Source organism: Halomicrococcus pelagicus, assembly GCF_051917725.1.
Classification (GTDB): domain Archaea; phylum Halobacteriota; class Halobacteria; order Halobacteriales; family Haladaptataceae; genus Halomicrococcus.
Map to the genome: position 1 here is coordinate 230,687 of NZ_JBQBLX010000006.1, position 55,615 is coordinate 286,301.

The following is a 55,615-nucleotide window of genomic DNA, read 5'->3' on the forward strand; positions in this document are numbered from 1 at the left end:
GATGCGAAACACATCGGTGTCTGGATATGCATCGATGCAGATCGTTACATCTTGTCCCGCCATTTCAGACACTATCTGATATCACGCAACGACATATAAATAAGCAGCGGAGATACACCGACTACCCCATGGAGGCGATTCAATCGATGCTATCTTATCCAAGTAACAGGCGCTAAAACCTCGTCCTTTAGCGCGGGGAGGATGTCACGCGGCAGAGAGGATGGCGTGTGATACGTGGATGCCGCCGCCGGACTGCCCAGCATCGATTCGTCCACTCCAACCGGACGGCCGCCCTGCTACCCTTCTCGCCCCTCGACGTTGCCGAGGCCGGGAATGGCAACCCGCTGCTCGACGACCGACATCAGCTTCGACGCCGAGAGGACGAGACCGAGATAGAGCAGCGCGGCCAAGGCGTACATCGTCGTGAATTCGAACGTCTCGGAGGCGATGGCGTCGGCGCGCTCGAACAGTTCGGGAACGGTGATGAACGCCGCTAGCGACGAGTACTTGATGAGGTAGACGAGTTCGTTCGACCAGCCGGGTATCGCGTAGCGGAGCCCTTGGGGCAGGACGACGTACCGGATTCCGGTGAGTTTCGACATCCCGACGGCGCGGGCGGCAGTCAGCTGTCCGGAGTCGACGCTCTCGATGGCTGCCCGTATGTACTCGGACTGGTAGGCAGAGCCGTTGATGGTGAAGCCAATGATAGCGATCCAGACGGCCTGGCCCGGGACGAAGCCGACACCCACGAGCGGTAGTTCGCGTATCCACGACGACAGCCCCATGCCGTAGTAGAGCACGAACAGTTGGGCGAGCAGCGGCGTCCCGCGGATGAGTTCGGTGTAGCCGAGCGAGAGCCAGGCGGTTCGGTCGCCGTACACGCGCATGACTGCGAGAGGGACTGCGAGGACGAACCCAAATACGATGCTGGTGACCGTTAGCAGGACGGTCAGCCACGCGCCCTGCGCTAGCGCGGGCAGCGCCGACGCGCCGGTCGCGAGGAACGAGAACAACCCCCCGAGTTGCGCGAGTGGCCAGCCGAGGACGCCGAGGGCGTCGGCAGTTGCCGCCATCGATTCGGCGACGCTGGCGAACGTCGACGCCGGGATTAGCGGTTGGCCGGACGAAATGACGGCCCCGTCCAGCAGCCAGTCGTTGGCCCACCGGAAGAGAAGCCAGCCCCAGAACAGCGCGGCCGCCGCAACGCCGAGCCACTGGCGGAGTTCGTTCGGGCGCCAGTACGCGCGAGCTCTCGCGCGCCGAGTCGCGTCACTCATGGTCGCCGTGGGCAACGCTGAGCCGACCGAGGAATTCCTCGGTCCGGGACTGCTCGGGGTGTTCGAACAACTGTTCGGGCGGCCCGCGTTCGACGATAGCGCCATCTTCGAGGAAGGTGACGGTGCTGGCGGCCGACCTCGCGAACCCCATCTCGTGGGTGACTACTAGCATCGTCATGCCGCGCTCGACCAGTTTACGCATCACGCCGACCACTTCGCCGATGAGTTCAGGGTCAAGCGCGCTCGTCGGCTCGTCGAACAGCATCAGCTTCGGCTCCATCGCCAGCGCCCGGGCGATGCCGACCCGCTGTTGCTGACCGCCAGACAGCTCCGCCGGATAGGAGTCGACCTGGGCTGCGAGGCCGACCATCTCCAAGTGCTCGTCGGCTCTCTCCCGGGCCTCCCCCTTCGAGAGTCCCTTGACTCGGCGGAGCCCGAGCGTGATGTTTTCGCGGGCGGTCAGGTGCTCGAAGAGGTTGAAGTCTTGGAACACCATCCCGACGTTCCGCCGGAGTTCGTTCACGTCGACGTCGGGTCCCGTAATGAGTTCGCCGTCGAGGTAAATGTCTCCCGCGTCGACCTCCGTGAGGCGGTTGACGCACCGCAACAGGGTCGACTTCCCGCTCCCGCTCGGGCCGACGACGACCTCGACGTCGCCCTGTCCCATTTCGAAACTCACGTCCCGGAGGACGCGCTCGTCACCGTAGCTCTTCGAGAGGTTCTCGACGCGTAGTAAACTCATGTGGAATCACCAGTTGGAATCGCAAAGATGCGGCCGACGTAGTCCAGCGTCCGGTTCGTGGCGAACGTCAGCACAAAGTACACCGCGCTGGCGAACAGGATGACCTCCAGCACGGCGTTGGTGTTCTGGACGAACAAATCATTGCTCCGTGTCAGCAGCTCCGAGAGGCCGATAGCGAACGCAACGCTTGTGTCCTTGAGGACGATGGTGAACTCGTTCTGGAAGCCCGGAATCGACCGGCGAAGCGCCTGCGGAACGACGACGTGGCGAATCGCCCGCAGCCGTGACATCCCGACGGCGCGGGCGGCCTCCATCTGGCCCTCGTCGACGCTCTGTATCGCACCCCGGAAAATCTGCGACTGGTAGGCCGCACTCCGGAGCCCGAGCCCCAGGACGGCAGCGAGGAACGCGCTCTCGATCGGCGTCCCGAAGTAGGCGAACAACAGGATGACGACGATAGGCGTTCCTCGAAGGACGACACCCGCGGTCTCGACTGCACCACTGGCGTACCGGCCTCCGTACACCTCGACGGTCCCCGCAGGGAACCCTACGAGCAAACCGAGCAAGATGCTGGCGGCAGTCAGCGCGACGGTCAGCACCGTCCCGCCCAGCAGGTACGGGACGTTGTCGAATACGAACGCCAAGTCGCTCGACAGCAGTGGAGTCAACACGGCTCTACGAGTCGCTAAACCATTTGTTGCGGATCTCTGTGTACTTGCCGCTGTCGCGCACCGCCTTCAGGCCGCTGTTGAGTGCCTTCTGGACGTCGCTGGCACCATCGCGCACGCCGAAGCCGTACTGCTCGCCGGTCTTGTGCGTGAACGCGATGGAGACGTCTCGCTTGCTCCGGAACGTCTGGGCAACCGGCTTGTCGACGACGATGGCGTCGATGTTGCCGTTGACGAGGTCTTCGACCGCCAGCACGTAACTTCCGTAGGAGTTGTAATTCGACTGCTTGAGCTTCCCCGGCGAAAGGAGCTCGTCCTTGATGATGCCCTCGCCAGTCGTCCCTTTCTGGGCGCCAATGGGGTGGCCCGAGAGGTCGCCGAGTTTCGACGGCGAGAAGTTCCCGCCCTTACGCACGAGAATGGTCTGGTCGGCGGTATAGTAGGGGTTCGAGAAGTCGATCTTCTTGTCGCGCTTATCGTTGATCGTCATCGCGGCCGCAACAACGTCGATTTTATCGCTTCCGAGCGCGGGCATGAGCCCCTTGAACTCGAACTCCTCCCAGCCCGAGAGCGTGTACTCGCTCTCCGAGACGACCGCTTCCAGCAGGTCGATGTCGAACCCGACGAGTTCGCCGCCTTGCTTCATCTCGAACGGAGGGAATCCGGGCGCGGTCCCGGCGGTCAACTTCTTGCTTCTGCCGCCGGAACCAGTGATACTGCCCAGACAGCCAGCGGTTCCAGTCAAGCCAGCAACGCCGCTCGCCCCAACGACCTTCACGTAGGCACGACGGTCCATATCGACAGACGTTCTGCGTTTCATACCGCCAAAGGAGGAATAGGATGCTTTTGAACCTTTCTCACTCACGTTCCCGTTCAAAACTGAAATAGATGGTGAGATTCAAGATTATTTGCAAGAGCACTTCGGAACAAAGCGAACCGGCGTCAGCAGGAAATCGACGGGTATTGGACTCTCTCGGAATATTTGATCTCGTTTTTACTTGCTTGGATAGCCGGCGGCCGCGTCGGCCCTACTGGGCCCGTCCGCGGTCTCGGCCTCGTAGGACCCCAGCGTCGTCGCCACAAGTGTTCGACGTCCTTTTGCCTCTCTCCTGTCATGCTATTTCACTCTCGATCCATCATCGCAAGCGGCATCTGTTAGTGTATTCTACTAACCCGGGCCAAAAGTACTCTCTGGACGTTTAACTTCTCAGCGACAGCTCCCCGGTTTCAGTGATATCACATCCCCGGGTGTTCTCGTCGTCCCAGAGACGCCAACAACCCCCCGGGACGGGGATGTATTGCACCGCTGCCCACGGTCGGTTGCAGGAATACCAGTCGAAATCCCGTGCTAATTCCCGTGTATAGAAATTTAATACAATCGTCTATACGAGCAACCTTTGTACTGCTCGTGACTCTAGACGTCCGTACGACAGCCATTGGAGTGACGGACGACCACAGGGAGTCCGGAACGGCACTCGCTGTCCGCTCTGCGTGCGGTTTCTCGTTCTGCGTGCAAGCGATGGCTAGCTGGCGTGAGCGTCCCGTGTTGTTTCCACCGGCCCCATGGATGGTCGCAGAGTGTGGACGAGAACAATAGCGCTGATTGTGATATCACTCACGACCGGGGGTGTCTCGGGGTGGTGAGCGTCAATTTCAGTCGACACGTGGTGTCCCGGCGACTGCTGCCACCCGTCGAGTGATATCACTCGCGTCGGCCGACCACCACGTCCGATGCAGCACCGAGCGTTCCACCGTGTCGTGTGTCACGGTGGACGGCGGCCGGCACCAACATGCCGAGGCCCAGTCGCCGCGGTAAGATCGTTGTTCACGCTCGTGAATCGGTCGTCAGCTTTGTCTCGTTCGACACTGGCACCGAACGCGTCAGTCCGGTGACTCGGTAGACCTCAACCGTGACGCGACGAAAACCAGTCTCACGATTCGGCGATCAAACAGAAGTTCGGTGCATTCGTACGGTCACGTCTTTGGGCCCTGTTAAACCCGAGACATCCCGCGATCGCGTGATCGACGTAACCTCACTGGCTGGTCCTCTTTACAGTCTCAACAACTGAGGTTCACAACCGAAGCAGAGTTACCTACCGTTGATCCCGACCGGGCTCTCACCCATGTTTTTCTCACACGCTGTCGTAGCTATCTCATGCCGACTAGAGACACGGATACCGAGTCTGCTGGACAGGGCGATCAGCGACTAGGCGACTTAGAAGCAGGTCTGTTTTCAGTCGAGGGGAACCCACTGGTGCGTTGGATACTAATCAACGGAAATCGGTGGGTCGTCTCCGCGGTTGCCGTGATACTCACCGGTATTGGACTCGTCGGAATTGGTGTGGCCTGGACGGACGAACTCGCAAACCTATTTACGGAGGGGCAGGTGATTCAGACAATTATTATCGCGCTTTTTAGTGGAATTATTCTGCTCGTATCCATCGCTGTCTCGGTGAATTCGATCGTTCTTTCACAGGAAATTACTTCACTCGGTGATCAAGAAGAGGAGATCGATGAAACATTCTCCTTTCGTGACTCGGTCAAAGAACAAACCGATGCAGATGTCAGTCCCGCTCGCCCGGCAGCGTTCCTTCAGGTGATTTTCGACGCGATCCAAACCGACGTACAAGAACTTTACAGTAGCATCTCAAACGATAACTCAGCACTTTATAATCAAATCAGGGAAGTGAGATACGACATCGAGAAACAGGTTAAAAATGCTGAAGGCCGCTTGGAGAAGGGGGAATTTGGGACGGCAGAGGTGCTGTTCGTTGGAATTCAGTATGATTACTCACGACAAGTCTATAGCATCCGTCAACTTCAGGTTGAACACAAAGAGACGCTTACGGATAGCCAGCAGGAGAAGATTGACGAGCTTATTACAACGCTCAAATATTTCACGATCGGTCGGGAGTATTTCAAGACACTCTACTTCAAGCGAGAGCTGGCAAACCTCTCTCGCGGATTGCTTATCATCTCCTTTCCTACCCTTGTATTCATCACATATGCGATGCTTGCACTCAGTGCAGGACTAATACCAGAGTTCTCTCTCTTCGGCACCCCATCGATCATCTGGTTTGTCGGATTCTCCTACATCGTGGGGTTGGCCCCGTACGCATTGTTTTCAGCATACATACTCCGAACATCCACAATAGCTATCAAGACGCTTGCGGCTGGTCCATTCATTCTAAACGGTGGTGACTCATATTGACAAATTAATCACAATAAATCGCGGTAACTAATCAGAGTTTAATTCGATCAAGTGAAGTCGTAGTAAGGCTTGGCCGGATTAAAATAACTGGCCGAATACATTTCGAGTTTCTGGTGGTTCCGTTGGGATGTCGAGGTCATACGGGTCGTCCCTCACTCCGCTCGCAGCCACTGATCAGTTGGCGATAATCCGGGCGATCCAGACGATCGGGATCACCGGGATGGCCAATCCAGTAATCAGAAGCACGATAGCGATCACTACCTTCTCGCCGCGACTCGATTCATGCCATATCGACTGCCGCAGATCATCGACCGCCTGTGCCGTTCGTTGAATCAGTCCAGCCACACATGGTGCTGCAGGTATAGAGACGGAAAACCTCACGGGCTGCAATGGCTGGTCAACCTCATTTCCCACACTCGTTAGTACATTCTACTAATCGAGATCAAACTGAGATACACTCCGGGCGGTTCATTGCTCGGCGATAGTCCTCTCGATGCCAGTGATATCACAACCCCGGGTGTTCTCGTCGTCCCAGAGACGCCACCTACACCCCCGTGGCAGGGGTATAATTTCCCGTAGATCACGGTCGTTTGCAGTACTATCGGTGGTAATCACGTGCTGATTCCCTTGTAGATAAATTTAATACAATTGTCTATATGAGGAATCTTTATACGGCTTGTGACGTTAGATGTCCGTACGACAGCCGTTGGAGTGACGGACGACTAAGGGGAGTCCGGAACGGCACGACACTGCCGCTCTACGTGTGGTTTCTTAGTCTGCGTGCAATCGACGATTTGTTGGGGTGAGCGTCTCCTATTGCTTCTATCGGTCCTATGGGTCAGTGGCGGAGCGTGGACGAGAACAATAGCGCTGATTGTGATATCACTCGTTATCGGGGGTGTCTCGGGGAGGTGAGCGTGGATTTCATTCGACAGCTGGTGTCCCGGTTGCTGCAGACACCCGGCGAGTGATATCACTCCCGTTCTTCTCTGGATACTTTTCTTCAGACTCGTCAAGGAAATCACCACCAGCGGTTATCAGTAATCGCGTATCGCTTGTCTTGGCGGTAAAATACGGACATATAGACATCAACAAATAGTCTGTTTGGAATATAGTGAAGAGGGGACAACACTCTTATAGGCGTCAGGGACCAATGGAGTATACGTAATGGACGCTACAACCGCCAAGAAGCCGGCTGACTGTTCATATGGTTCTTGTGCGAGCGTAGCCGTGATTGAAGCGCTCGAACAATACAGTGGCATCGATCCGCACGACAGCGAGTTCAGGCTCTACGATGTGATCGCCCCTGACGCACTCGATACGCTCTTCAGCTGCCAGCAAACCACCGGTCTCTCTATCGAGTTCGACATCGACGATGTCACTGTCTCCATTTCGCAGGCCAACGACGACATTCAGGTCCGAGTCATCGACCCTCTCAAATAGACGTCGTCACCTGCCGTTCATACCAACGAATCCAGTCGAATTCTTACGTTGTGACTCTGTCCAGCGAAACGTCTATTTAGACGTCGCTCATCGATGCCCGTTCGATGCGCTCTGAGTACTCATTGATGAGACTGCGTTCTATTGACGAACGCTGACGCTACGGGCACTCGGGCGAACGCTGCTGTCGTCGTTCCTCGGTTAGTCGCCAGCGATGGCGGTGACAACGGCGTCGTCGAGCCGATCGATGAGATCGGTCTTCACATCCGCCGGCAAGTCGTCGACTGCCTCGAGCGCGTCGTGCAGGCGAGCGTGCACTGCGTCGAACGCGGTCATACTCTCGTCGGCGTGGTCGATTTCGTAGTCGCCACGACGGAGTTCCGTGGCGTACGTACGGCCAGTCTGTTTTGCGCGAGCGATGTCTTTGAGCCAGCGGGCGAGATCACGCTCCCACTTATCGCGCAACTCGTTGGTTTCATCGTCGTCGTCGGCGTCGTCAGTCAATTTCCAGGCGTCGAAGTCAGTGATGATGTCGGCACGCTCGGCGACAGACTGCGCCATGTCTAGCTCCGTCTGCAGCCTCATCTGGAGGGCGTCCTTGCTGCAGTAGTACGAATCGGCGGTCGGACTCGGATTCTCGTAGAGCTGGTCGGTGACGAGGTTCGTGTACGTCTCGCGAATGTGCTCCTCGCCACGTTCCTGCTCGGCGTCTGCGACACGGTTGGTGAGGTGGAGACAGTAGGTGTCGACGAGGTCGTCAATCGTCTCCCGGGGAACGACGCCGTTCTCGTAGGCACGTGAGCGCGCTAGACCAGTGAGAATCCTGGCGGCGGGCCGATGACTGGCCTTCAGTGTGTCCTCGCCGACGCGGCTCTCGTGGATTTCGAGGTCGTCGTTCCAGTAGCCGCCGTCCTCGGGATTTTTGACTGCATCCCGGAGCGTTTCCCAATCAAGTTCTGGGCCAGGCTCGGCGAGGTCGTCGGGCGTGACCGTGAGATAGTACGAGTCGGGCTCGTACTCCGCTATCGATGTGTCGGGGTCGGACTCTACATCGAGTTCTTCGATCGTCGTCTCGCCGTTCGCGAGCGCCTGGAGGTCCTCGACAGAAACACGGCCGTGCTCGATGTGTGCTGGGTCGAGGTCGTCGAACGCTTCGGTGAACGCCTCATCGACAAGGTTGCGAACGAGCGCGCCCTGCGAGCAGTCGTTGAGCGCGGCGAGCGCGGCGAGCTTGGTGTCGCCGTTGCTGTCGGTCCAGAACGTCTTCTGGACGTCTTTCCGACGGGGTTCTGTCTGGGACTGTTGTGTCGTTTGAGTGGTTGCGGGCATCTATCGTTCCCCCAGTGGTGGGAGGCCGACATCGTCGGGCTCGAGCGCTTGCAGCCGTCTGTACGGTGCGGGGATGCCGTCGCTGTCGGGGTCGAAGAGGTCGTGGCGGATCAGCCACGTCCGCGCGGTCCTATCGGAGACGTCGAAATGGGTGGCCGTCGCGGCAATCGTCTCCTCCTGCTCGTAGACTGCTCGGAGGCGGTCAGGGTCGCGATACGGCGGCTGGTCGTGGTCGTCGCTAGTCGCCGTGGCGTCGGGCTCGGACTTGTCAGGGTCGCTCTGCTGGGGGTCTTCTCCGGAAGTGGTGGGGTTGTTACTCATTGGCGGACATCTCCGATGCTGTTGGTGTCGGGGCGTCATCGGTTGGCGGCGTGGAGAGCCGGGGGAGGCGGGCGATGGTGGTGAGCATGCCGATACACTTCGAGGGCGCGTCGCTACTCGAGTACTCGGTGACGGTCATCGTCGACGACTCCGAATCGGCGGGCGTGCAGTGGTAGTGTGCGTGCTGGGCCTGCTGGTGAGCGGTCGTCGAATCAGGTCGTCAAGAACATCCGGGAGAAACAGGACCGCAACAATCCGTACAACAAACAAACTCAGCCGAAACTCTACAACAAGTTCAAAGAGAACTGGTACATCGGCTACGGGTCGTACTACGTGTTGTCGATGGTTACTGGCCAGCAGGCGACGAAGGCGGCCAAGAACTCTAAGACACTCTCGAAGATCGTCGATAAGTTGGATAGAAATGGGAAGCTGACGAAAGTAAGCCGCTATCTTGATGCAGCGGAGAGCCGGACGACCGGTGCGGCAAAGAAGTACATCCGCGTCGCCAGATGAGCCAGTGACGGTCAATATCGACGATTCGATTCAAACTGCGTTGGAGATTATGCTGGAAAATGATTTTGATCAGCTCCCGGTGGAGAGCGAGTACGGAATTGAGGGCGTTGTTACGTACAAGTCGATTGCGAGGTACGTGAAATCGATGGAGGATGTGAGTGTCGAGGAGACATCGGTGAAGATTGCGTTGAATACGTCGCCGAAGTTTGTCGATCCTGATCACGATATTTTCGAGCTGTTCCATATGCATCTCGGATACCTCACTGCGCCGCCGCTCTGGTCAGTGTTCGCTTGATCCTGCTCAGAGCGCCGGCACCCATCACCGGCGCAGAAACGCACCTGTCTCAAAGAGTAGAGTGGTCCGGATCGGTAGTAGCATCAACAGCGATCGTCAGGTCGCTCGACTCGTCGATAGCTTCGAAAAGACCGCGGGTGCCTTGTTTCAACTCTCTTTGATTGAATCAGTTGGTAAGTAGATGGATTCTACCGCAGATCTGGTTCCACCGCTGGAATTCAGGATGCCTCAATTGTTGATTCGATTGATGAACGACTACCAATCAGACCGGTAGAGAACGAACAACACTAGATAACGGCGAGAAGCCGAACAGACCAAACGATCAAGTCCATCCTCCCACTCAGTCCACCGCTGGGTCATCGAGATCTTTTTCATGGACCCATACCGTCGAAATTCGGGTCCCCTCAACGCTCGTTACCTCAACGACGTGACCGTCGACCTCGACGCGGTCGCCAGGTTCTGGCGCGCGGTTGAGTTGCCCGAGCACCAGTCCACCGATCGTTTCGACCTCCTCGCTTTCGAAGTCCCCAGCCAGAGCATCGTTAACGTTCGACAATTGGACTCCTCCGTCAATGTCGTACCCTTCATCGTCACGCTGGCGTATCGAGGGTTCGCGCTCATCGAGGTCAAACCCGTCTCGAAGGTCTCCGACGAGGGCCTCCACGATGTCTTCAACCGTTGCAATCCCCTCGAACGCTCCCCACTCGTCGATGACTGCGGCCATCTGCTGGCGATCCTCCCTGAACTGTATCAGGAGATCGCTAATTGCCATCGTCTCCGGGACGATGAGAATCTCACGGGCGATGTCACCGACCATCTCGGCATCCCCATTGTCCACCTCTACTCGCAGCACGTCCTTGACATCGACGAATCCGACCACTTGGTCACCGTCGTTGGCATCCAGAACCGGATAGCGCGTGTGTCCGGCCTCTAAGACGATCGAATGAAGTTCAGATAGTGTGGCATCCGCCGGAACGCTCACCACGTCCGGTCGTGGGACCATGACCTCCCGTACCACGGTATCGTCAAGATCGAAGACGCGCTCGATCATCGTCACTTCTGCCACGTCAATGTCCCCGCCCTCGCCGGATCGTGTTAGTACCCGAAGGAGTTCCCGCTCACCGAGTGTCTCATCCGTTTCGGAAGCGGGTGGCACACCGAGCGACTTCGTGAACGCGTTGGCCGCCCCGTTGAAGACGACAATTCCCGGATAGAGTATGAAATAAAAGGCCTTCATGGGCGGGGCGAGGAATAGCGAGAGTCGCTCGGTCTTGGCAATTGCGATCGTCTTCGGCGCGAGTTCACCGAAGACGACGTGGAGAAACGTGATGATACTAAAGCCGATTGCGAACGCGACGAGATGGATGAGATCCGCCGGGAGAACCGATTCCAGTACGGGTTCGATGAGCGCCGCCACTGCGGGTTCGCCGACCCATCCCAACCCGAGAGATGCGATGGTGATTCCGAGTTGCGTCGTAGCGAGGTAGTTGTCGAGATTCGTCATCACTTCTTGGAGCGTTCCCGAGCCGGGCCGCCCCTCCTCGACGAGCTGGTCAACCGATGTCCCCCGAATCCGAACGAAGGCGAACTCTGCAGCGACAAAAAAGCCGTTAAGAACCACGAGAAATAGCGCTAAGACGATTTGTGCCGCCGAGAGCGCGACGTTTACCATCGGTGCTCCCGGAAAGTACTGCCGTTCGATTGGAGTGTGTTCATATCTATGCATCCCGCCCCATTCACTAAAATCCTATTTATAAATGATTCGCGGGTAACCGACTGCTGTCAGTACTGAACTGGTCCCGTGGATCTAGAGGCCATATACAGTCCCCCTCGTTCCGCCGACTGCCTGCGAACATGGGGCCTCGACATTCAGTAGGCAAATCAGCATCGGGTCCTGCTGAAGAGAAACTCTCTATCTCGCACTTGTGGCGCGTCATTCCCATCGCCGACGATATTCGAGGCGTGCTTCGTGCGTTCGAACTCCAGGGAAAGCTCCTTCGCGGACTACGTGGGCGACCAGCGTGACCCGTATTTGAATCTGGTAGGAGGTTAGCTGAGCATTAGCGGTCCCATCGAGAGCGTCTGTTTGGCGAGCGTCGCGAGCCGCAGGATGTAGGATGTGAACAGGAGAAATGGCAGCGCTGAGATGGCAAATGCGGCGCTAACAACCCAGAGAACGCTCTCGATGCCGAGGAACGTGCCAGAGAACGTCGTCGCATCGACGAAGACGACCATCCCCCCAGCGACGGTGAGTGCAATCACTGCGGCGTACAGGATGGCTCGTGAGAGTTTCACCAGCGCCCACTGGATGTAGAGGTCCTTGATGTACTCGCGGACTGGCCCGTACATTGTGAGCGCCTCCAAGAGGTCTCTGAACGCGCCTCGTTGCTCGTTCGTGAGGTCGTCCTCGTTCTCCATCCCGAGTCGGCGGACATCGTACATCTTCTGATCGTAGTTGTAGTCAAGGGCGGGCGATAAGACGTCAAAGGTGCCGAAATCGCTGTCTTCGAGGTGATCGCGAGCGTGGTTGGCGTTTTCCAGGAGATCATCGACGTATGTGTCCACCTTCTCGTGGAGGTCTTCGTCCTCGGTTTCGGAGAGTGTTTCCCGGAGAGCCGTCGCTCGCTGTTCGCTTGTCTCAATGAGTTCGCTGAGGTACGCCGCGGGATTGGCAGGCGTGATCATTCCGAGGAGGCTGTCGGTGTTCTGGCGGAAATCCATCGTCATGTCCATCCGACTGCGCTGGCTCCCGAGCGAGCCGATTTCCTGGGAGAGGACGAGCTGATTGATCGTGACGACGAGCGTCGTTCCGGTGATGATCGCGCCGACGAGACCGGCGAATACTGTCTCGATCATGTCGCTCGACTGCATGGTTGAGTGCAACGACACCGGCTTCATCACGCCCCAGATCATGAACACGAAGAAGATCAGGAAAGCGAGCGCGCCGGCGACGACCCACCGGTTGGCCCCGAGCAGCAACCAGAACCAGTACTTGTTGACGTCCGTCCGCTCACGTAGCGTGTTGTCCGTCGAGAGGTCACTCATAAGATACTGGGCGTTTGAACAGCAGTAGTTTCGTGCCGCCACCGTCGTAGCTGATCGTCTCCGCGAGTTCCCAGCCCTCTGCACCGAGGCGGTTGAGTTCGTCTGTTGGATCGACCGTCTCTCGCTTGGTCAATCCCTTTGGCGGTTCGAGTGTCTTGTATTCCCATTGCTGGTGCATTTCGGTACCCATGAGTTGATATCAGCTCCCACGGTGATGACTCTGCTGACTGGCTGTTTCCCCGTCGTACAATGGCTGAGAACGGAGCGGCGTGCTCGTGCATCGTCGTCTATCACAATCATGAGTCTCAGGTAGCTCCGAGTATGAATCTCGCTGATCCGGAAATCCACTTTTAGTACCTCATGAAGCGTCCACATCCAACCGTGTCTGAGGCTTGAGTTCTGCGTCGGATCGGCTGCACCATCACAGTTGACAGGGTTACCACAAGGAGATCGATGGAGCCTCATCGCTGTCGACGGCGGTCAGCCGCCGACGCGACAGCGTTACCACTCCCGAAGAGGCGTACCCGGTCGGTGACTACTGGGAGAACCAGTCGTCGGGTGATTGGTTCGCGGGGACGGCCCGACGCACAGCCAGGGCTGTCCATGCAGCCCATGTTACCGGTTGTCAGGACGGAACAATAGAACAAAAATCCTATACGAGCGCCAAGCGGAGCTGTAACGCTTTAGCGTTGTGATTCGCGGAGGATCAGCGGCTCGATGGCAAGTGTCCGTTTCGCTATGGTGACGATGCGAAGGACATACGAGACGAACAGCATGAATGGAACGAGCGTCACCGCAAACGCACCGCCGACGACGAGGATGATGTGATCGAAACCGAGTGTGCTTCCCGGGAACGTCCCCGCATCGACGATTGCGACCATGATACCCGCAACGGCCAATGCTGGGACGGCAGCATAGAGAATCATCTGAGACAAGTTGATGAGTGCCCACTGGAAGTACAGCGTCTTGATGTGCTCGCGCGCCGGACCAAAAAGAGACAGCGCTGTTTTAAGGTCGTCAAGCAAGCCGTATTCTTCCTCATCGAGGCTCTCTTCGTATTCGTTCGCGAGACGTTCAACTTGGAAGATTTTCCAGCTATAATTGAAATTCAGTGCGGCGAATAACACGTCGAACGAGCCGAACTGCGCACCTTCAAGTTGGTCACGTACCGTGTCAGCGTTCCCAGTAACGCTTTCAGCAAATTCACCGACCTCTTCTTGGAGGTTCTCATCATTATTTTTGTCAATAGACTCTCGAAGAGCCGTAGTCCGTTGTGCCGTGATTCCGATGATCTGCCGAAGGAATTCGGATGGATCGGCAGGACTCGGAGACCCGATTAATTCTTCAGTATAGTCCCGGAAATCCATTGAACTGGCCATACGCTCGCGTTGATCGCCGAGCGGGCCGTTCTCCTGGGAGAGGACGAGCTGACCGATCGTGACGACGAGTGTCGTCCCAGTCACGATGACCGTGATCATCGTCGAAAACATCGTGTCGATCATGTCGCCGGACTCGATTTGCCGTGAAAACGGTGGATAGAGGACAGCAACGGCGATCACGAATACGACGAACACGGCACTGGTCAGGACACTGGAGACGAGAAGGCGGTTCGCACGCAGCAGCAACCAGAGTTTTATCCGACTCTCGCCCGAGCGCTCACGCATCGTGTTGGCCGTACTGATGTCGGTCTCGTCAGTCATACTGGCTCACTCGATTGGGCAGGTCGCTTGAAAACGAGGTACTTGGTGCCGCCCCCCTCATAGTCGATCGTCTCCACAAACTCCCAGCCCTCTGCACCGAGTTGATTCAACTCTGCTTTCGGATCCTCTGCTTCTTTTTTCGTCTCACCGCGCGGCGGGCGAAGCGTCTCGTACTCCCAGCGGGTCGCTTCTGATTCGGACATCACTACTAGTAAGTACTGCAGCCCTCTATATCCCGCTCTACCACCGAGATGGAGGGAATATTTCCGGATCGGCAATATGGGCTGCTTGGACGCCCAACAGTGTAACGCTCAAGCACTCGGGCACCGAAGAGGACAATTAATGACCGGCACTCTCTCACGCCGCCGGGTCGTTCCCACGATAGCCCTGCTTGGGCTGGTTATTGGGAGCGGCTGTCTGACGCTCAGCCCAACAGTCACGGTAGAGACGACCGAGTCGACAGTGTTCGAGCGACTCTCGGTGACCGAGCCCTGGGCCAGCAAGAGTGTCGCGACGACGGTGACGTTGACGTCGGCAGCAACCACGACGAAGGGCGTCACGCAACTCGTCGTGATCGCCGAAAGCGGGAGTACGTTCGACTCGACGATGGTAGATAGTGGGCAGACGAGTGTGACGATGTATCTCCCCACGAATCAGAACGCAACGATCGTCGCAGTGAATGCGGTCAACGGGACAGTCGTGGAAAGGCGTACGGTTGCTACCGGTGGGAACAAACTCTTCTAGACTCGAAAGTCGGGAGTGCCCTCTGCCGATATGACGACGGCTGGACTAGCCAGGGGGCGACAGTTCAATTGGTCGGCAATGCTGTCCCAATTGTACCAGTGAGGAGGCTCAAGCGAAGCGACTGCTCCAGTGGGGCCAAGACCGGTACGAGATCGATTGGAAACTGCATCTCGGGAACAACGAGTGGCACCAGACGATGCTGATCTACCGACGGAAAGAGAACGCCGAGCACGATGATCACCAGCAGTATTCGGTGTTTATGTCGTATCGAGGTGGCGGATTCCTCACTGAGTACGGCTACCGCTGGGAGATTGAGAGCGGCTATAAGTCCATCAAGCGGTTTATGGTCGCGACGACATCGAAGAATTTCGTATTGCGGTTTTTCTACTTCGCGTTTGCGTGTCTCCTGTATTCGATCTGGCGAGCGGTCGACCTGCTCGTCAAGTCGAGTTGACCGGCGAGTACGAACATGCGCCGATCGTGACGGCCAATAACACGCTGACGCTGCTGAAGAAAGAGACAGGAATCGGGTAGAAAACCCTCTCAGTTCAACCGAACGTCCCGGTTGCTGAGTGGCAACGCTGGTAGCAGTCTGGAGAAATCACCGAATCAATTGCGACGACAACAAGAATGGGTGCTTGAGAGACGATTTGAAACAGTCCCCACTCACCAATTCGTCCAATCCCACGCATCACAGAGCCTCTAAAGCCACTGTAGTCTCAACTTCAACTAAGTAGGTCTGTAACCCCAGTAAGCGTTCTCGGGAATCTCACAGCCACCGCCACGATTGAGCGAGAACGCGGGGAACACGACGCGACTGACGTGCTTGGTAATCGTCCCTGTCTTGTCAAGAATGGCCTGATTGTCAGGATCCGATTCAGTAGCGTCGTGGCCTCGATCCAGAAGGTTTCGGTCTGGTTCGCGTGGCACAGCGATATCCGCGTTTGCAGCTTTGATGAGGATCGTGCGAGCCGCTGTCCGGACCGTTTCCTGGAGATCTCGCGTGAAGCGTTTGTTCCAGGTGCGCCAGAGCGTCGATTGGTCGGGGACTGTTCCTAACTCTAGACGTTCGCAGAGTGTGGTCCGGCTCTCAAGGTACTCCAGAAGTTCTGTTTCGTGTTTCCACTCGTGGAGTTCTTTCAGCACGAACACGCGAAAGAGGGTATTCATCTCGTAGCGTGTCGAACTTTCGTAGCAGTCGTGGGCCTCGAAGCGAAAATAGGCCAGCGGAAGTTCGCAGACGAACTCTTCAATCGAGTCGTGGTCCGGGTGCGTAAACCAGACACTTGAGACAACTCGAACGTCCGATTCTAATCCACCAAGTGAGGTACGATCGTATAGCGGCGTGGAGTTATATTTGGGCCACTCAATGTGCTGCCGGCGTGCGATCCGGCGAAACACACTACGCTGGGATTCACTGGTCCCAGTCACTACGAGATCGTGGCTGCGATATGGGATGAGCCTGTCTAACTGCCCAACAGAAGGACTGTAGTTTGCAGTATCGAGAACAGCTCATGCGGGCGAAGTTGCCGAATCATCAGCGTCTTTCCATTCGCCGAGTCCAGCGGGATCAAGATGGACGTGGACGTCTGAAACTGATTCGACCTCACGGACGCGTTGGCGAAGATCTGATTCGAGATCGTGTGCCTCAACCACAGTTAGATCTTTGTCTACTTCAGCATGGAACTCGACTTCGACCATGTGCCCGGAGTAGTACGCAACGAAATCGTGAATCCCGTGAACGGCGGAGTGCTCTCGAATCTGCTGTTTGATTTCTTCCTGTTCTGATTCGGGTGGTGCACTATCAGCGAGGTACTGAATATTCTCACGAGAGATGTCTACGCCTTGGTGGATGACGAGCAGACTCACAATGCCGCCCGCAATCGGGTCAAAAATTGGGTAGCCGACAGCCATACCCAGAACGCCCACAAGGGCTGCACCTGTGGTATAGAGGTCATTGAGGCTGTCAGCGGCAAGCGCTCGAAGACTTGGTAACTGGAGTTCTTGATTTTTGTATTGCGTATACCAGTAACAGAGATACATGTCACCGAGTGCGAACAGGAGTCCGAGTACGAGCCAGATACTGTACTCGGCAGAGACTCCAGTAAGAATCGAGTGAGCTGCATCGTACAACAGTTTGAGTCCGAGAAGAACGAGGACGCCGCCAACGAAGAGCGCAGAGAGCGGTTCGAACCGATTGTGTCCATGCGGATGTGAGTCATCAGCATCGTCGAAGGCGGATCGGCCCCAGATCAAGACGACACCGCTTGCGAGAAGGTCAGCGACGGAGTGCGCTGCGTCAGCGGTGAGTGCGAGGCTCCCCGTAAGCAGTCCGAGTGCGCCCTCGACACCGATTTTGAGGGCATTTAATAGCACATTGGCCCAAGAGACTTTGAGAAAGGCCACGCGTGAGTCCGCCATAGTATGGTGATACTGCTACTTCCTCATAAGAGACCTCATTAGGCGTGTATAAGAGAACTTTTGATTCAATCTAAACTTTATTCAGCGCCACTGAAGGTCCTCGGCTAACAAAGAGGCCCATCACAAGACTGTGGCTACGTATGCATTGAGAAAAGCGGTCTCAACTACTGTGAGTACAATATTTGATATCGCAGTATATGATTTATAGATCGCTGGCCTGCCGTTTTCAGGAGTGAGAGTCGATATTGCGGGAGGTTACATTGGAAGTGGTGGTGTGCGACCTACTTCCGTTTACCGCTTAAACGGAAGAAGACTACCCCCGGGACCCTCCTATCGATCTATGCAGAATTCGTGGTGCCAATCCCGGAGTCGATGGGACACTATTGGGGGACCTAACCCGCTCCAAATTCACTCTGTTCATTACAATTTCACTCTGCCGTGAAAATGTTTCCTCCTCAAGTGGCTGGACGCCCACTCGCTCTATGTGATGCACGACGATCCACTCTCTGCTAACGAGGATGTGGCGCGACTCCGCCTTACATTCTGCCACACGGACCTCTCGACCTTAGTCGACCGGGGAATCCTCACCTGGGACCAAGACGAGAATCTCGTGCAGAAAGGCCCGCACTTCGACACCGTTACTCCACTCTCTGACCTCCCGGACGACCACGGTGGCAGGCTTCCTGACGATTATCTGTAGTCCAATCCCACCGTCCGACGGCGGTCACGAGTCGCAACGGTACGCCACCGATCAGTACCCAATCGCGCAGCCACATCAGGTCTCACCACGGCTTCGCCTCCCAAAACTACCATTGGTGTATAGGATATGTCTATCTCTATGAGTACGATTGTGGAATTTAGTATGCCGGCCGGCGAGTTCGCCCTCTCGGAAACGTTAGACCAGCTGTCCGAGATGGTGTTCACAATCGATCGGGTCGTCGCTCGTGATACAGATCATGTCATGCCGTTCGTCTGGGCAGCCGAGGGTGATTTCGAGACGCTGACCACGGCACTCGAAAGCGATCCCAGTGTCGCAAATGTCAAGCTGCTCGCTAATCTCGAAGAGGAACGACTCTACCGGATGGAGTGGGTCGACAAATCCCAGATCATCGGCTATATGCTGCTTGAAGAGGACGCGACCGTCCAGCGTGCAACAGCGCACGACGAGCAATGGACACTCCGTGTCTTATTCCCTGAGCGTAAAGGCATCTCAACAACGAGCCAGTACGCAAAAGAACATGGGTTCACTCTGAACGTCTCGCGGATCTACGACGCCGATAGGGCTCAGCGTGTCCGGTATGAACTCACCGAGGACCAGCGAACTGCTCTCGTTACAGCGCTTGAACATGGCTATTACGAGGTCCCGCGAGCGATCGATCAGTCATCGCTCGCCGACAATCTTGGTATCTCACATCAGGCAATGTCCGAGCGTCTTCGGCGAGGCACCGAGGGAATCATCCGGGAAGTACTGTCTGATTCCTCCCTCAAAGAGGATAGAGACCGGAGTCTCTGACAGAGTCATCCATATGTCACGCCTCTAGAGTGCTTGATTCCCGCTTTCTCTCCTAAGGACACCGGCTGCTACTTATTAGTGACTTTAACGGAAGTGAAAAGAGGTGGATTGCCGTTCTCGGAGAAGCACAGGTCCTGTGTCTGCCAGTGAGAGACTGTTCTCCTTTGGTCTGTCCAGCCGCGCAACAGTGGCCTGCTTTTTCCCGGCCCTAACTTTCAGTGAAGGGACCGACGCTCAGCGGGAACGTTTCTCAGCACGGTTTCTGCTGATCATTTGGAAGACAGAAATGTGTCTCATCACCGTGAGCTATCGTCTCTCCGGGGTGAGGCAAGTAGCTTTTTGCTGGGGAATACTGTAGAGACAGCTGTCGAGTGTGGTAGCACCTACCATTCGCACTCGACATCACCATCGACACCATAGGATGGAACGTCCCTCGGCCCACGTTCCATTCGATAATGTGTCTCCGAAGTCGGTACTGTTCCTTCTCAATTGGCTGTGGACAGTACAGTAAACTGCCGTTGTCCGGTGCCAGCCGCAGTAGAACAAAGTACTGGTCAGATGAAATCCAGCTATGCAGGGGCGATAAGGATGACTCTCGTGGGAGTCGGTCTAAGGATGGAGCAGTCGATCAGCCATGTAGATTGTATCCTCTCTATCGTATGACCAGCTCGGAACTCTCAGAGGACGACGTGTTCGAGATTCTTAAGAGCACGCGACGGCGATACGCTCTCCACTATCTCCGCCACGAAGGCAGTTCTGGTGATCTGTCGACGCTGGCTACCCACGTCGCAGCCTGGGAATACGATACGACGCCGGAGGAGTTGATGCCCAAGCAACGCAAACGCGTCTATATCTCGCTCTATCAGACCCATCTTCCGAAACTCGAGGAGGTTGGTCTTCTCCGCTTTGATGAGGAAACAGGCCGAATACATCTGTCAGACCGTGCACGGACACTTGATAAATATCTGAGTGTTGGCTCCCGACCGGTAACTCCATGGTATCACTACTATCTCTCGCTCTCGTTGCTGAGTCTTCTCGTGATTGGAGGCATTTGGGTTAGAGTTACTCCGCTTACCTTGCTCTCGCGTCCGACAGCCCTGACGCTGATTCTGAGTTTGTTTACTGTATTGGCGCTTGGCCAGTACCTCTGCTACTATCGTTGTCCTGTCCAGGAATCACCCCCTGAACCCTGACCCGTTACAGGAGAGGGACTGTTACTGCTCGTCAAACGAGAGTTTGATCTGCTCTACTGGCGGAGCAGGCCAAGTGCCTCGGAGCTTGCCCCGAGATAGTACGTCATTCTTGTTTGGCTATGTGAGCAGCGAATCGGAATTGCGGCCTTGTTGAAGCCATATATTTCTGATAGGCTTCGACGAGCGTGCTGAATGGAGGACGCGTCTCTGTCAGCGGCCGGGTGACGAACAGTCACAAGCGTTCCCTGAAGATCCCCACAGGGACATGGGCCAGGTCACAGACGGCAGATGTGATCGTAACAACCGAGAGCACGCAGTTTCGGGTGAACCATCCCTTTCGGGCATAGACCCGTATCGGAACACAAGTCTTTCTCAACGTGGGCCAATAGATCGGATATGGCTACCGAGGCGACGTTTACGGTCGCGGCCGACGAGTTCCCCCTGGGAACGATTTTCGAGTCAGTGCCGGGCGTGACGGTCAAACTAGAGCGCATCGTCCCTGGCGATGGTGTGGTCATCCCGTATTTCTGGGCCCGGGGTGTCAACATTGACGACGTGGAGGCAGCGTTTTCCGACCACGCTGGCGTGAATACCATTCGGCTGATTGACAACGTTGAGGATGAGTACCTCCTGCGTGTCGAGTGGGATCCGGACTACGTAGGAATCCTTAGCACACTTGCCGACGCGCAAGTCCCACTAATTTCGGCAGTTGGAACGAACACTGAGTGGATGTTCGAGCTACGCGGGGACAATCGACGTGATCTCTCCGACTTCCAGCAGCTCTGCCGGGAGCGCGACATCCCTGTGACGCTAACCGCCCTGCACGCTCTTACCCCGATCGAGACCACGACTGAATCCGCACTCACTGATCCACAGCACGAGCTGCTGGTGCTAGCCTACGAACGCGGCTACTTCAACTCGCCGCGCGACGTGACAATGGAAGAACTCGGCGACGAACTTGGGATCTCACAGCAAGCAGTTGCCTCTCGACTCCGACGTGGGATCTGCCGGGTCCTCGGACAGACGCTCTCCGCGCTGGAGTCGTGAACCCATAAATAGTATATAAACAGGTTGTTTAGCCAAAAGTCAGCTGAATCAGTACAGCGGCTTTACACTCGAATAACTGATGCTGTCCAGTGAGAACCACTCAAACGACCCTACCCCACTTCCAGATTCGGTCACCAGTGACCGTCAAACACCAGAAGACGTGGACGCGATATTCGAGTGTTTGGCCAGTCATCGAAGACGCCTCCTGATCGAAAGCCTATCGGAGACATCAGGGCCGGTCGTGGTCGAAGAATCAGTTCAGACCATGTCGGAACAAGGAAACAGAAGAACCCCTAGAACACTGAGAGGCGATAGACTGGTGGAAATCACTATCGCACTGCTTCATACCTATCTTCCGAAGATGGACGAGGCCGGAGTAGTCGATCACGAAGCGAAGACTGTCCAAGAAGGCGACCGCTTCTGCACTGCCGAGTCGCTGCTGGAAGTGATCTGAGATGGATATGATCATGTGTCGGTCATGCGGAGAGTTCGTAACGGCGTTTCCTGACGGCGATGCGCTAGAACCGTCACACGATGAGTGCCCGGAATGCGGTGGTACAGAGTTCAAGGATACCGACTTGGACCGTGCGATGCACACTGAAGAAGTATCGTCCTCATGAACGACGAATCCAGTCCCGCTAAAGACGAGTCGATGGTCGTCTTCGAATTTGCCGTCCCCGCCGAGACGTTCGTCCTAGAGGATGCCCTCCAAGAACATCCCGAGGTTGTCGTCGAGATCGAGCGCCTGGTGCCGACTAACCACACCCCGTTACCGTATCTCTGGACGACCGACGGGCAATCGCCGTCATTCGAAAAGCCATCTCGGACGAGTTGAGAATCAACCGGGTCGTGCGAAAGACGACCTTCGAGGAGAGCGGCCTGTACCGCATCGAATGGGGGTCGGATGGCGGTGGTTTCCTCGACCTGATCGCTAATACCGACTCGGGAATTGCGCTCCTGCAGGCGGAGGGGTAGGACGACGAGTGGCAGATAAAACTCCGGTTCCGTCCCGGTCACACCTCGCCGACTTTCGCGCGTTCTACGAAGAACATGACATCGACCTGCGCGTCATCCGTCTCTACGACCTGACGGACCTGAAGATGGGTCAATACAACATCTCTTAGAAACAACGCGAGGCGCTCATCCGGGCCGAACACCTACAGGTCGCGTGGTTGGACTGTTTTGCGATCGTTTTCGTCGGCTCGCCGTGCAGCATTTTCGAGCACGGTCGCAACTTCGTCGTCGAGCGCATCATAGAAGTCGCTCGCAACATTCTTCTCTTCAAGCTGGTCTTTGACTGCTGCTTTGACGATTAAATCCGTCATACAGACGCTCAAATAACATAATACTATAAAAATTAGGTGGTAGATCAATCTTCGACAAGTCTCAATAAGTGTCGTCTCGATGGTTGCGACCGATTAGCATATTCGGCCTTGTTTAGATGCTGGGGAGAACGACTCACTCCGGTGAACTAACTGACCTCTGGTCAGACCTGAGAGTGTGCCCTCTCGTCTTTCGCGCTTCACAGATCGCCTCGTAACACTAGCAAAACGTGCTGTCTCTGGCGATCCTTTACCAGCAGTCAAGAAGGGCGACGGTGGCTACGCTGATTGGGTAATCGTTGTACTCCACGGTCTCCGCGAATATCTTGATCTTCCATATCGACGGCTTCTCGATATTCTTCACGAGATGAACGGGATCGTCGAAAAACTGAATCTTGAACCGAGTGAGTTGCCGGACTTCACGACCGTATGCGTACGGAAGCAGCAGCTCAAGATGACGGTCTGGCGAACGCTCCTGCGACTCTCCGCTGATCTCCACAATACTGGAAACGTGCAAGCAATCGATGCAACCGGCTTCGACCGCCATTCAGCTAGCCGTCACTACGCAAATCGGACAAACTACACCTTCAAATCGGTCAAGACCACAGCGTTGGTAGACTGCGAAACCAGTACCGTCTTGGATATTCACTGTTCGATGAAGCAGCCACACGACACCCACGTCGGGCGGCAGGTACTCATGCGGAATCTCAACCGATTAGAGACCGTTACCGCTGACAAAGGGTATGACTGGGACGACCTGCGTGAAGAACTTCGAGAGGCTGGCGTTCGGCCAGTGATCAAACACCGGGAGTTCTATCCACTTGATATGGCACACAATGCTCGCCATGACGATGACATCTATCATCGACGGTCAGTTGTTGAGGCCGTCTTCTTTGCGCTCAAGCAACGGTATGGAGACACACTCCGATCTCGAACGTGGTTCGGACAGTTCCGAGAACTCGTTTTGAAAACATCTGTGAGAAATGTTGAGCTTGCTCTTTAACGGCAGCCAGTACAGGTGAGACAAATATCGTGCTGTTTAACATGTAGTTGTTGGTAGTAAGGTTTGTGCCTACACCGCCCTCCATCCCTTCAGTACACGCAGTATCTGAGTATATAGCTGATGGCGCTCGTATCGGCGCGATACTACTAATTTGGAGCGTTATTGGCGCGTTCTTTACGTACGGTGTGAGCGAGATCGGTGGCACCGGGAGTCTCTTCGAGACGCTCGGCCCACAGATCGGAGCCCTCGTCGCGTTGACAGGGTTACTTAACGCCATCCTTTTCGTCCTATATCGGTCCATTGATTACTGGCACCAATACACATAACGCCCACCGAGTCGCTCAGTCACCACATTAACTGAGAGAATAATTTGCGTTCTTATTGTCGGAATACATGAGCTGTTGTTCCGCGTCTAAACAAGGCCGAATTTTCCTACCGTGGAACCCTCGTCGGTACGTACCCCGAACTCCAGGAGCTAATGGCGCTCGTCGCCAATGATGAAATTGACCTTCGAACCAGTCGATACTCTCTTGAAGAAATCAACGGGGTCGCTGAGCAATTAGAACACGGAGAGATAGAGGGACGGGCAGTAATCGTCCCGCCGTAAGTAGCGCAGACACGACGATGGCACGATAATTCAAAGATCGATTCACGCTCTGTTATAGCTTGGCGACGGTACCTACTCGCTGCAATCGAGGAAATCATCTTTTGTGATACCGTCTGCGTCTCGCTCTGCTGCGTCCATCGCGACATCGTCGATACTTCTGTTCTATCTGTCTGTACTGTCTGTAACAGACGCCTCATACAGGGGTCCGAGGAGAACGTCCACGGCTAACGCCATGGGCTGAATCCGGTAGCACACTAAACAGTCAATCATCAGCGTTGTCAAGGGAATATGAGCATACAGCGCCTGTTGTCGGCTTGCGTAGCGGTCGGTCGTCCCTGCGTGTACAGCAACGACTGCGATCACGTGGCCATCCACAGTAGAACAACTTGGGAGACCCAGAGGAGTTGGACGGAGAGCCATTCAGTAAGCGAAATCGTTTCAGACTCGGCGAGAAATGAGTCTGCGAGGACTGTCAGAAGTCGTCTAGTCCGCGTCCAGTTGCAACGTAGGCATGTCTATTGCACCACTATGCCAGCCGAAATACTGGTCGAGGGGTAAGTACTGTTCAGGGAGACACGGAGTCACGATTCCAGCCGGGGTCGTGACCCGTGTGGTCGATGAGGTCCGATCGACACGCTGGACAATAGTCAGGGGTGACTGATTTGCCTCGGGGGACGTACACCGCGCCGCCGCACTTCACGCACGCATCTGGAACGATGGTCGCGCAGTCCGCGCAGACGTTAAAATCGTCAACTGTGAGGTCGCGCAGGGGTTCGAGTTGGTTATCCAAAATATACTCGTCGATGACTGCCTGACAGTTGTAGCACGGTTTCATGACGATGCCTATAGCCCCATGTGACCACCACGTAAATACCTGCCTCCGAGAACTATCCGAGTCGCTATGGTCCGAGTGTCTCCTGTAGATGGTACCCGCTCCTGACCGGCGGTTCCGATTCCTCTCGACGGGGCCGGACTCTCGGACGACACCCCTCCTGTGAATCGGCCGACCCTCCATCTGCATCTCGATCACGAGGGGGGACGTGGTACCGTGACTTCGGAAGTGTTATCGCCACCGGGGGACTATGGATATTTGTAATGGCAAACGGTAAGGTTGACTTCTTCAACGACACAGGCGGTTACGGTTTCATTTCGACTGACAGCGACGACGTAGACGACGACGAGGACGTGTTCTTCCACATGGAGGACGTCGGCGGCCCCGACCTCGAAGAAGGGCAGGAAGTCGAGTTCGACATCGAATCATCCCCGAAGGGACCCCGCGCGACGAACCTCGTCCGTCAGTAATAGCGACGTTTACCCGTCGCTCACAGCGCCGAATTACAACTCTATTCTTACACACTATCACGTGCCGGAGCTGGTGCTATCTGTCTGCGAGGAGATAATGCCGCCGTTTACAGCGGGAGTGAATCCGACATCTCCCACACAAACCACTGACGATGGCAGACCGGATATTCAACGCTGAGCCATACCATTAAGTAGGCTTGTCTACATAGGCTATGTATGGCGATTGAGGTCACGCGCACCTACGTTGGTTCCATCCAGAACCACCAACAGGTGTGTGACGGCCTTGATTCGCTCGGAGACTCTGCCTCGAAAATCTGGAACGTCGCACGCTGGACAGCCGACCGCATCTGGAACGCAACCGGAGAAATCCCAGACGAAGGAATGCTGAAGGCGTATATGAAGAACCAAGCGTGCTGGAAAGACTTGAACGCACAATCCAGTCAGAAAGTCATCGAAGAACTTTCCGACGCTTTCCAGTCGTGGTACGATCTGCGACAGAACGACCCAGAGGCGAATCCGCCCGGCTACCGCAAACACGGCGACACCCGGCCCAAGAGTACGGTCACGTTCAAAGCAGACGGCTTCAAACACGACCCAGAGAACAACCGCGTCCGACTCTCGAAGGGGAAGAACCTGAAAGACCACCGTTCAGACTTCCTGCTCTGCGAGTACCAGACCCGCCCCGACGTTGACCTCTCAGAAGTCAACAAGGTGCAGAACGTTCGGGCGGTCTGGAACGGCGATGAGTGGGAACTGCACTTCGTCTGCAAAGTCGAACTCGAAACCAACGACTCCGCAGGCGACAGGGTTGCTGGAATCGACCTCGGCATCAAGAACCTCGCCACGATCGCGTTCCCCGACGAATACGTCCTGTACCCCGGTAACTCGCTCAAGCAGGACAAGCACTACTTCACGCGAGCCGAGTACGACACGGAGGGTGAGAACGGCCCGTCAGAGAAGTCGATGTGGGCACGTAGAAAACTCGCTGAGCGCGAGACCCACTTCTACCATGCTCTCACGGACGCCATCATCACGGAGTGTGTCGAACGCGGTGTTGACACGCTCGCGGTGAGTTGGCCTGAAGACGTGCGTGAGTCGGACTGGGGCAAGACAGGCAACAAGAAGTTGCACTCGTGGGCGTTCGACCGCATCTACCAGTACCTCGACCACAAAGGCGAGATTCGTGGCGTCGAGGTACTGAAGGAGAACGAATGGAACACCTCGAAGACTTGCTCCCGGTGTGGCGACGACACGAAGTCGAATCGTGTCGAGCGTGGCCTGTACGTCTGCTCGTCGTGTGGGTTAGTCGGAAACGCGGATTGTAACGGAGCGGAGAATATGCGGCAGAAGATAACTCCGAGTCCTCACAGCGAGGATAAGAGTAACGGCTGTGTGGCACAGCCATCGACATACCTGTTCGACCGCGAGAGCGGATGCTTCGCACCGCGAGAACAGGTCGTGTCGTAGACCGGCAAATATCCCACCCTGCGGTACGGGAAGCCCCGTCGTTCACGACGGGGAGGATGTCACTTCAGGCAATGAGGCTATGTGACAGTGTCGCATAGATGATTTGGGGGAAATCGTCCTATGGCAGATGCAACACCGCCAGACCCAGGTACGGCAACAGAAACAGTCACCTCTGCAGATGGAACCACAATTGCCGTCGAACGGACGGGGAGCGGGCCACCGCTCGTGCTCGTCTACGGAAATGGCGATGTGCACCAATTCTGGGACGCGGGGGGCGTCCGGTCCACGTTTGCAGAGCGCTACACGGTTTACGCGATCGAACGGCGGGGTCGCGGCCAGAGCGGTGATGGCGCCGAGTACGAACTGGAACGTGAGGCCGAGGACGCAGCGGCAGTCGTCACGGCCATCGACGAACCGGTAATGCTGCTTGGCCACTCCGGTGGCGCCCTCTATTCGCTAGAGGCAGCCCTACGAACCGACAATCTACACAAACTCATCTTGTACGAACCACCACTTCAGGTCGACGACAACGAACTCGACATTGCCGAGGAACTCGCTGAGATACAGACGCTGGTGGATCGCGGTGAGAACGAGCAGGCGCTCGTACTGTTCGGTCGTGACATCGCTGGTCTCCCACCCGACGAACTTGACGCGCTTCGCTCGGCACCGACTTGGCAGGAGATGGTTGACGCGGCCCATACACTGCCCCGTGAGCTGGCGGCGATAAGCGAGTACAAGTTCGAGGCAGCCCGGTTTGCAGACGTGACCACGCCGACGTTGTTGCTGTCCGGCAGCGAGAGCCCCCCACTCTACGAAAACGCGACGAACGCGGTCAATGATGCGCTCCCGAACAGCCGGATTGCTACCTTCGAGGGAGAACAACACATGGCGATGCATACCGCCCCAGACCGCTTCGTTGACGAAGTACTCACCTTCATCGGTGAACCGAACTAACGTATCGGCGATTGGCCTTCATCTCGACGTCGAGATTCCGAGTGTCACCAGCCCATTCCAGACATTGGTGTGGGAGTTGCACCAGACTAGTCGGTTTCGTACTAGTCGGTTTCGTGTGAGTCGGGTCGGCTGGGAAGGGAGCTACGACGGAGTGGGCTGGTGGATGAAATTGACCTTCGAACGAGTCGGTACTCGCTTGAAGAACTCAACGAGGTCGCTGAGCAATTAGAACACGGAGAGATAGAGGGACGGGCAGTAATCGTCTCGCCGTAGGGAGAGCAGACACAGAAGCAAAACGCTTCGTGACGTAGGTCGTACTCCACGTCATGACGACTGAATCTGAGGAGCCGTTCGAACTTCCTTCGGAGTCACACGTGGGATCGGTTGCGCTCCGAGTCAGTTCGCTCGACAGCGTCCTCCCGTTCTATCGTGACGGTATCGGGTTCGACGTCGAGCGCGACGGAGACGACGCCGGACTGATGGCTGGCGACCAACCGCTCCTCATGCTTCACGAGGAATCTGACGCTCTGGAGCGTCCGCCTGAGGCTGCTGGTCTCTTCCACGTGGCAGTGCGTGTTCCCGACCGAGGTACGCTGGCCGACGTTCTCGATCGAATCCGGAAGAGCGACGTCACCTTGATGGGCGCATCTGATCACCTCGTTAGCGAGGCGCTCTACCTCCGCGACCCCGAAGGAAACGGCATCGAAGTGTACTGTGATCGGCCTCGGGAGGAGTGGCAATGGACTGCGGCCGGTGATATCGAGATGGACACCCTCCCACTCGATCTCGACGATCTGCGTGAGATAGGGTTGGAAACGCCTTCGCTTCCGGCAGGCACCGACGTCGGACACATCCATCTGGAGGTAACCGATCTCACACGCTCGGAAACATTTTATCGGGATACACTCGGGCTTCGGGTGCAGACACGATACGGTGACGAGGCCACGTTTCTTGCAGCAGGCGACTACCACCACCACGTCGGACTCAATACGTGGAACCACCGCCAGTCGACGACGGCCGATACGCGTGGTCTCGACTGGTTTCAACTCGTCGTCCCCGATACCGAGATGGTCGAGGTCCTTCGTCGACGACTCCACAGCGATACGTACCAGACCACCACTATCGACGGTGGAGTCAGTGTCTCAGATCCAGACGGCGTTCAGGTCCGACTGACTGCCGAGGAGTGACAGACTTTTCGCGGAATACGTTCCCGAAGCGGCGACAGTGTCCTGTTCGCTGCTGAATCCAAGCGTTTCCGGTGTTGCTGTAACAGTTGCCTGTACCATCTGTAACAGATATTTCTACTCTACAGGCGGAGCAGGCCGAGTGCCTCGGGGTCACGCCCCGAGGCGGTTCACTGATTCAACCGTATCGCATATTGTGCACTCGACCATTGAGTGGGCACGGTCTCGCTCTCTCAGACGACTATCACAACAATGCCGACAACTTTCAACACCAAGTCACTGGAGAGCAGTGATTGAAGGCCCTAATAGCACCTATTTGACTGGCGGAAGGAGGCGAGAGATATTAGCTACTCTTCAATCGTGAAGCTGTCCGTCTCCCGTTCGGGGAGTTTCGAGACGCTCGCTGGATCAACGTCATAGAGGGATCCGGTTGCTGTTGCCTTGACTGCACCAAGTAACGAGGTAAACACCTGTTGCACACGGAACTCACGATCTCCGAGCGTCCCTGTACTCAGTTCGTAGAGGACGCTTCCATATCCGGCGAGTCCATACCCGTTGCGTGCAATGCCGGCATATGTTCCACCGGGATAGCGGGAGACCGTCGACTGGTCGAACTTCGTGAGCTCGTCATACATGACCGATACGATCTGTTTTGAGAGATTCTGGGTCTCCTCAGTGACGCCGTCGTTGATCGGCCAGAAAAGCGAGCTCGTGACGACATCGCCACCACCGGAAGCGTCCGGATCCGGTGGATACGTGTCACGTTCGTACGCTTCACCGGGATTCTCCGGGTCGAACGTCGCATCCGGGTCCGTCGTGTATGCCCCCTGCCGGTGGTAGTCAACGATCCATTCTGGATCGATTTCCTCGGTGGCGTCAAGCACAGCACGCGCCTCTGGTACCGGATTCTCCGGGTATTCATCTGGGAGGTTATTGTAGAGATTGCTCTCCGTCCAGTCAGGCCAGTGATAGCGATTGATATCCCAGCCAATTCCTTCTTCACCGGCTGTGTAAAAGCCGGCATCCCCGCCAAAGATATCATCACCTTCGCCACGCGCCGGTGCGTCTGTGTCGACGTTGTACCGCTGGCGGGCAACAAATCCGTCCGGGTTCACACGGGGGACGATGTGGACCGTTACTTCTGATAAGAGCTTTTTCGCCTGTCCCTGCTTGCTCGCGAGGTGCTGAGCCACCGAAAGAAGCCCCTCGGCGGACGAAATCATTTCGTCACCGTGCTGTTGGCCGATTGCCATGACGTCTGTCGTCTCGGGACACTGCTTCTCGTTTTTCGCACCGATAGACACGGCGTAGATCGGTCGATCTTGGTTCGAACGGCCGATCTCCGTTACCGAGACTCGATCCGGATACCGCTCCTCCAATTGCTGTAGAATGCGTTCGAGCTCGTCGTTGTCCAGCAGGTCGTCGTTCGCAAGATAATCTAAAGCTACTTTGCGTTTACTCTGTTTTGCGAGCGTTTGTGTGCTAGCGGCTGTTCCCGCGGCGAGCAGACCGCCTAATGCCTTGAGCATCGATCGTCTATTTGCTTTCATACATTCCATACATGCACCATAGAATAATAAACCTAGGCAAATTACAAAATTAATATAATCTTTCTCTGTTAAAAGAAGGGGGACAAATTACAACCTATGCTTCAGCAAACAAAGTTGCTCAACTACAATCGCTGAACACCCTTTCGAACGCCCAGGCAAAACTCCTCAGGAAGCAATCCATTACACCGCTCCGAAAGCGTACAAAATCGCTGACGGTTCTCGATTGCAGATGCATCTGTTTGACGAACGGTTCCCTCCGGGGGAGTCGGGCGGTGAACCGGTTTCAGATTCGATCGAAAAGGTAGGGTGCGAGTGAATGCGGTATCAGCGACGAGTCAGCGTCACCGAATCCTCTCCGGTGAGTCTATCGTCGTCGACGACGCGTACGGTGATGGTCTGCTCGCCACAGGCGTCGGTGCTGACCTCGATCTGCTTTCCGCTCTTCTCGTACTCGCCATCGCCATCAATGTCCCACTCGTATCGAACGATCTCGTCGTTCTCGGCCGTCGATGCGTTCGCTCGCAGGACGACGATCTGGTTCTTCTCAAAAGTGCGATTCTCGGCGTCCTTAGGGGACGTTTCGATGGTCACCTGTGGCTCTTCCGGCTTGTCTTCGGCGACCTGATGGTTGTGCGAGGGCTTCTCGTCGCTCGATTCGAGCGCGTACAACTGGCTCTCGTCGGAATAGATACCGTTCCACTCGCGGACGGTTACGTAGGCCCTTCCGTCGGCGACGGCCGGTGAGTACGCGACGAGACTCCCGGCTTCTCGAACCGAGTAGTTCCACCGTTCCTCGCCGTCGTTCGCGTCGAGTGCGTAGACGGCAGGAACCGCTGGTCGAACGGTATCACCGGTGTCCTCCAGTTTACTGAAGTATCGACCACCGACGTAGACCGTCTCGTTGCCCACTGAAGGTGCCGATAGATGGTTTGCTGGCGTCTCGTACGTCCACTGCTCGTCACCAGTATCGGCGGCGAGCGCATAGACCGTTCCTTCGTCACCTCGCGTGGTGACGTAGACAGCTCCGTCATTCACCGCCGGTGCCGAGATCAGGTTCTCGTGCTCGTTGCCCTCTCGCGGGACGGACCGCTTCCAATCGACGCTCCCGTCGTCCGCCGAGAGCGCGTAAATCGGCTGCGTGTCGCCGTCGGTTTCGATGGTGAGGAAGACGTGCTCGTTCGTGACCGCGCCATCGACGTCGTGAGCGTCTGCCGTCGTCGGCATCGACCTGCTCCATTTGACGGAGCCGTTGTCAGCGTCCATTGCCGCCACGGTGGAGCCGTTCTGTGCGTAGGCCGTGTCGCCGACCACGCCGATTATCGTCTTGGAACTGTACCAGAGCTTTTCGCCGGTCTCCGCGTCGTAGGCGGTCGAACCGACGTAGACGATGCCATCGTGGACGATTGGGTCGCCTCTCGGGGCACTTTTGGCTCGCCACTTGATTTCGCCGGTTTCGGCGTCGAGCGCGTATAGTCCACCGTTGTCCTCGTAGTCATCGTGGTGAGTGCCGCGGGTCGAGACGTACACCGTCCCGTCAGCGACGGCGGGCGACCCGGTCGCGGCACCGACCTTCTCGCTCGTCCACTGCTTCTCACCGCTTTCCGTGTCGTAGGCGACGACGCGCCCGGTTGCGGGGAGGTCGGCGTCGGTCGTCACCGACACGTACGCCGTCCCGTTTGCGACCGCCGGGACCGATTCGGCGCGGGCGTCGAAGCTCGTGTTCCAGTCTCCGGTCGCGTACGGGGCCGGGCCGGAGTCGTTCGTCGAACCTGTTCGACCCGAATCAGCGCGGTCGGACGACCAGTCGGTACTCGCCGTCGCAGGTGACTGCTGCGCCGTCACCGCGACGAACGACGCGGACGAGACGACGACGAGCAAGGCGAGGAACAGCCCGACGTGTGCTCGCTTGCGATTCATCCTGGTTCTCTCCAAAGGTTCGGTGTCGTAATCATGGTTGTATCTCGCGTGTCAGCGCCGATTTCGAATTCGACTGCTGGCGCAACCCACAGTAGTTGGATCTACAACCTTACTATTCGGTAGTTAACGATAGCAAGAATTATCGCGCTCGCCTCGACCCCGATATAAGTATCAGATAATCACGATACATTCAAAATTTGATATCTGTCGAACCGATCGAACCTATCGATGAAGTTCTGGATTTCCGTGACCTTGTCCGACGTCCAGCTCACCTCCTCACGGAGGGTCGGTTTTTCCACGTTCCTGCCGGGAAATCGGCTAGAACGGGAGTCCACGCTGAACCCCACCGCTTCAGCGGTGGTTAGCTCAAAGGAAGGATTAGACAGGTATTCCTCTTGTACCGTGCTGCAGTATCGACCTCCTCCACGCCCATCGGAGCAGGAATGATATCAACCTGGATATCAATCGGCCTGCTCTACCTGTAGATGTGTGTAGAGCCAGTCTGGTTGTCCTCGATGTATTCCCAGTCATATTCGACGCCCAATCCCGGTCCATCAGGCACCGAGACAGAGCCATCCGAGTCGACGGTGTCGAGCATGTCGGAATAACCGTCCTGATAGACCGGCGGCTGGGTGTTCTGGCAGTCGGGGTGAACCAGCGCGAGTTCGTAGTAGTTGGCGTTCCGCGTCGCCGCAATACAATGACGTTGTGCCGGTCCTGGCGCGTGGAATTCGACGTCCAGCCCGAACCCCTCGGCGACATGGACAATCTTCATCGCGCCGGTGATGCCAGCGTCGTACTCGGGGTCTGCTCGCACGAAATCCGTCGCCTCGTTTACGACGAAATCGGTGTGCGGTTCCAGCCCGCGGACGTGTTCGGTCTGGAGAAGCGGTGTGTCGAGTTTCTCGGCGAGTTTTCGATGGCTGTGCTGGGAGATGCCGCCGTCGCGGTAGGGATCTTCGTACCAGAAGAACTCCTGGGCATCACAGGCGCGCCCAACTGCTAACGCGTCGGCAAATGTCTCATATTCGCAGGCCGGGTCCATCATCAGGTCCATCCGGTCGCCGACGCGCTCGCCGACCGCATGCACCGTCTCGATTTCCCGGTCGATATCTCGGGCAGCGTCACTACCGCTCCAGGGATGAATTTTGAAGCCTCTATACCCCATGCTAGCGCATTCTTCGGCGAAGTCGGCATACGCTTCAGGTGAGTCGAGCCCGCCGCTCGGGTCTGCACTGTATGTCGATGCATATGCAGGGATACGTTTGCGGTAGGTGCCGAGCAGTTCGTGAATCGGGGCGTCGTAGTAGGTGCCGGCGAGGTCCCAGAGTGCAATATCGATCGGGCCGATCCCCATGCGGTCGTACTTGCGGAGTGCGCGCTTGATTTCGCTCCAGTGGCGCTCGCGCTGCAGCGGATTCTTCCCGACCAGGTAGTCGGCGAACATGTTGAGCTGGGCAGCCCCCGGCGAATTTCCGCCCACGTACTCTCCCGTTATGTCGATGTCCGTTTCAATTCGGACTCCGTATGCAGTCCGATCGAGGGTGTTACCTGGGTCGTAGCGGAGATTAAATCCATTTTCGTCGGTGCCGACGTTCTCGACCGGGTAGCTGAACTCGATACTTTCGATGCGGGTAATGGTCGGTGGCATGCAGGGGATACCATTACAGACCGGATAAACATTGACAAATGATAACAATCCTAGGCGTACTTGCGGTAGCGTGACGAACGAGACGGCATGGGGGATCTCACCTTCGAATGGATGGTGCCGACGTTTCCAGGCAAAGGCGTCCACAGGGACGCTCCACTGTACGAGCAGCTCGACTGGCATCGTACGAAAGGGGGAATAGTACTCGCCGAGCAACTCGGCTATGACGGATTCTGGGCACCGGACCACTTCACACTCGGTGTCGACGAGGCAGAGCTCGAGGTATGGACGGTATTGAGCACGATTGCAGGCATGACCGAAACCGGAGCTCTCGGCCCGCTCGTCAGTGCTGTCCTTTACCGCAACCCGGCGCTGCTCGGGAAGATGGCGACGACGCTCGACGTCACGAGCGATGGACGAGCGGTCCTCGGCATTGGAGCGGGGTGGCACGAAGAGGAACATCGGGCGTACGGCTACGAGTTCCCACCCATCGACGAACGCATCGAACGTCTCGACGAGGCGATTCGGCTTATAAAGGCGATGTGGAACGATACTCCAGCCTCCTTCGAGGGCGACTACTACCAGATCGATGCGGTAACGAACAATCCACCGCCTGTTCAGGACCCCCATCCGCCAATTCTCATCGGTGGCGGCGGCCCGGAAATGCTCCGACTCGTCGCTCGGCACGCCGACGTTTGGAACGTCGAAATCACGGCGCGGAACCGTGGCCCGCCGACCGAGGAGAAAATCGAACACCTCGAGCGGTACCTCGAAGCCGAGGGTCGTTCCCCAGACGACGTCGAGTACTCGTGGCTCGGGCACTGTCTCATCGCCGACTCCGAACGGCGCGTGGAGGAACTGCTCGACCGTATCCTCCCCATACCGAGCGCGTCACCCGACCAGGAGTTCGAATTGACGACCGCGGACGAGGCCCGCGAACGCGGTGACTACTTCATCGGAACGCCTGCGGAGGTCGCCGAACAGATCGAAGCTGTTGCGGATATGGGTTTCGAGCGGTTCCAGCTTATGTTCGTGGATTATCCCTCACTCGACGGTCTGGGACTGTTCGCTGACGAAGTGATGACGGAGATGTAACTCTCGTCACAAGGGTGGCGCTCTCACCGGCGCCCTAAAAAAGATCCCGACGAGCCGTCAGGATGGAGTAGTCGTTGTCTGTTCGGTCGTCGTCGTCATCCCATCGCCGAAGAACTCTTGCAGGTACTGCTCGGCGTTCTCCTGCGTAACCTGACGCCCCTCGATCGGGATGAAATCCGGCAGGTCCCCACCTTGAACTGCCGTTCGTCCGGCTTCGATGGATCGGAACACCATCTCTTCCGGAAGTTGTGCGATGGTTCCGTGGTACTGGTTGTCCGGGAACGTCTCGACCCACGCTTCGGAGCCGTCGATGCCGGTGATGGGCACGTCGCCCCTGCCGGCGTTACCGAGCGCACGGAATGCGCCGAGGGCCATCAAGTCGTTCTGCGCGTAGACACCGTCGATATCGTCGCCGAAGCGGGTGATGAAGTCTTCCATGGTCGAGAGTGCTGCAGACGTCTGGAACTCGCCGGTCTGGCTTCCGAGCAGTTCCATGTTGTCGTTTTCGTCGAGCGTCTGCTGAAGTCCCTCCGCCCGGTCGTTGGTCACGCTTGCACCCTGTGTCCCCTGCAGTTCGACGATGCTGTACGTGTCTTGGTCGGCCCGCTGTTGCATGAAGTCCAACAGGAGCGAACTGGAGCGTTGGCCGAGTTGGACGTTCTGGGAGGCGACGTAGGTCGCTACTTCCCCTTGCGCGACGTTCCGGTCGATGGTTACGACCGGGATATCTGCGTCGTTGGCCTGCTCGATCGCTGGCACGATTCCTTCTGCCGTGATCGGCGAGACCATGATGAAGTCGACGTCGTTCGTGATGGCCGTCTCCAGATCGGAAACTTGCTTGGACTGAGAGTTCTGGCCATCGAGGAACGACCCGTTGAGATTCTGATTCTGTGTCGCTTCTTCGAACGCGTTCTGCATTCGCACGAAGAACGTGAACTCGAGCGACGGCACGGAGAGCACGGTCTGGAGCGTTTGCTGGTCCTCCGGTGTCGTAGTCGTTTCCTGCGCCTGCACACCGGCAGTTCCGATGGCTAGGGTTCCTCCGAGCAGTGCGCTGCGTTTCAAGAACGTGCGTCGACGTGTTTTCCCCCTCATACCCATTCACAGTACATCATCGGCCATTATATCGTTTAGTGGAAAATACGCCACGTGCAGCTAATAGAGACAGAGTTCTTCGACGGTAATTTCAGCCCGCGATAGTGTGTGGGTACACTGTGAGACTGCGTTCGGGCCTGGAACTCTATCACTTGCGGCCAATCACGTTCGCGAGTACTGCAATCATCAAGACAATACCTTGCGCAACGAGTTGGCCCGCCGGGTCGACGCCGAGAAGATTGAGTCCGTTCGAGAGGACGCCCAGAATGAGCACGCCGACGAGCGTTCCGATCATGTTACCACTGCCACCGAACAGGTTCGCTCCGCCGAGGATGACAGCCGCAATCGGTGGGAGGAGCAAGTTGTTCCCCATCGTCGGGATGGCACTCCCGATACGGCCGAGCATGACGATGCCGGCGATAACAGTGAGACCGGCCGAAATCACGAGCACACCCATACGGATTAGTCGTACGTTGACACCCATCCGCTCGGCTGCTTCCCGATCACCGCCGACCGCGTAAATGTACAGTCCCAGTCGAGTCCTCGAAAGTATCAGCTGTGAGATCACGAGCAGGACGAGGAACGTCAGCGCGATGTTCGGGAATCCGAAGGTCGAGCCACTACCGAGCCACATCAGGGATTCCGGCAACCCGATGATAGGGCGGTTTTCCGAAACGATCAGTCCGAGACCGTCTGCGAGAAACAGCATCGCCAATGTGGTCATGAACGAAGGAGCCTCGAATCGGCTCGTAATGTACCCGGAGACGCCACCGAGTGCCAACGCAGCCCCGAAGCCAGCGATGACGGCGACGACGACCGGCATCTCGCCGCCGACGAGAGACCCGGTAGCGAGCGCAGCGATGAGCAATCCCGTAAACTCCATCATCTGTGCAATACTCAGGTCGATCTCGGCACAGAGGATGGGAAACGTACTGGCGATAGCGAGAATGCCGATAATCGATACCTGCCGCAGTATGTTCAACTGATTGCGATACGAGAGGAACCGGTCAGTCATCAATGCGAACAGGACGTAGAGCCCGACGAGCCCGAGGATCGGTCCATACCGACCGAGGGCTCGTAGCGTCGTGCCGTCGAGATCGAATTGGAGACCAGTCCGCGTTCGGGACCCCATATGCCAAACTTTGGCACGCTCCGAGTGGTGTTATAGATTGGCCGTTTTGCCCGCGCCTGCCTCGCCGGATTTTTCCAGTTCACTCACGCTTCGGAACCGGAACGAAGAGCTAAGCGACCGGCACGACTATCGTTAGCACATGGATGACAGCGCGGTGGTCGAGATGGAAGGAATCACGAAGTCGTTCGGAAGCGTCGTCGCTCTCCAGTCCGTGGACTTCACGCTTCGCGACGGCGAGATACACGGGCTCGTAGGGGACAACGGTGCTGGTAAATCGACGCTCATCAAATGTCTTGCCGGTGTTCTCACTCCGGACGAGGGCACGATTCGCGTCAGAGGCCGGACTGTCACTATCGACAATCCCCGGGTCGCAAAGAGCCTCGGAATCGAAACGGCGTTTCAGGATCTCGCGCTCGCGGGCAACCTCACTGTTACGCAGAACATTTTCCTCGGGCGTGAGCGAGTCCGCGGTTTCCGCGGTCTCTTCGGCGTCCTGGACAAGCGACAAATGCGCGCCCGCGCCGAGGAACTGCTCGCCGATCTCGAAATCGGCGTCGATCCGGACGCTCTGGTCAGGGACCTCTCCGGCGGTGAACGACAGCTCGTCTCCATCTCCCGGACGCTCCTCTCCGACCCCGACGTTATCATCATGGACGAACCAACCAGTGCGCTATCTGTCGAGGGTGCCAAACGGGTTCTCGACCTGATAGAACAGCTCCGACAGCAAGGTATCTCGATCATCGTCATCTCTCACAATATCGAGTACACGCAACGCATCGCCGACCGTATCAAGGTGCTCTACAACGGGATGGACGCCGGCGACATATCTGCTGACGGTGTCACTCGCGACGACATCGTCGCCCGGATGGTCAGTGGCCGACCGGAGTCGGAATCCGCGTCCAGCCAGTCGACGGCGTGACAGCCCCCATCACGACTCGAACGAATCCACCAGCGTTTCGACGGCCCGGCTAAAGATCGGCGCGTCTACACCGATCGCGACGTACTGCGCGCCGGCTTCCCTCCACCGCTCGGCCATCGCCACGTCGTCGGCGTACGTCCCGACGACGATATCGGCATCGTCTGCCCGCTCGCACACCTCGGCCATCAGATCTTCGACGCGGTCGTCGTCGACTTCTCCCGGGATACCGAGGGATTGCGAGAGATCGTAGGGGCCGAGAAAGAGAACGTCGATGCCGTCGATGGCCATGATATCGTCGAGGTTCTCGATACCGCGTTCGCCTTCGATGTGAACGATGACGGCCGTCTCCTCGTTCTGTATCTCCGTGTACTGTGGGCCGCCGTCGTAGGCTCCCGCGCGGACGTAGGGGGATAACCCTCGCTCGCCCGTCGGTGCGAACCTGGCGGCGTTCACCGCTTGCTCGGCGTCCGTCTTCGTTTCGACCTGCGGAACTTCGACGCCGGCGGCCCCGATGTCGAGTGCACGCTGGATTTCCGCCTCGGTGTTCGAGCGGACGCGGACGACCGGACTCGCCCCGCCGCGTTCGACCGCCGTACAAAGGCCGAGACACGTCTCGGCCGTCAGCGGCCCGTGTTCCTGGTCCAGAATGACGAAATCCATACCCGCGTTTCCGATGATCTCTGCGACGATCGGAGAGTCGATCGTCTGGAACGTCCCCACCGTCTCCTCGCCGTTCAGCAGCCGGTGTCGAAGCGTTTTCGACTCCATATCTGCTAATCGTCTCGGTGCATAATGAACGATTATGCTACTTCCCCGGTCGTGCTGCCGTCGTTTCTCTCGCCGCTTGGACAGCACCCTCCATCCGTGTGAACGACATCTATTTATCGAAAAATAGTGTGTGTTCTCACAGCAATGGGGAAGTCAGAATTTCACTTCGAAGATGACACCGTCGTCGTGACGGGCGCGACGTCCGGCATTGGCCGCGAAACGGCGCTCCAGTTCGCCGATGCCGGCGCGACGGTCATCAACGCCGACGTCGAACAGGAGCCGAAAGACGCGGACGTCCCCACACACGAAGCCATCGAGAACGCTGGCGGTACCGCCGAGTATCTCGAGGTGGACGTGACCGACCCGGCGCAGATAGAGGCAGCCGTCGACCATGCCAGAAACTACGGTGGCGTCGACGTCATGGTGAACAACGCCGGTCTCTACATCGAGGGACCGATGCGTGAGATCACGCCGGAGCAGTTCGACCGCATCCACGCCGTCAACGCCAAGGGCGTCTTCTTCGGCTGTCAAGCCGCCGCGAACGACATGATCGAACGCGACGACCCGGGAGTCATCGTCAACACAGCGTCGATTAGCTCGAACCTCGCACAGTTCGACCAGGTCCAGTACGACTCCACGAAGGGTGCTGTTCGAATGATAACCCGTGGAACGGCGCTCGAGTTCGCCGAACACGACATACGGGTCAACGCCGTCGCGCCCGGACAAATCGCGACCGAATTCGCTGAGGGGTGGAGTGACGAAGCAGTCGACGCGGTCGAAAACGAAGAACTCGTCAAGCCGGTCCCGCTCGGCCGAGCGGGCTTCCCGGAGGACGTGGCCGGTGCGATGCTGTTTCTCGCCAGCGACGATGCCGCGTACATCACCGGCGAACTGCTCCACGTCGACGGTGGGTGGCAGATTTTCTAGCCCACCCGTCAGTAGTTCATGTACACCGTCTTGCTGATCGTGTAGAAGTCCAACCCCGCTTCCCCCTGCTCGCGGTAGGTCTCGCTCGACGAAGCTTTCATCCCGCCGAACGGCACGTGTAACTCCAGCCCCGTCGTCTTCTCGTTGACTTTTGCCACGCCGGCCTCGATCTCGTCGACGAACCGATTCGCTTCGGTGAGATCGTCGGTGACGATGCTCGCCGAGAGGCCGTACTCGACGCCGTTAGCGATATCCAGCGCCGTGTCGTAATCAGGGGCTGAAATAACCACGAGAACCGGTCCGAAAATCTCCTCCTGGGCGATTCGCATTTCCGGATCCACGTCGGAGAACACGGTTGGCTCGACGAAGTAGCCGTCCGCGTGGTCGTCATCGTCGAGTCGCGTCCCGCCCGTTTCGAGAGTAGCGCCCTCCGACTCGCCGAGGTCGATGTACTGTAAGGTTCCGTCGAGTTCGCTCTGGCTCACTTGCGGCCCCATCTCTCCGCCTTCGAGGCCGGGACCGATGTCGATATCCTCGGCGTACGCCACGATCCGGTCGAGAAACTCGTCGTGGACGTCCTCGTGGACGATTGCACGGGAGGTCGCCGTACAGGCCTGTCCGGTCACGCCGAATGCACCACCGGCGACGATGTCCACCGCTTCCTCCAGATCGGCGCTCGGCATGACGACTGTCGGGTTCTTCCCGCCCATTTCGAGCTGGATGCGCTTCTGGTCGCTGGCCGCTTGCTCGTACACCGTGTTGCCGACTTTTTGACTCCCGGTGAACGAGACAGCGTCGACAGCCTCGTGAGTGGTGAAGGTCGCTCCGACTTCGCTTCCCGGCCCAGTCACGTAGTTGATGACGCCGTCGGGTAGTCCCGCGTCGTCGAGAGATTCGATCAGTTTTCGCGAGACGTTCGGGGCAAGCGATGCTGGCTTGTATACGACCGCGTTCCCGGCTGCCAGTGCAGGCGCGATTTTCCATGCAGGAATTGCGATCGGATAGTTCCACGGCGTGATGAGTGCAGCCACTCCGAGCGGTTCGTTCACCGTGTACAGGGTTTTCTCCGGACTGCTCGCCGGTTTGACGGTCCCACCAACGTCGCGGGCCTTCGAGGCGTAGTAGTCGAAGATGTCGACGGCTCGTTGCACTTCGCCCGCTGCTTCGCTCCGGACTTTCCCCTCTTCGCGGACGAGGGTGTCGGTCAGTTCGTCTTTCCGTTCTGCGAGTTGCTGGGCCACCGTCGAGAGGATTCGTCCTCGTTCTGGGCTCGGCGTGTTGGCCCATTCTGTTGCTGCCTCATCCGCTGCTTCGACGGCGCGTTCGGCGTCCGCGCTACTGGACTGCTGGAAGTGTCCGATGAGGTCTGATTGGTCGGCTGGGTTCCGGTTCTCGAACGTCTCGCCCGTTTCGGAGCCCATCCATTCTCCATCGATGTAGTTGTGGTACGTCCCCGCCATTCCACGTAGACCAACCGCGTCGAACCTATACACTTTTTCGTCAGTCGGTGATCCGACAGGTACAATCCTGAACTCTCACCGTACCTAGACTGGCGATTTTTACTGCTGGCGTGCTATGCTAGCGCATGAAATACTATCGTCTGCAGGACGGAGCACAGACGCGACTGATCGCCCGTGACGGCGACCGGTTGGTCGACTTGACGAGCGTTCGTCCATCGCTCACCTGTTTTGCGGATCTCGCACGGAGCGCGGCCGTCAGCGGACTAGAGATTGATACCATCACGGAACGATACGTCGATGAAGCGTCCCGAGTCGATCCGTCGGTGCTGGCCGCTATGACCGTGCCCGTCGAGGCGGAGGAAGTCTGGGCGGCGGGCGTTACCTACCGAATCAGCGAGCAGGCACGTGAAGCCGAAAGCGGACTGCCGGAGATATACCTGGACGTCTACGACGCCGAGCGACCGGAACTGTTCTTCAAAGCCACGCCGAGTCGAACAGTCGGTCCCGGTGACGAAGTCGGAATCCGGGACGACTCCAACTGGAACGTCCCCGAACCGGAACTCGGTATAGTACTGTATCAGGGCGAAATCGTGGGGTACACGGTCGGCAACGATATGAGCAGCCGCGCCATCGAGGGGCAAAATCCGCTCTATCTCCCACAGGCCAAAGTGTACGACCGTTGTTGCGCGCTCGGACCCTGCATCGTCTCGCAAACGTCGCTGGACGACCCACACGACCTCGCGATGTCGATGCGAATCGTCCGCGACGACGACGTGGTGTACGAAGGCGAAACGTCGACGGCCGAGATGGTCCGGACCTGTGAGGAGCTCGTCTCCTATTTCACCCGTCACAACGCCGTTCCGGAAGTGGCAGTGTTGTTGACGGGGACGTCACTCGTCCCAGACGAAGAGTTCACACTCCGAGAGGACGACGAACTCGCGCTCACAGTCGAATCGATCGGAACGCTCGACAACACCGTCACCGTGGTCTGACGTCCGGCTCTGGCGCTACGGTCGGACCGTCTCGACACCAGCCGTTTCCCCTACCTTCCCGGTCGGGACCTGCTGCTGGCAGCTCAGAGGTGGAGCCGTTCGAAGGTACGGTATGTGAAGTACTCGCGGTCTCGGTCGGAGAGGAACGTGGCCTCGTCGAGCCAGGAGAGACACTCCTCGTAGGTGGCCCAGTCGTCCATCCACGGGTAGTCCGAGCCGACCATCAACCGCTCCGGACCGAACCACGACAACAGGTTCCTGACGTATGGGTGCATGTCCCGGTACGGCCAGTCCTCGGACGAGGAGCGCGGCAGGGAACTCACCTTCACGTAGACGTTGTTGTGGTCGGCGAGATTTTCGAAATCGGCCCACGGCCGTTCGCCTGGATCGGTGTTCTCGTCAGGCCACGCCATGTGGTCGACGACGAGTGAAACGTCCGGATGTGTCCCTGCTAGTCGTCCGATCATCGATAGCTGTGGCGCCTTCGGAAAGAGGAACACGCAGGTGTCTTGAGCGGCAGCTTCCTTCCAGACGGGAGCTAACCGGTCGTCGAGTATCCAGTCCGCGTCTGCGGTGATCTCTGATGGGGTTTCGTAGTCGAGGGCGGCGTGCATTCTCACCCCCAGCATCCGGTCATGTCCGACGACGCGGCGGACCGCCGAGCGAACCGTTTCCGGGTCGGACTGAAAGAAATCCATGAGGCCAACTCCGTACAGCCGGTCCGGATGTGCTTCGATGCTGCGCATCGTGTACTCGTTGGCCCGCCGCCCCCGTCCGTACAGTGGCGTCGTTACGACGACGCTCTCGTCGACGCCGACGCGGTCCATGTCCGCGATGAGGTCGGCGTGCGTGTACGCGCCGTCCCATCCCGGCGGTAGGAGGGGTCGCGTCCAGGGAAGTTCTGCGGTGTCTGGCCCCCATGCGTGCGTATGTGTGTCAATTAGTGGCATGGTCGGACAGTGTACGGCATGCATCACCTAAACGATATCGTGCGGTGCTGGTATTCTCACCACGACGTGATTTCCACGTCCCGGAGGGGGCGTTCGAGCGGAATCGACACCTGCCCGCCGACGTAATGTGACAGGTAGAACGCAACGATGATTTCGAGCGACCACGCCGCTTCCTCGCCAGTCGACCGATTCTCGGCGTCCTCGTCCAGGAGCGCCTGTACGTGACGAGCGGCGTTCGGAAACGCCTCGCGGTAGTCGTCGTCCCACGTCCACGCTCCGTCGATGTCAGTCAACTCCCGCTCGACGTGATTGCCGTCCTCGAGCCGCCAGTATCGCCACTCGCCATCGTCGTTGTTCAGATAGAGTTTCCCTTCGGAGCCGACGAACTGCATCGTCATCGAGGACATCGCTCGTGGTATCGTACAATCGACGGTGACGAACGTTCCATCGTCGAGGACGACGAACCCGCCGCCGCCGGCGTCGTCGACCGTGCGATCGGCATCGAGCGACTCGACGGCCTCGTTCTCACCGCTGATGTATCCGGCTACCGATGCCGCACGTGCATCCAGCAGATACACGAGCGTGTCCAACAAATGCGTCGCGTTACGGAGCAGTTCCATCCGAAATTGGGTGCTCACCGCTCGAACGTCACCGAGAATTCCCTCCGTCTGGACGAGGTGGCGAAGTTGCTGAAGCTTGTCGGTAAACCTGAACGAATGGTTTACAACGAGTTCCGTATCGGTCTCGTCACAGACGGTGATCATCTCTTCGGCGTCAGTGACACACGACGCGATCGGTTTCTCGCACCAGACGACGTCGGGATCGGCGGATGACCGGACGGCGTCGACGACGTGGTCGTGGTGCAGCAGCGTCGGTGTACAGACCGACACTACGTCGAGGTCTTCGGTGGCCAGCATCGCGTCGTGGCTGTCGTATCGCTGGTCCGCTGGAATCTCCCACGCGTCGCCGAACCGCGTCAGTTTCGCCTCGTCGACGTCGGCGATAGCGACGAGGTCGATATCGTCGGTCGCTTCGTATCCGCCTGCGTGACTCGCCCGGACCTTCTTCTGGCCGATATCTTCCTCGGGGTGCATCCCGAGGATTCCCATCCCGGCGATACCGCCCGCGCCGATGATACCTGCCCTGTATGTCATCGTCAGTCGTAGACGTGGACGGTACCAGTCTGGTTGTCCTCGATGTACTCCCAGTCGTACTCGACCCCCAGTCCAGGCCCATCGGGGACGGGGACGGTGCCGTCTCGATCGACGGTGTCGAGCAGATCCGAGTAGTCCCCCTGATAGACCGGTGGCTGAGTGTTCTGGCAGTCGGGGTGAACCAGCGCGAGTTCGTAGTAGTTGGCGTTCCGCGTCGCCGCGATGCAGTGGCGTTGTGCCGGCCCCGGCGCGTGAAACTCGACGTCGAGTCCGAACCCCTCGGCAACGTTGGCTACCTTCATCGCGCCGGTGATGCCAGCGTCGTACTCGGGGTCCGCCCGGACGAAATCCGTCGCCTCGTTCGCGACGAAGTCCGTGTGCGGTTCCAGCCCGCGGACGTGTTCGGTCTGGAGAAGCGGTGTCTCCAATCGTTCCCGTAGCTTGCGGTGACCGTGCTGGGAGATGCCGCCGTCGCGGTAGGGATCTTCGTACCAGAAGAACTCTTGGGCATCACAGGCGCGCCCGACTGTCAGGGCGTCGGCGAACGTCTCGTACTCGCAGGCCGGATCCATCATGAGATCCATCCGGTCGCCGACGCGCTCGCCAACCGCATGCACCGTCTCGATTTCTCGGTCGATGTCTCGGGCAGCGTCGCCACCTCCCCAACCGTGAATCTTGAACCCGGGGTAGCCCATGTCGGCACACTCCTCGGCGAAGTCGGCGTACGCTTCCGGCGAGTCCAGCCCGCCGTTATCGTCGCCATGATAGGTCGATGCATAGGCGGGAATGCGGTCGCGGTAGGTGCCGAGCAGTTCGTGAATCGGGGCGTCGTAGTAGTTGCCGGCGAGGTCCCAGAGCGCGATGTCGACGGGACCAATCCCCATGCGGTCGTACTTGCGGAGTGCGCGCTTGATTTCGCTCCAGTGGCGCTCGCGCTGCAGCGGATTCTTCCCGACGAGGTAGTCGGCGAACATGTTGAGCTGGGCCGCCCCCGGCGAGTTCCCCCCCACGTACTCCCCCGTTACGCCTTCGTCCGTCTCCACTCGAACCGCGTACAACCGACGCTGGGTCGTCGTGCCGGGTTCGTACACGAGGTTGAACCCGTTTTCGTCGGTTCCGACGTCCTCTAACGGATAGCTGAATTCCCGACTCTCTATCCGAGTGATAGTTAGTGCCATGGCAATGGGACACTATACAGGAGCATAAAACCACCACCCACCTCTGGAGCGTGAGCCGTCGAATCACCGGCTTGAACGCGCTGAAACGGCGGTGTGACGCTGCAATCTCGAGACGCCTCTGGAGCTACTCCCGTCGCCGAAGTCGAACACGTCCTCACGTCGAGGAAACGCACGACCGGTCTCATCTCTGAGTTCGATTACGGGACTCGTTTCGCTGTCAAGTACGGGACGGGACGATACCGGGTTCTGAAAGCACCAGTCGGTCGCCGATGGAAGCAACGTCGATCACCCGTGGATACTGGTACGACGCGGCGTGTTCGTGCAACACCTTCGGGTCAGCGGTCACACCCCGCCACATATCGTAGTGAGACGGCAACAGTCGGTCGAGTCGCAGTGCGTTCGCGGCTTCGATAACCTGGTTCTCGTCCATATACCATCGCGTCGTCCGTGTCTCGTCGTCGTCCGGATAATAGATGGCGCCCACGGTGCCGAACGCCAGTACACCGAGATCGATGTCGAACTCCGCCCCGATGTCGTGAAACGTGTCTGCTGGTCTGCTATCCCCTGCGTGGAAGAACGTACCCGCGTCGTGTTCGACGACGTACGTGACGGGTTCGATGGCGTCCGGGTCGTTTGCGCCACGAACGTGAACGGTGAAATCACCGACAGTGACCGACTCACCGTCGGCGACGACTGCCCTCCGTTCGTCGGCCACTTCGAGGTCGCCGTCGTAATTCGGTCTGTCGTAGGCCGCCTGTGGTGCATACAACATCCCCTCGTCGGCGTTCACGAGCGGGGCATACGACGGCGGATGCATGTGGTCGATGTGCTCGTGGGTGACGAACACAGCGTCACAGAGCGTCGCATCCGCCGGATCCATCGGCACCGGTATCATACGAACGATGTTCGGCGGGTCACCGTCGGCAAAGTACGGGTCGATGTACAGCGTCGTTTCGGCCGACCGAACGACGAATCCATTGCAGCCGAGATACCACACCGAAACTCCGTCCGGCTCGCTCCCCTCGACCTCCTCGGTCACGAACCAATCCCCCCAGGTGGCGTGAACCATATCCCCTCTCACTATAGCCAGAATATAAACTGTTCCCCGGCTTCGGGCCACCTATTGTTCGTTCTGCCAGATGAAGGCGAAGCGAATCCCAGTACGGAATCACGTTTGCGAGACGGGCGACGTTCTCGCCACGAACTCGTTCAACAACGTCTTCGTCTGCCTGTTCACCGACGCCAGTGAAGTCGCCCTACGGACCTTCCCCGCCACGTTCGCGGAATGCCGTATCACCGTCTCGTGCCCACGTAACGTTCGCCGCATCGTCGCCGTGGTGTTCATCCGGAGTAATTGACGCTCGGGTTTTTGCAGTTGCGGCCCGATTACGGTCACATGATTTACCAGCATTTCGGTGAGACAGACGGCTCGTGGGCCGGGAGAACTGCGTCCGAAATCACGAGTCTTGCAGCCGAGAGTGGTTCGATTCTCGTCGTACCGGTCGGAAGCCTCGAACAACACGGAAAGCACTTGCCAGTCGCTACTGACACAATCCTGGTCGATGCCGTCGTTACTGAGAGTGTGAAACGAGTGGCCGGCGATCTTCCCGTGCTTGCCCTTCCACCTGTTTGGACTGGTTACTCGCCTCACCACTTACCGTTCGGCGGCACCATCTCCCTCGACAACGAGACGCTCCTTCACGTCCTTGAGGAGATTGCTGATTCGGCACTGGAAAGTGGCTTCGATGCGCTGCTGTTGGTCAACGGCCACGGGGGGAATAAATCGCTCGTCGATGCTGCAACCAGTGCCATTGGTGTCACGCATCCTGACCACGAAATTCTTGGTCTAACGTACTTCGAGCTCGCTCAGTCGTTCGTCGACGATATCCGAGAGAGTGACTCCGGTGGCATGGCGCACGGAGGCGAGTTCGAGACTTCGCTTCTCATGCATCTTCGCCCCGACCTCGTTCGCGAAGACAGCATCGAGGGCGAATATCCCGATGAACCATACGAACGAGCTTCGGTCGACTTAGTGGAAGGCGGTTCACTATCCGTCTATCGACCGTTTACGGCGTACTCGTCGTCCGGCGTGATTGGGGACCCTGAATTGGCGAGTGCAGAGAAAGGAGCGCAGATTTTCGACCAGCTCTGCGAAGCTCTCGCAGACATCATCCAGGAGATCCACGATCAAACGATAGCCAGCACCTAATCCGTCGATTGATTCGGATTCAATCTGTGTCGTTGCCTTGATCGAGCGGTGACTTTGCGTTCTCGTAATCGACAGCAATCGTCTTGATCTGTGAGAGTTGTTCGAGTGAGTACTTCCCTCCGATTCGTCCGTGGCCACTGTTCTTGCCACTGTAACCGCCGAACGGTGTGTGAATCTCCCAGTACGCACTACTATCGTTGACGTTGACGATGCCGGTCTCGATGCGTTCGGTGAAGTAGTGCATCAGTTCGATGTTACTGGTGAAGACGCTGGACGTGAGTCCAAGCTCGATTCCGTTGGCGATTGCTATCGCTTCGTCATACCTTTCGAACGAGATGATTGGAGCGATCGGCCCGAACGATTCTTCCCAGTTTACCGCCATCTCGGTTGTTACGTTGTCGAGAACGGTCGGCTGGTAGTATCGATCCGTCGGCATGTTCTCTGCACGGCTCCCCCCAGCAACGACTGTCGCACCCTGTTCTTTCGCGTCGGCGATATGACGGTCCATCTTGTCGGCGACAGCATCGTTGTTGAGCGGGCCGAGGTCCGTTCCCTCAGCCATCGGGTCATCGAGTGACAACTGCTGTGCGTGGTCGGCAAGCCGAGAAACAAATTCGTCGTGGACATCCTCATGGACGAGAATGCGCTCGCTCGCGGAACAGATCTGGCCGGCATTGCTGAAACACCCGAAGGACGTGCATTCGACCGCCGCATCAAGATCAGCGTCATCGAGAACAATGACAGGGCCGTTCCCCCCGAGTTCGAGGAGAGTCGGTTTCGTTCCGGCATCCCTCGCAATCGCTTCGCCCGTCTCGGGACTCCCCGTAAATCCAATTACATCAGTGCCGTCGTTGACGACGAGTTCGTTCCCGACAACCGGCCCCTCGCCAGTAACTAGGTTGAGTGCGCCGTCAGGCAGTGACGTGTCCGAAAACGCTTCGAGTAGTCGAGTTGCGACGACTGAGGTGGTTGGCGCTGGCACCCAGACGACACTGTTCCCGGCGGCGAGGCCGGGCGCGAGATACTCAGCCGGAATGTTCAACGGGTAATTCCACGGCGTGATGACGCCAAGAACACCGTGAGGTTTTCGGATAGTGTAGATATGTTTTCCAGCGTCTTCCGACGGGATGACCTCTGTTTCGTCGCGCTTGACGTCCTCGGCTGCGTTCCGGAACTCCTTCGCACAGAGGTCGACCTCGACTCTCGCCTCGGCGAGCGGCTTTCCCTGGTCTTTCGTCAGCCATTCAGCCAACCGATCGCTGTTCGCATCGATGGCGTCGGCAAGTTCGTGACAGAGTTCGGCGCGTTCGAACGCTGTCATGAATTCGAGCTCTGGCTGGATATCTCGTGCCGCGTCAATCGCTCGTTGTGCGTCTGTTCGCGTCCCAGCGGGCATCTCACCGAGGGTGTCTCCTGTTGCCGGATTCGTGACAGCGAACGTTTCGTTGCTCTCACTATCAGTCGGTTCGCCGGCAATGTACATCGGAAACGACGCCGGTTCATCCCCCATCTCGGTCGCTGATCCACTCCCCCAATCTGTCATGGTTCACGTTATCATCGCCCACGATTGTGCATAAGTCCTCTGGAGCGATCGACCACGCTCTTCGACCCAATCACGACTTTGCAGGGCGAAACGCTGCCGTGAACGGTGGGTGGGTTGCTAAGACGGCGGTCGTCCGCTTCGGAGGATGTCGGCCACCGCCGCTTTGTCAGTCTGGTCTGGATCGACGGTTGCGACGAGCTGCCCACGATACATCACAGCGATGCGGTCCGCGAGACTGAACACGTCCTCCAAGTTGTGACTCACGACGATCTGGGTATGCCCCTCCTCTTTCAACCGATGCATCGTCTCGTGGACTAACTCGGTCCCTGCGACGGACAAGGCACTCGTCGGTTCGTCAAGAATGAGCACCTCTGGATCGAACAGCAGCGACCGTCCCACTGCGACGAGTTGGCGCTGGCCGCCGGACAGAAATGCCACCTCAGTCGTCGGTCGGATGTCCTGCTGGAGAAACTTCAGGATCTCGGTTGTATCATCGTACGTCTGGCTCCAGTCGATAACGTCAACCGGGCCAACACCGAGCCGTGTCGGAAACTTCCCCATGTGGATGTTCGTCGCGATGTCGAGATCGTCCATCAATGCGAGATCCTGATAGACCGTCTCGATACCGCGCTTGCGGGCGTCGTTCGGATTCGAAAACTGTACCGGTTCTCCTTCGAAGATGACGCGACCGGTCGTCGGCCGATGGACGCCCGAGAGAACGTTCATCAGCGTCGACTTCCCTGCCCCGTTGTCACCAACGAGGGCGAGGATTTCGTTCTCGTAAACCGGCAGCGTCACGTCTTCGACGGCGATCACTCGTCCGAACTGTTTCGTGACGTTTTCGAAGCGGGCTTTCTCGGACGGACCGTCTCGAGCGTCCACCGCAGCTGTCTCGAGATTATCGTCCGTAGTCACGTGGCTCCACCTGCTGTGAGAGAATGCGTTCGCGCAGCCGACGCCGCGAGCTGTACACCAAAATCGCGCCAAGGAGCACGAGGCCGTTCACCAGCGTTACCTGCTCGGGTGGCGTTCCGCTGATGTTCAGGGCGGCCTGGATGACTCCGAGAAGCAGTACACCGCCAAGTGCGCCCGTGACCTTTCCACGACCGCCAAAGAGACTCACGCCACCGATGACCGCGGCCGCGAACGCCGGGAAGACGAGTTCGTCACCGATCGTCGGCGGGACGACGCTGATGAAGCCAGTGAGCATCAGACCACCAGCAGCGGAGAGCACGCCGCTGATACCGTACACCGCGATTATCATCCGTTCGGTGTTGATACCGACCGCACGCGCCGCCTCCTTATCGCTCCCGACTGCGTAGATCGCCTGTCCGAACGAGGTGTACTTCATTACTAGCCCGACGAGGACGAACGTGAGGACGAGCAGACCGACCGAAATTTCGGCTGAATTCCCGATTTCGACGTACCCCTCCGGTAATCCCGTGACGGTAATCGTACTCAAGCTGAGCTTCGCGCCTTGAAGGATGATCAGGAACGCAAGCGTCTGTAGGAATGGGTTGATGCCCACTTTCCCGACCATCACGCCGTTCACGAGTCCGACAGCCAACCCGATCGAGAGAATGACGAGAACACCGACGAACGGATCTGAAACGAGGGCCCACTTGTTCGCCGAGACGATGAGCCCCGCCAACATCGCGGAGAACCCGGCGATAGAGCCGACGGAGAGATCGAAGTGCCCCGAAATGAGACAGACGGCTTCCGCGAGTGCAACGAACCCAAGTCCGACCGACCCGTGGAGAATGAATTCGAACGACCGCAGGTTCGTAAACGTCCGGGGGACAACCAGCCAGATAGCCAGCGACATCAACAGCAGAATCGGCCAAATCATGTTCTCGAGCATCCGTAGCAGGAACTCGTCGATATCGACCGACCGTCTGATGGCGTCGACAGTGCTCATGGATGTGAATATCCGGCTAGGAGGGAACGTCACTCGACAGACGCGTCGGGCCCCCAGATGTTCCCCCACAGATACGGTGCATCAGCGTTTTCCTCGGTGATCTCGACGTGACTCGTGACGAACTGGCGATGGTTCAACGCTCGACCGACCGTGGCGGGTGACCAGATCGGTGCCTGCCAGAGTTCGACGCCTCGATGCTGAGCAGGTTCGATACTGATCGTCTCGCCACCACCATTACTCGCAGTCGTCGTTGCGTTCGTAGGCGTCGTGGTCTGGTTACCTGTTTCAGCAACGGGCTCTTTCGTCGAGGTCACGGTCGACCCTTCCGACGGGAGCGCTGATTCCCCTTCGTTGACGTACCGTTCCAAGTACGCCAATGCAAGCGGGCCGTAGAAGTAGTTCGGCTGGTCGACGGCGCCGTCGATGAATCCCTCCATGATCATTTCGTGTGTGTTCTGCGACCCGTCTAGTTGCGTCATCACGATGTGGTCGTCCTGTCCACGAGGGGCAGCCAAGTCCATCTCCTGGAGTGCCGAGAGGGCTCCAAGACTCATCAGGAAGTTCGCCGAGTAGATAGCGTCCGGTGGTTGGTTAGCATTGATCCACTCCTGCGTGCGCTGTTTGGACGTCGAACGCACCCAGTCGCCGACAACCGTATCAGCGACAGTGACATCGTCAGTTTGCTCGATAAGGTTCACAAACGGCTCGTGTCGTAAGCGAGCGATGTCGCGTCCCGGTGGTGCACGAACTTCGAGAACCTGGTATTGGTCTTGGTCCGGCTTCTGCTGTCGGAGATTTTCGACGAGCATCTCACCGGCGCGGCGTGCCGCCGCTTCGTCGTCCCACGAGAAGTGCATCTTGTCGGCACCAGTGGCAGCGTCGATATCCACCGTGAACACTGGAACACCAGCGTTAGTTGCTTCTTCGACGACTGATGCAATCGCCTGGGAGTTGAACGGAATTAGGACGATACCGTCGAAATCCTGGTTGACCATCTGGCGGATGTCCGAGATCTGCTTCTGGCTTTCTCCGCCGGTGGTAAACAGGTTGTAGTCGAATCCTTGGTCTTCTGCGTAGAATCGTGTTGCTTCGACAACTGCAGTCACCCACGCTCCGGACGTGAAGTGTGTCGAAAGGCCAACTGTGAGTGTGTCGTCCTGGCTCGTGTACCCTGACAGTCCTGTCATTCCCAGAGCGGTCGCACCGCCAACGCCTTTCAGATACGAGCGTCGGTCCAAATACGCCCCCTCTTTGTTTTGCGATACCATACAACACGGACTACCATCTGTATCGTGCTAATAGTTAACTATTATAAATGAACAATTTGGGAGGTAGTTCAAACAAACTCAAACTGAGATATTCTTCTTGCCGACCCTGTAAACAGGTGGAACAATACCAATCGCTCTGTCGACCGCTGTACCTGTTCGTCGTCTGAACCCGTCGCTGCCAGCGATATTACAACTCCGGTGTTCTCGTCGTCCCAACTACTTCCACAACCCCTGTAGGACGGGAAAAGATTACGTCGTTTCGACACGGGTGCGGAGAATTGCTCCTCCTGTCGGCGTTACGTTGGCGAAGTTGCAGATGAAGACGTCGCCCTGTTGGTGGTCAGCCGTCTGGAATACGACGTCCGATGGAAACACGAGGCCATCGTCATCTTCTGATCCTAAACACGGTCTTTCCCCTTTTTGTTTTCAGAACGAGAGCGAAGTGACTGAGTAGTCCTGTATCCGCAACCGCAACTCGTCACGCATCGAGACTCCGGTTGCTATCCCGTTCTATGGTACTGCCTCGGCACACTCCAAAAGGTCGTCCTCAAACTGCCACATATATAGTCGGTCTGCGTTGGCGAGCATGTCGAAGATTGCAGTCTGCATCCCGCTATACGGATTCTCGATATCGACGTTCGTATCAACGTCCTCAGCGCCCACATCCGTGTACTCGCGCTTGAGAACGTGCGTCTTTGCGAAGTACTTCTCCAGTGCGGTGAAGTATCCTTGTTCGACCAAGAAGCCACCCTGATCGTGTTCGCTTACGCCAACGATGTAGTCGGTATAGTCGGCGAGCAGTCGGAACTTGAGATAGGTGTTCACCCACTCGCTACGAATATCGACCATCAGGAAAGCATAGGCGTCTGCACGTCGGTTGAGACGGTCTTTGACAAGATGAAGGCGATAGATTTCGGGTTGTCCGTAGCTCCCGAGAACGAAGTAAGCGCTCTCAGTCGTGAATATTGGCGATAGTTCTGCAATACTTTGCTTGAGCGCTTCATATTCCTCCGGCGTGAGCGATGTTTCGTGGAGATACTCCTCAGCTCTCTCTATTATTTCCTCCCTCGCTGGTCCCGTTTTCTTCATTGTCTTCACGCTCACAACCGCACAATTTTAATGTAGCGGCTGCTTCGGTTACCACATCGTATTCGACCGATTCGCATTTCGGCGAAACGCTTTTGGACGTACTCCACGAATACTCCTGTATGAGCAAGCCTGATAACGCGTCAACCGATCTCGACCGTGTTCGCAAACGCTTGAACACCGTCACCCAGGAGACACGGTTTGCACTCATTCAGGACATCCTCGGACATCCGGCCCAACTCCCGACGCTCAAAGAGCTCGACTACGTCAACCCCAGCAAGAGCCAGACGACGATTCGCCAGCATCTCCAGCAACTCATCGACGTCGGTATCGTCGAAGAGGTCGTACTTCCGAAAGACCGACGACAAAACGACCGCCCATACAAGTTCTACGGACTCAGTGAGGACGGACACGCATTCCTCGACGACCACGGCCTACTGCGCGCCGAAGAAACGCTGCAAGACATCTATGCCCGCGTGGAGAAGACCGACACTATAGAGCGCTATCAAGCCGCGCCACGCCCCCAGTAATGAGCGACCGCTGTAAAGTGATGGTCAGCACTCCCCCGAAATGAGAGGGATGTATTTTGAGTCCCTCTCAGCCATTCGTTTGTCGCCGCTGAGGGGCTGTCTGCATACCTACGGTTCAGTGTACTTCGTCTTGTTCGATGACGATCTCATTGACCAGAGTGACACGGCCGCGGTTTCAGCGACCACCATGACGGATGTCTACAGAGTTATCAGCAAGGCGGTACAACGGAGTTATATTAGTGGGGGGTTGTACGCTTAGGCGTGAGCTTCACTAGCGACCTAGGAGTAGTGGCTGACCCCGTCTGGGACGCTATCCTAGAGCATCCAATCGTCGAAGAACTGGGAGACGGAACACTTGACCGGGAGCCGTTCAAATACTGGGTCAGACAGGACTACGTCTACCTGGTCGACTACGCACGGGTGTTCGCCTACGGTGCGACGAAGGCTCCCGACCTCGAACGCATGGGAACGTTCGCCGAACTCCTCGATTCGACAATCAACACCGAGATGGATCTACACCGCGAATACGCGGCTGAGTTCAGCATCTCGGAGGCTGAGCTGGAGCGGACCGAACCGTCGCCCACTACGAGAGGGTACACTGACTTCCTCGTTCGCGTCGCATCGACGGGGACGTTCGGCGACCTTGTAGCTGCGCTCCTGCCCTGCATGTGGGGCTTCAACGAGACCGGAAAGCGACTTGCAGACCGAGGGTTGCCCGAAGACGACCGATACGCCACGTGGATCGAGATGTACGCGGGCGAGGAGTTCACAGAACTGACAACGTGGTGTCTAGATCTGATGGACGATGTTGCTGCGGACAGCAACGAGGCCGAGCGCGAGCGTTTTCAAAACCTGTTTCGGACGTCGGCACGCTACGAATATCGCTTCTGGGACGCCGCCTGGCGACAGGAGGAGTGGTCAATATAACCCAGAGTGAGAACGATACGGCGAGTGTCCCAGATACCTTCGAGAAGTACG

At 57.5% G+C, this 55,615-nt stretch carries 56 protein-coding genes and 4 pseudogenes (1 of these 60 only partly in view); 27 read left to right on the forward strand and 33 right to left on the reverse strand.

Going from position 1 to position 55,615, the window contains the following annotated elements; genetic code table 11:
* From ACTF4R_RS17065 to ACTF4R_RS17085, 5 genes and pseudogenes are all read right to left on the reverse strand, one after another.
* Positions 1-63: the beginning of a nucleotidyltransferase domain-containing protein gene (locus ACTF4R_RS17065; RefSeq protein ID WP_440009067.1), read on the reverse strand. It extends 612 nt beyond the left edge of the window; only the first 63 of its 675 coding nucleotides appear in the window; the start codon lies at positions 61-63; the stop codon falls past the left edge of the window.
* Positions 64-296: 233 nt separating this feature from the next.
* On the reverse strand, positions 297-1,277 hold the full coding sequence (locus tag ACTF4R_RS17070) for an amino acid ABC transporter permease (protein ID WP_440009068.1): 981 nt from the start codon (positions 1,275-1,277) through the stop codon (positions 297-299).
* Positions 1,270-2,019, reverse strand: a complete 750-nt coding sequence (locus ACTF4R_RS17075; RefSeq protein ID WP_440009069.1) for an amino acid ABC transporter ATP-binding protein — start codon at positions 2,017-2,019, stop codon at positions 1,270-1,272. Before ACTF4R_RS17075 ends, ACTF4R_RS17070 begins: the two co-directional genes overlap by 8 nt.
* A pseudogene (locus ACTF4R_RS17080) lies at positions 2,016-2,669 on the reverse strand (amino acid ABC transporter permease); the annotation flags it as partial. The pseudogene ACTF4R_RS17080 and the gene ACTF4R_RS17075, both read right to left, overlap by 4 nt.
* Positions 2,670-2,694: 25 nt before the next feature.
* Positions 2,695-3,507 (reverse strand): basic amino acid ABC transporter substrate-binding protein, encoded by an 813-nt coding sequence (locus tag ACTF4R_RS17085; protein WP_440009070.1) that lies wholly within the window; start codon positions 3,505-3,507, stop codon positions 2,695-2,697.
* 1,335 nt (positions 3,508-4,842) lie between these two features.
* Between ACTF4R_RS17085 and ACTF4R_RS17090 the strand changes: the two genes are divergently transcribed.
* Positions 4,843-5,898 (forward strand): DUF7972 family membrane protein, encoded by a 1,056-nt coding sequence (locus ACTF4R_RS17090; RefSeq protein ID WP_440009072.1) that lies wholly within the window; start codon positions 4,843-4,845, stop codon positions 5,896-5,898.
* 174 nt (positions 5,899-6,072) lie between these two features.
* Here ACTF4R_RS17090 and ACTF4R_RS17095 read toward each other — a convergent pair whose 3' ends face one another.
* Positions 6,073-6,243 (reverse strand): hypothetical protein, encoded by a 171-nt coding sequence (locus tag ACTF4R_RS17095; RefSeq protein WP_440009073.1) that lies wholly within the window; start codon positions 6,241-6,243, stop codon positions 6,073-6,075.
* 822 nt (positions 6,244-7,065) lie between these two features.
* On the opposite strand from ACTF4R_RS17095, the gene ACTF4R_RS17100 reads away from it, so the two are divergent.
* Positions 7,066-7,341 carry a HalOD1 output domain-containing protein gene (locus ACTF4R_RS17100; protein WP_440009075.1) on the forward strand — a complete coding sequence of 92 codons (276 nt, stop codon included), beginning with the start codon at positions 7,066-7,068 and terminating at the stop codon, positions 7,339-7,341.
* A gap of 198 nt (positions 7,342-7,539) precedes the next feature.
* On the opposite strand, the gene ACTF4R_RS17105 is transcribed toward ACTF4R_RS17100, so the two are convergent.
* Complete coding sequence (locus ACTF4R_RS17105) at positions 7,540-8,667, reverse strand: hypothetical protein (RefSeq protein ID WP_440009076.1); 1,128 nt, start codon at positions 8,665-8,667, stop codon at positions 7,540-7,542.
* Positions 8,668-8,988, reverse strand: coding sequence for a hypothetical protein (locus ACTF4R_RS17110; RefSeq protein ID WP_440009078.1), 321 nt, complete (start codon positions 8,986-8,988; stop codon positions 8,668-8,670).
* Between the two features lie 177 nt (positions 8,989-9,165).
* Between ACTF4R_RS17110 and ACTF4R_RS17115 the strand changes: the two genes are divergently transcribed.
* Positions 9,166-9,501, forward strand: a complete 336-nt coding sequence (locus ACTF4R_RS17115) for a hypothetical protein (RefSeq protein ID WP_440009079.1) — start codon at positions 9,166-9,168, stop codon at positions 9,499-9,501.
* A 4-nt stretch (positions 9,502-9,505) separates the two neighbouring features.
* Positions 9,506-9,796 (forward strand): CBS domain-containing protein, encoded by a 291-nt coding sequence (locus tag ACTF4R_RS17120; protein ID WP_440009080.1) that lies wholly within the window; start codon positions 9,506-9,508, stop codon positions 9,794-9,796.
* Between the two features lie 340 nt (positions 9,797-10,136).
* On the opposite strand, the gene ACTF4R_RS17125 is transcribed toward ACTF4R_RS17120, so the two are convergent.
* The 5 genes from ACTF4R_RS17125 to ACTF4R_RS17145 form a co-directional block, all read right to left on the reverse strand.
* Positions 10,137-11,468, reverse strand: a complete 1,332-nt coding sequence (locus tag ACTF4R_RS17125; RefSeq protein ID WP_440009082.1) for a hemolysin family protein — start codon at positions 11,466-11,468, stop codon at positions 10,137-10,139.
* A gap of 377 nt (positions 11,469-11,845) precedes the next feature.
* On the reverse strand, positions 11,846-12,841 hold the full coding sequence (locus ACTF4R_RS17130; RefSeq protein ID WP_440009083.1) for a DUF7972 family membrane protein: 996 nt from the start codon (positions 12,839-12,841) through the stop codon (positions 11,846-11,848).
* The gene (locus tag ACTF4R_RS17135; RefSeq protein ID WP_440009084.1) at positions 12,834-13,031 is read right to left on the reverse strand and encodes a Sp36 family protein; all 198 of its coding nucleotides are present in this window, start codon (positions 13,029-13,031) and stop codon (positions 12,834-12,836) included. Before ACTF4R_RS17135 ends, ACTF4R_RS17130 begins: the two co-directional genes overlap by 8 nt.
* 493 nt (positions 13,032-13,524) lie before the next feature.
* Positions 13,525-14,541 carry a DUF7972 family membrane protein gene (locus ACTF4R_RS17140; RefSeq protein ID WP_440009086.1) on the reverse strand — a complete coding sequence of 339 codons (1,017 nt, stop codon included), beginning with the start codon at positions 14,539-14,541 and terminating at the stop codon, positions 13,525-13,527.
* Complete coding sequence (locus tag ACTF4R_RS17145) at positions 14,538-14,744, reverse strand: Sp36 family protein (protein ID WP_440009088.1); 207 nt, start codon at positions 14,742-14,744, stop codon at positions 14,538-14,540. Before ACTF4R_RS17145 ends, ACTF4R_RS17140 begins: the two co-directional genes overlap by 4 nt.
* Before the next feature lie 139 nt (positions 14,745-14,883).
* Between ACTF4R_RS17145 and ACTF4R_RS17150 the strand changes: the two genes are divergently transcribed.
* A complete protein-coding gene (locus ACTF4R_RS17150; RefSeq protein ID WP_440009089.1) occupies positions 14,884-15,285 on the forward strand; it encodes a hypothetical protein in 402 nt (133 codons plus the stop codon).
* 94 nt (positions 15,286-15,379) lie between these two features.
* Positions 15,380-15,819, forward strand: a pseudogene (locus tag ACTF4R_RS17155) (transposase); the annotation flags it as partial.
* A gap of 195 nt (positions 15,820-16,014) precedes the next feature.
* On the opposite strand, the gene ACTF4R_RS17160 reads toward ACTF4R_RS17155, so the two are convergent.
* Together ACTF4R_RS17160 and ACTF4R_RS17165 are read right to left on the reverse strand one after the other, a co-directional pair.
* Positions 16,015-16,716: a hypothetical protein gene (locus ACTF4R_RS17160; RefSeq protein ID WP_440009091.1), complete on the reverse strand. Its 702-nt coding sequence runs from the start codon at positions 16,714-16,716 to the stop codon at positions 16,015-16,017.
* 81 nt (positions 16,717-16,797) lie between these two features.
* Positions 16,798-17,706 (reverse strand): cation diffusion facilitator family transporter, encoded by a 909-nt coding sequence (locus ACTF4R_RS17165; protein WP_440009092.1) that lies wholly within the window; start codon positions 17,704-17,706, stop codon positions 16,798-16,800.
* Between the two features lie 862 nt (positions 17,707-18,568).
* Here ACTF4R_RS17165 and ACTF4R_RS17170 point away from each other — a divergent pair.
* The 7 genes from ACTF4R_RS17170 to ACTF4R_RS17200 all read left to right on the forward strand — a co-directional run bounded on the left by ACTF4R_RS17170 (position 18,569) and on the right by ACTF4R_RS17200 (position 22,583).
* Positions 18,569-19,219 (forward strand): helix-turn-helix domain-containing protein, encoded by a 651-nt coding sequence (locus ACTF4R_RS17170; protein WP_440009093.1) that lies wholly within the window; start codon positions 18,569-18,571, stop codon positions 19,217-19,219.
* Positions 19,220-19,878: 659 nt separating this feature from the next.
* Positions 19,879-20,412, forward strand: a complete 534-nt coding sequence (locus tag ACTF4R_RS17175) for a DUF7344 domain-containing protein (RefSeq protein ID WP_440009095.1) — start codon at positions 19,879-19,881, stop codon at positions 20,410-20,412.
* 396 nt (positions 20,413-20,808) lie between these two features.
* Entirely contained in the window at positions 20,809-21,459 is a 651-nt protein-coding gene (locus ACTF4R_RS17180) for a helix-turn-helix domain-containing protein (protein ID WP_440009097.1), read from the forward strand.
* A 79-nt stretch (positions 21,460-21,538) separates the two neighbouring features.
* Positions 21,539-21,913: a DUF7344 domain-containing protein gene (locus tag ACTF4R_RS17185; RefSeq protein WP_440009098.1), complete on the forward strand. Its 375-nt coding sequence runs from the start codon at positions 21,539-21,541 to the stop codon at positions 21,911-21,913.
* A 162-nt stretch (positions 21,914-22,075) separates the two neighbouring features.
* Positions 22,076-22,294: a hypothetical protein gene (locus ACTF4R_RS17190; protein ID WP_440009100.1), complete on the forward strand. Its 219-nt coding sequence runs from the start codon at positions 22,076-22,078 to the stop codon at positions 22,292-22,294.
* Between the two features lie 14 nt (positions 22,295-22,308).
* A complete protein-coding gene (locus ACTF4R_RS17195; RefSeq protein WP_440009101.1) occupies positions 22,309-22,434 on the forward strand; it encodes a hypothetical protein in 126 nt (41 codons plus the stop codon).
* 8 nt (positions 22,435-22,442) lie between these two features.
* Entirely contained in the window at positions 22,443-22,583 is a 141-nt protein-coding gene (locus tag ACTF4R_RS17200; RefSeq protein WP_440009103.1) for a hypothetical protein, read from the forward strand.
* Between the two features lie 33 nt (positions 22,584-22,616).
* Here ACTF4R_RS17200 and ACTF4R_RS17205 read toward each other — a convergent pair whose 3' ends face one another.
* Positions 22,617-22,784, reverse strand: a complete 168-nt coding sequence (locus tag ACTF4R_RS17205) for a DUF1931 domain-containing protein (RefSeq protein WP_440009104.1) — start codon at positions 22,782-22,784, stop codon at positions 22,617-22,619.
* A 175-nt stretch (positions 22,785-22,959) separates the two neighbouring features.
* Between ACTF4R_RS17205 and ACTF4R_RS17210 the strand changes: the two genes are divergently transcribed.
* On the forward strand, positions 22,960-23,784 hold the full coding sequence (locus tag ACTF4R_RS17210) for an IS5 family transposase (RefSeq protein WP_440009106.1): 825 nt from the start codon (positions 22,960-22,962) through the stop codon (positions 23,782-23,784).
* Between the two features lie 424 nt (positions 23,785-24,208).
* A pseudogene (locus ACTF4R_RS17215) lies at positions 24,209-24,391 on the forward strand (NAD(P)-dependent alcohol dehydrogenase); the annotation flags it as partial.
* A 565-nt stretch (positions 24,392-24,956) separates the two neighbouring features.
* Here ACTF4R_RS17215 and ACTF4R_RS17220 read toward each other — a convergent pair.
* On the reverse strand, positions 24,957-25,226 hold the full coding sequence (locus tag ACTF4R_RS17220) for a DUF7571 family protein (protein ID WP_440009314.1): 270 nt from the start codon (positions 25,224-25,226) through the stop codon (positions 24,957-24,959).
* A gap of 260 nt (positions 25,227-25,486) precedes the next feature.
* Here ACTF4R_RS17220 and ACTF4R_RS17225 point away from each other — a divergent pair, with 260 nt between their 5' ends.
* The 5 genes and pseudogenes from ACTF4R_RS17225 to ACTF4R_RS17245 all read left to right on the forward strand — a co-directional run bounded on the left by ACTF4R_RS17225 (position 25,487) and on the right by ACTF4R_RS17245 (position 29,301).
* Positions 25,487-25,693: a cold-shock protein gene (locus ACTF4R_RS17225; protein WP_113277871.1), complete on the forward strand. Its 207-nt coding sequence runs from the start codon at positions 25,487-25,489 to the stop codon at positions 25,691-25,693.
* A 216-nt stretch (positions 25,694-25,909) separates the two neighbouring features.
* Positions 25,910-27,160, forward strand: coding sequence for an RNA-guided endonuclease InsQ/TnpB family protein (locus tag ACTF4R_RS17230; protein WP_440009108.1), 1,251 nt, complete (start codon positions 25,910-25,912; stop codon positions 27,158-27,160).
* Between the two features lie 120 nt (positions 27,161-27,280).
* Positions 27,281-28,114 (forward strand): alpha/beta fold hydrolase, encoded by an 834-nt coding sequence (locus ACTF4R_RS17235; protein ID WP_440009110.1) that lies wholly within the window; start codon positions 27,281-27,283, stop codon positions 28,112-28,114.
* 165 nt (positions 28,115-28,279) lie between these two features.
* Positions 28,280-28,387: pseudogene (locus ACTF4R_RS17240) on the forward strand (NAD(P)-dependent alcohol dehydrogenase); the annotation flags it as partial.
* A gap of 53 nt (positions 28,388-28,440) precedes the next feature.
* The gene (locus ACTF4R_RS17245; protein ID WP_440009112.1) at positions 28,441-29,301 is read left to right on the forward strand and encodes a VOC family protein; all 861 of its coding nucleotides are present in this window, start codon (positions 28,441-28,443) and stop codon (positions 29,299-29,301) included.
* 344 nt (positions 29,302-29,645) lie between these two features.
* On the opposite strand, the gene ACTF4R_RS17250 is transcribed toward ACTF4R_RS17245, so the two are convergent.
* The 3 genes from ACTF4R_RS17250 to ACTF4R_RS17260 all read right to left on the reverse strand — a co-directional run bounded on the left by ACTF4R_RS17250 (position 29,646) and on the right by ACTF4R_RS17260 (position 34,416).
* On the reverse strand, positions 29,646-30,848 hold the full coding sequence (locus ACTF4R_RS17250; protein ID WP_440009114.1) for a M14 family zinc carboxypeptidase: 1,203 nt from the start codon (positions 30,846-30,848) through the stop codon (positions 29,646-29,648).
* Positions 30,849-31,172: 324 nt separating this feature from the next.
* On the reverse strand, positions 31,173-32,765 hold the full coding sequence (locus ACTF4R_RS17255; protein WP_440009116.1) for an outer membrane protein assembly factor BamB family protein: 1,593 nt from the start codon (positions 32,763-32,765) through the stop codon (positions 31,173-31,175).
* Positions 32,766-33,240: 475 nt separating this feature from the next.
* Entirely contained in the window at positions 33,241-34,416 is a 1,176-nt protein-coding gene (locus tag ACTF4R_RS17260; protein ID WP_440009118.1) for an enolase C-terminal domain-like protein, read from the reverse strand.
* A gap of 87 nt (positions 34,417-34,503) precedes the next feature.
* On the opposite strand from ACTF4R_RS17260, the gene ACTF4R_RS17265 reads away from it, so the two are divergent.
* Positions 34,504-35,508 (forward strand): LLM class flavin-dependent oxidoreductase, encoded by a 1,005-nt coding sequence (locus tag ACTF4R_RS17265; protein ID WP_440009120.1) that lies wholly within the window; start codon positions 34,504-34,506, stop codon positions 35,506-35,508.
* 57 nt (positions 35,509-35,565) lie between these two features.
* Here ACTF4R_RS17265 and ACTF4R_RS17270 read toward each other — a convergent pair whose 3' ends face one another.
* Together ACTF4R_RS17270 and ACTF4R_RS17275 are read right to left on the reverse strand one after the other, a co-directional pair.
* Entirely contained in the window at positions 35,566-36,603 is a 1,038-nt protein-coding gene (locus ACTF4R_RS17270; RefSeq protein ID WP_440009122.1) for a substrate-binding domain-containing protein, read from the reverse strand.
* Positions 36,604-36,751: 148 nt separating this feature from the next.
* Positions 36,752-37,735 carry an ABC transporter permease gene (locus tag ACTF4R_RS17275; RefSeq protein WP_440009124.1) on the reverse strand — a complete coding sequence of 328 codons (984 nt, stop codon included), beginning with the start codon at positions 37,733-37,735 and terminating at the stop codon, positions 36,752-36,754.
* Between the two features lie 139 nt (positions 37,736-37,874).
* Between ACTF4R_RS17275 and ACTF4R_RS17280 the strand changes: the two genes are divergently transcribed.
* A complete protein-coding gene (locus tag ACTF4R_RS17280) occupies positions 37,875-38,654 on the forward strand; it encodes an ATP-binding cassette domain-containing protein (protein WP_440009126.1) in 780 nt (259 codons plus the stop codon).
* A 9-nt stretch (positions 38,655-38,663) separates the two neighbouring features.
* On the opposite strand, the gene ACTF4R_RS17285 is transcribed toward ACTF4R_RS17280, so the two are convergent.
* The gene (locus ACTF4R_RS17285; protein ID WP_440009128.1) at positions 38,664-39,422 is read right to left on the reverse strand and encodes an HpcH/HpaI aldolase family protein; all 759 of its coding nucleotides are present in this window, start codon (positions 39,420-39,422) and stop codon (positions 38,664-38,666) included.
* A gap of 144 nt (positions 39,423-39,566) precedes the next feature.
* On the opposite strand from ACTF4R_RS17285, the gene ACTF4R_RS17290 reads away from it, so the two are divergent.
* Positions 39,567-40,349 carry an SDR family NAD(P)-dependent oxidoreductase gene (locus ACTF4R_RS17290; protein WP_440009130.1) on the forward strand — a complete coding sequence of 261 codons (783 nt, stop codon included), beginning with the start codon at positions 39,567-39,569 and terminating at the stop codon, positions 40,347-40,349.
* Positions 40,350-40,357: 8 nt separating this feature from the next.
* Here ACTF4R_RS17290 and xacF read toward each other — a convergent pair whose 3' ends face one another.
* Positions 40,358-41,809 carry a 2,5-dioxovalerate dehydrogenase gene (gene xacF / locus ACTF4R_RS17295; protein ID WP_440009132.1) on the reverse strand — a complete coding sequence of 484 codons (1,452 nt, stop codon included), beginning with the start codon at positions 41,807-41,809 and terminating at the stop codon, positions 40,358-40,360.
* 125 nt (positions 41,810-41,934) lie between these two features.
* Here xacF and ACTF4R_RS17300 point away from each other — a divergent pair, with 125 nt between their 5' ends.
* Positions 41,935-42,801: a fumarylacetoacetate hydrolase family protein gene (locus tag ACTF4R_RS17300; protein ID WP_440009134.1), complete on the forward strand. Its 867-nt coding sequence runs from the start codon at positions 41,935-41,937 to the stop codon at positions 42,799-42,801.
* Between the two features lie 83 nt (positions 42,802-42,884).
* Here the strand turns inward: ACTF4R_RS17300 and ACTF4R_RS17305 are convergent, their stop codons facing one another.
* From ACTF4R_RS17305 to ACTF4R_RS17320, 4 genes are all read right to left on the reverse strand, one after another.
* Positions 42,885-43,751 carry an amidohydrolase family protein gene (locus ACTF4R_RS17305; protein WP_440009136.1) on the reverse strand — a complete coding sequence of 289 codons (867 nt, stop codon included), beginning with the start codon at positions 43,749-43,751 and terminating at the stop codon, positions 42,885-42,887.
* A gap of 56 nt (positions 43,752-43,807) precedes the next feature.
* The gene (locus ACTF4R_RS17310; RefSeq protein ID WP_440009137.1) at positions 43,808-44,905 is read right to left on the reverse strand and encodes a Gfo/Idh/MocA family protein; all 1,098 of its coding nucleotides are present in this window, start codon (positions 44,903-44,905) and stop codon (positions 43,808-43,810) included.
* 2 nt (positions 44,906-44,907) lie between these two features.
* Positions 44,908-46,083: a mandelate racemase family protein gene (locus ACTF4R_RS17315; protein ID WP_440009138.1), complete on the reverse strand. Its 1,176-nt coding sequence runs from the start codon at positions 46,081-46,083 to the stop codon at positions 44,908-44,910.
* A 217-nt stretch (positions 46,084-46,300) separates the two neighbouring features.
* Positions 46,301-47,152, reverse strand: coding sequence for an MBL fold metallo-hydrolase (locus tag ACTF4R_RS17320; RefSeq protein ID WP_440009139.1), 852 nt, complete (start codon positions 47,150-47,152; stop codon positions 46,301-46,303).
* A 327-nt stretch (positions 47,153-47,479) separates the two neighbouring features.
* Here ACTF4R_RS17320 and ACTF4R_RS17325 point away from each other — a divergent pair, with 327 nt between their 5' ends.
* The gene (locus ACTF4R_RS17325; protein WP_440009140.1) at positions 47,480-48,292 is read left to right on the forward strand and encodes a creatininase family protein; all 813 of its coding nucleotides are present in this window, start codon (positions 47,480-47,482) and stop codon (positions 48,290-48,292) included.
* Positions 48,293-48,311: 19 nt separating this feature from the next.
* Here ACTF4R_RS17325 and ACTF4R_RS17330 read toward each other — a convergent pair whose 3' ends face one another.
* The 5 genes from ACTF4R_RS17330 to ACTF4R_RS17350 all read right to left on the reverse strand — a co-directional run bounded on the left by ACTF4R_RS17330 (position 48,312) and on the right by ACTF4R_RS17350 (position 54,110).
* Positions 48,312-49,835: an aldehyde dehydrogenase family protein gene (locus ACTF4R_RS17330; protein ID WP_440009142.1), complete on the reverse strand. Its 1,524-nt coding sequence runs from the start codon at positions 49,833-49,835 to the stop codon at positions 48,312-48,314.
* A 117-nt stretch (positions 49,836-49,952) separates the two neighbouring features.
* Positions 49,953-50,750: an ATP-binding cassette domain-containing protein gene (locus ACTF4R_RS17335; protein WP_440009143.1), complete on the reverse strand. Its 798-nt coding sequence runs from the start codon at positions 50,748-50,750 to the stop codon at positions 49,953-49,955.
* On the reverse strand, positions 50,734-51,753 hold the full coding sequence (locus ACTF4R_RS17340) for an ABC transporter permease (protein WP_433633437.1): 1,020 nt from the start codon (positions 51,751-51,753) through the stop codon (positions 50,734-50,736). Before ACTF4R_RS17340 ends, ACTF4R_RS17335 begins: the two co-directional genes overlap by 17 nt.
* Before the next feature lie 29 nt (positions 51,754-51,782).
* Positions 51,783-53,021, reverse strand: a complete 1,239-nt coding sequence (locus ACTF4R_RS17345) for a sugar ABC transporter substrate-binding protein (RefSeq protein ID WP_440009144.1) — start codon at positions 53,019-53,021, stop codon at positions 51,783-51,785.
* A 510-nt stretch (positions 53,022-53,531) separates the two neighbouring features.
* Positions 53,532-54,110, reverse strand: a complete 579-nt coding sequence (locus ACTF4R_RS17350) for a DUF8170 family protein (protein WP_440009145.1) — start codon at positions 54,108-54,110, stop codon at positions 53,532-53,534.
* A 119-nt stretch (positions 54,111-54,229) separates the two neighbouring features.
* On the opposite strand from ACTF4R_RS17350, the gene ACTF4R_RS17355 reads away from it, so the two are divergent.
* Both ACTF4R_RS17355 and tenA read left to right on the forward strand, forming a co-directional pair.
* Entirely contained in the window at positions 54,230-54,637 is a 408-nt protein-coding gene (locus tag ACTF4R_RS17355; protein ID WP_440009146.1) for a helix-turn-helix domain-containing protein, read from the forward strand.
* Between the two features lie 261 nt (positions 54,638-54,898).
* Entirely contained in the window at positions 54,899-55,564 is a 666-nt protein-coding gene (gene tenA, locus ACTF4R_RS17360; protein WP_440009147.1) for a thiaminase II, read from the forward strand.
* The last annotated feature ends 51 nt before the right edge of the window (positions 55,565-55,615 follow it).

What these genes read in the sequence shown, in the direction of transcription:
- ACTF4R_RS17070 (WP_440009068.1), bottom strand. Translation starts at nt 1,277, where the DNA reads ATGAGTGACGCGACTCGGCGCGCGAGAGCTCGCGCGTACTGGCGCCCG.
- ACTF4R_RS17075 (WP_440009069.1), bottom strand. Translation starts at nt 2,019, where the DNA reads ATGAGTTTACTACGCGTCGAGAACCTCTCGAAGAGCTACGGTGACGAG.
- ACTF4R_RS17085 (WP_440009070.1), bottom strand. Translation starts at nt 3,507, where the DNA reads ATGAAACGCAGAACGTCTGTCGATATGGACCGTCGTGCCTACGTGAAG.
- ACTF4R_RS17090 (WP_440009072.1), top strand. Translation starts at nt 4,843, where the DNA reads ATGCCGACTAGAGACACGGATACCGAGTCTGCTGGACAGGGCGATCAG.
- ACTF4R_RS17100 (WP_440009075.1), top strand. Translation starts at nt 7,066, where the DNA reads ATGGACGCTACAACCGCCAAGAAGCCGGCTGACTGTTCATATGGTTCT.
- ACTF4R_RS17105 (WP_440009076.1), bottom strand. Translation starts at nt 8,667, where the DNA reads ATGCCCGCAACCACTCAAACGACACAACAGTCCCAGACAGAACCCCGT.
- ACTF4R_RS17110 (WP_440009078.1), bottom strand. Translation starts at nt 8,988, where the DNA reads ATGAGTAACAACCCCACCACTTCCGGAGAAGACCCCCAGCAGAGCGAC.
- ACTF4R_RS17125 (WP_440009082.1), bottom strand. Translation starts at nt 11,468, where the DNA reads ATGGTAAACGTCGCGCTCTCGGCGGCACAAATCGTCTTAGCGCTATTT.
- ACTF4R_RS17130 (WP_440009083.1), bottom strand. Translation starts at nt 12,841, where the DNA reads ATGAGTGACCTCTCGACGGACAACACGCTACGTGAGCGGACGGACGTC.
- ACTF4R_RS17135 (WP_440009084.1), bottom strand. Translation starts at nt 13,031, where the DNA reads ATGGGTACCGAAATGCACCAGCAATGGGAATACAAGACACTCGAACCG.
- ACTF4R_RS17140 (WP_440009086.1), bottom strand. Translation starts at nt 14,541, where the DNA reads ATGACTGACGAGACCGACATCAGTACGGCCAACACGATGCGTGAGCGC.
- ACTF4R_RS17145 (WP_440009088.1), bottom strand. Translation starts at nt 14,744, where the DNA reads ATGTCCGAATCAGAAGCGACCCGCTGGGAGTACGAGACGCTTCGCCCG.
- ACTF4R_RS17150 (WP_440009089.1), top strand. Translation starts at nt 14,884, where the DNA reads ATGACCGGCACTCTCTCACGCCGCCGGGTCGTTCCCACGATAGCCCTG.
- ACTF4R_RS17165 (WP_440009092.1), bottom strand. Translation starts at nt 17,706, where the DNA reads ATGGCGGACTCACGCGTGGCCTTTCTCAAAGTCTCTTGGGCCAATGTG.
- ACTF4R_RS17170 (WP_440009093.1), top strand. Translation starts at nt 18,569, where the DNA reads ATGCCGGCCGGCGAGTTCGCCCTCTCGGAAACGTTAGACCAGCTGTCC.
- ACTF4R_RS17175 (WP_440009095.1), top strand. Translation starts at nt 19,879, where the DNA reads ATGACCAGCTCGGAACTCTCAGAGGACGACGTGTTCGAGATTCTTAAG.
- ACTF4R_RS17180 (WP_440009097.1), top strand. Translation starts at nt 20,809, where the DNA reads ATGGCTACCGAGGCGACGTTTACGGTCGCGGCCGACGAGTTCCCCCTG.
- ACTF4R_RS17185 (WP_440009098.1), top strand. Translation starts at nt 21,539, where the DNA reads ATGCTGTCCAGTGAGAACCACTCAAACGACCCTACCCCACTTCCAGAT.
- ACTF4R_RS17190 (WP_440009100.1), top strand. Translation starts at nt 22,076, where the DNA reads ATGAACGACGAATCCAGTCCCGCTAAAGACGAGTCGATGGTCGTCTTC.
- ACTF4R_RS17205 (WP_440009104.1), bottom strand. Translation starts at nt 22,784, where the DNA reads ATGACGGATTTAATCGTCAAAGCAGCAGTCAAAGACCAGCTTGAAGAG.
- ACTF4R_RS17220 (WP_440009314.1), bottom strand. Translation starts at nt 25,226, where the DNA reads ATGAAACCGTGCTACAACTGTCAGGCAGTCATCGACGAGTATATTTTG.
- ACTF4R_RS17225 (WP_113277871.1), top strand. Translation starts at nt 25,487, where the DNA reads ATGGCAAACGGTAAGGTTGACTTCTTCAACGACACAGGCGGTTACGGT.
- ACTF4R_RS17230 (WP_440009108.1), top strand. Translation starts at nt 25,910, where the DNA reads ATGGCGATTGAGGTCACGCGCACCTACGTTGGTTCCATCCAGAACCAC.
- ACTF4R_RS17235 (WP_440009110.1), top strand. Translation starts at nt 27,281, where the DNA reads ATGGCAGATGCAACACCGCCAGACCCAGGTACGGCAACAGAAACAGTC.
- ACTF4R_RS17245 (WP_440009112.1), top strand. Translation starts at nt 28,441, where the DNA reads ATGACGACTGAATCTGAGGAGCCGTTCGAACTTCCTTCGGAGTCACAC.
- ACTF4R_RS17250 (WP_440009114.1), bottom strand. Translation starts at nt 30,848, where the DNA reads ATGAAAGCAAATAGACGATCGATGCTCAAGGCATTAGGCGGTCTGCTC.
- ACTF4R_RS17255 (WP_440009116.1), bottom strand. Translation starts at nt 32,765, where the DNA reads ATGAATCGCAAGCGAGCACACGTCGGGCTGTTCCTCGCCTTGCTCGTC.
- ACTF4R_RS17260 (WP_440009118.1), bottom strand. Translation starts at nt 34,416, where the DNA reads ATGCCACCGACCATTACCCGCATCGAAAGTATCGAGTTCAGCTACCCG.
- ACTF4R_RS17265 (WP_440009120.1), top strand. Translation starts at nt 34,504, where the DNA reads ATGGGGGATCTCACCTTCGAATGGATGGTGCCGACGTTTCCAGGCAAA.
- ACTF4R_RS17270 (WP_440009122.1), bottom strand. Translation starts at nt 36,603, where the DNA reads ATGAGGGGGAAAACACGTCGACGCACGTTCTTGAAACGCAGCGCACTG.
- ACTF4R_RS17275 (WP_440009124.1), bottom strand. Translation starts at nt 37,735, where the DNA reads ATGGGGTCCCGAACGCGGACTGGTCTCCAATTCGATCTCGACGGCACG.
- ACTF4R_RS17280 (WP_440009126.1), top strand. Translation starts at nt 37,875, where the DNA reads ATGGATGACAGCGCGGTGGTCGAGATGGAAGGAATCACGAAGTCGTTC.
- ACTF4R_RS17285 (WP_440009128.1), bottom strand. Translation starts at nt 39,422, where the DNA reads ATGGAGTCGAAAACGCTTCGACACCGGCTGCTGAACGGCGAGGAGACG.
- ACTF4R_RS17290 (WP_440009130.1), top strand. Translation starts at nt 39,567, where the DNA reads ATGGGGAAGTCAGAATTTCACTTCGAAGATGACACCGTCGTCGTGACG.
- xacF (WP_440009132.1), bottom strand. Translation starts at nt 41,809, where the DNA reads ATGGCGGGGACGTACCACAACTACATCGATGGAGAATGGATGGGCTCC.
- ACTF4R_RS17300 (WP_440009134.1), top strand. Translation starts at nt 41,935, where the DNA reads ATGAAATACTATCGTCTGCAGGACGGAGCACAGACGCGACTGATCGCC.
- ACTF4R_RS17305 (WP_440009136.1), bottom strand. Translation starts at nt 43,751, where the DNA reads ATGCCACTAATTGACACACATACGCACGCATGGGGGCCAGACACCGCA.
- ACTF4R_RS17310 (WP_440009137.1), bottom strand. Translation starts at nt 44,905, where the DNA reads ATGACATACAGGGCAGGTATCATCGGCGCGGGCGGTATCGCCGGGATG.
- ACTF4R_RS17315 (WP_440009138.1), bottom strand. Translation starts at nt 46,083, where the DNA reads ATGGCACTAACTATCACTCGGATAGAGAGTCGGGAATTCAGCTATCCG.
- ACTF4R_RS17320 (WP_440009139.1), bottom strand. Translation starts at nt 47,152, where the DNA reads ATGGTTCACGCCACCTGGGGGGATTGGTTCGTGACCGAGGAGGTCGAG.
- ACTF4R_RS17325 (WP_440009140.1), top strand. Translation starts at nt 47,480, where the DNA reads ATGATTTACCAGCATTTCGGTGAGACAGACGGCTCGTGGGCCGGGAGA.
- ACTF4R_RS17330 (WP_440009142.1), bottom strand. Translation starts at nt 49,835, where the DNA reads ATGACAGATTGGGGGAGTGGATCAGCGACCGAGATGGGGGATGAACCG.
- ACTF4R_RS17340 (WP_433633437.1), bottom strand. Translation starts at nt 51,753, where the DNA reads ATGAGCACTGTCGACGCCATCAGACGGTCGGTCGATATCGACGAGTTC.
- ACTF4R_RS17345 (WP_440009144.1), bottom strand. Translation starts at nt 53,021, where the DNA reads ATGGTATCGCAAAACAAAGAGGGGGCGTATTTGGACCGACGCTCGTAT.
- ACTF4R_RS17350 (WP_440009145.1), bottom strand. Translation starts at nt 54,110, where the DNA reads ATGAAGAAAACGGGACCAGCGAGGGAGGAAATAATAGAGAGAGCTGAG.
- ACTF4R_RS17355 (WP_440009146.1), top strand. Translation starts at nt 54,230, where the DNA reads ATGAGCAAGCCTGATAACGCGTCAACCGATCTCGACCGTGTTCGCAAA.